55 protein-coding genes and 1 pseudogene (1 of these 56 running past the window's edge) are annotated in these 57,671 nt (G+C 49.1%); 53 read left to right on the top strand and 3 right to left on the bottom strand.

Translation table 11 applies throughout. The features are described from left to right. The 23 genes and pseudogenes from smc to SHK35_RS04175 form a co-directional block, all read left to right on the top strand. Nucleotides 1-1,622, top strand: partial view of a chromosome segregation protein SMC gene (gene smc / locus SHK35_RS04280; RefSeq protein ID WP_318704126.1) — the 3' portion only. 1,939 nt of this gene lie to the left of the window's left edge; only the last 1,622 of its 3,561 coding nucleotides appear in the window; the start codon falls outside the window, past its left edge; the stop codon is at nt 1,620-1,622. 44 nt (nt 1,623-1,666) lie between these two features. After that, nucleotides 1,667-2,608, top strand: a complete 942-nt coding sequence (ftsY, locus tag SHK35_RS04275) for a signal recognition particle-docking protein FtsY (protein WP_318704128.1) — start codon at nt 1,667-1,669, stop codon at nt 2,606-2,608. Nucleotides 2,609-2,633: 25 nt separating this feature from the next. Continuing rightward, entirely contained in the window at nt 2,634-3,845 is a 1,212-nt protein-coding gene (ilvA, locus tag SHK35_RS04270) for a threonine ammonia-lyase (RefSeq protein ID WP_318708788.1), read from the top strand. A gap of 93 nt (nt 3,846-3,938) precedes the next feature. Then, nucleotides 3,939-4,814, top strand: a complete 876-nt coding sequence (locus tag SHK35_RS04265; protein ID WP_318704130.1) for a YitT family protein — start codon at nt 3,939-3,941, stop codon at nt 4,812-4,814. A gap of 58 nt (nt 4,815-4,872) precedes the next feature. Next, nucleotides 4,873-5,247: a YlxM family DNA-binding protein gene (gene ylxM / locus SHK35_RS04260; protein WP_318704132.1), complete on the top strand. Its 375-nt coding sequence runs from the start codon at nt 4,873-4,875 to the stop codon at nt 5,245-5,247. 26 nt (nt 5,248-5,273) lie between these two features. Continuing rightward, on the top strand, nt 5,274-6,641 hold the full coding sequence (gene ffh / locus SHK35_RS04255) for a signal recognition particle protein (protein WP_318704134.1): 1,368 nt from the start codon (nt 5,274-5,276) through the stop codon (nt 6,639-6,641). Between the two features lie 124 nt (nt 6,642-6,765). Continuing rightward, nucleotides 6,766-7,011 carry a 30S ribosomal protein S16 gene (rpsP, locus tag SHK35_RS04250; RefSeq protein ID WP_318704136.1) on the top strand — a complete coding sequence of 82 codons (246 nt, stop codon included), beginning with the start codon at nt 6,766-6,768 and terminating at the stop codon, nt 7,009-7,011. Between the two features lie 23 nt (nt 7,012-7,034). Further along, nucleotides 7,035-7,262, top strand: coding sequence for a KH domain-containing protein (locus SHK35_RS04245; RefSeq protein WP_318708754.1), 228 nt, complete (start codon nt 7,035-7,037; stop codon nt 7,260-7,262). A gap of 51 nt (nt 7,263-7,313) precedes the next feature. Next, nucleotides 7,314-7,823, top strand: a complete 510-nt coding sequence (gene rimM, locus SHK35_RS04240) for a ribosome maturation factor RimM (protein ID WP_318708751.1) — start codon at nt 7,314-7,316, stop codon at nt 7,821-7,823. 38 nt (nt 7,824-7,861) lie between these two features. Further along, nucleotides 7,862-8,539, top strand: a pseudogene (trmD, locus tag SHK35_RS14265) (tRNA (guanosine(37)-N1)-methyltransferase TrmD); the annotation flags it as partial. Beyond that, nucleotides 8,537-9,241 (top strand): GNAT family N-acetyltransferase, encoded by a 705-nt coding sequence (locus tag SHK35_RS14260; RefSeq protein WP_442867428.1) that lies wholly within the window; start codon nt 8,537-8,539, stop codon nt 9,239-9,241. The pseudogene trmD and the gene SHK35_RS14260, both read left to right, overlap by 3 nt. Before the next feature lie 116 nt (nt 9,242-9,357). Next, on the top strand, nt 9,358-9,702 hold the full coding sequence (gene rplS / locus SHK35_RS04230) for a 50S ribosomal protein L19 (RefSeq protein WP_318704142.1): 345 nt from the start codon (nt 9,358-9,360) through the stop codon (nt 9,700-9,702). Nucleotides 9,703-10,054: 352 nt separating this feature from the next. Next, on the top strand, nt 10,055-13,516 hold the full coding sequence (locus SHK35_RS04225; protein WP_318708746.1) for a glycosyl hydrolase 53 family protein: 3,462 nt from the start codon (nt 10,055-10,057) through the stop codon (nt 13,514-13,516). A gap of 167 nt (nt 13,517-13,683) precedes the next feature. Then, nucleotides 13,684-14,265 carry a signal peptidase I gene (gene lepB / locus SHK35_RS04220; protein ID WP_318704146.1) on the top strand — a complete coding sequence of 194 codons (582 nt, stop codon included), beginning with the start codon at nt 13,684-13,686 and terminating at the stop codon, nt 14,263-14,265. 20 nt (nt 14,266-14,285) lie between these two features. Continuing rightward, the gene (gene ylqF / locus SHK35_RS04215) at nt 14,286-15,143 is read left to right on the top strand and encodes a ribosome biogenesis GTPase YlqF (RefSeq protein WP_318704148.1); all 858 of its coding nucleotides are present in this window, start codon (nt 14,286-14,288) and stop codon (nt 15,141-15,143) included. Nucleotides 15,144-15,149: 6 nt separating this feature from the next. Then, nucleotides 15,150-15,695, top strand: a complete 546-nt coding sequence (gene lepB / locus SHK35_RS04210; RefSeq protein WP_318704150.1) for a signal peptidase I — start codon at nt 15,150-15,152, stop codon at nt 15,693-15,695. 19 nt (nt 15,696-15,714) lie between these two features. Further along, nucleotides 15,715-16,476 (top strand): ribonuclease HII, encoded by a 762-nt coding sequence (locus tag SHK35_RS04205; protein WP_318708743.1) that lies wholly within the window; start codon nt 15,715-15,717, stop codon nt 16,474-16,476. A gap of 15 nt (nt 16,477-16,491) precedes the next feature. Then, nucleotides 16,492-18,246: a flagellar hook-length control protein FliK gene (locus SHK35_RS04200; RefSeq protein ID WP_318708740.1), complete on the top strand. Its 1,755-nt coding sequence runs from the start codon at nt 16,492-16,494 to the stop codon at nt 18,244-18,246. A gap of 15 nt (nt 18,247-18,261) precedes the next feature. Continuing rightward, nucleotides 18,262-18,558, top strand: a complete 297-nt coding sequence (locus SHK35_RS04195) for an EscU/YscU/HrcU family type III secretion system export apparatus switch protein (RefSeq protein ID WP_318704155.1) — start codon at nt 18,262-18,264, stop codon at nt 18,556-18,558. Nucleotides 18,559-18,588: 30 nt separating this feature from the next. Then, nucleotides 18,589-18,954, top strand: a complete 366-nt coding sequence (locus SHK35_RS04190; protein ID WP_318704156.1) for a YraN family protein — start codon at nt 18,589-18,591, stop codon at nt 18,952-18,954. Between the two features lie 3 nt (nt 18,955-18,957). After that, a complete protein-coding gene (pgeF, locus tag SHK35_RS04185; RefSeq protein ID WP_330638169.1) occupies nt 18,958-19,884 on the top strand; it encodes a peptidoglycan editing factor PgeF in 927 nt (308 codons plus the stop codon). 6 nt (nt 19,885-19,890) lie between these two features. Next, entirely contained in the window at nt 19,891-20,583 is a 693-nt protein-coding gene (locus tag SHK35_RS04180) for a response regulator transcription factor (protein WP_318704157.1), read from the top strand. A 12-nt stretch (nt 20,584-20,595) separates the two neighbouring features. Continuing rightward, nucleotides 20,596-23,265: a sensor histidine kinase gene (locus SHK35_RS04175; RefSeq protein ID WP_318708738.1), complete on the top strand. Its 2,670-nt coding sequence runs from the start codon at nt 20,596-20,598 to the stop codon at nt 23,263-23,265. A gap of 48 nt (nt 23,266-23,313) precedes the next feature. On the opposite strand, the gene SHK35_RS04170 is transcribed toward SHK35_RS04175, so the two are convergent. Continuing rightward, nucleotides 23,314-24,516 (bottom strand): ribose-phosphate pyrophosphokinase, encoded by a 1,203-nt coding sequence (locus tag SHK35_RS04170; protein WP_318704159.1) that lies wholly within the window; start codon nt 24,514-24,516, stop codon nt 23,314-23,316. A 261-nt stretch (nt 24,517-24,777) separates the two neighbouring features. On the opposite strand from SHK35_RS04170, the gene SHK35_RS04165 reads away from it, so the two are divergent. From SHK35_RS04165 to SHK35_RS04130, 8 genes are all read left to right on the top strand, one after another. Then, on the top strand, nt 24,778-25,830 hold the full coding sequence (locus tag SHK35_RS04165) for an inorganic phosphate transporter (protein WP_318708736.1): 1,053 nt from the start codon (nt 24,778-24,780) through the stop codon (nt 25,828-25,830). Between the two features lie 49 nt (nt 25,831-25,879). Next, nucleotides 25,880-26,503, top strand: a complete 624-nt coding sequence (locus SHK35_RS04160; protein WP_318704163.1) for a DUF47 domain-containing protein — start codon at nt 25,880-25,882, stop codon at nt 26,501-26,503. Nucleotides 26,504-26,609: 106 nt separating this feature from the next. After that, nucleotides 26,610-27,968 (top strand): SLC13 family permease, encoded by a 1,359-nt coding sequence (locus SHK35_RS04155; RefSeq protein ID WP_318708733.1) that lies wholly within the window; start codon nt 26,610-26,612, stop codon nt 27,966-27,968. A 54-nt stretch (nt 27,969-28,022) separates the two neighbouring features. Beyond that, complete coding sequence (locus tag SHK35_RS04150; RefSeq protein WP_318704167.1) at nt 28,023-28,631, top strand: cytidylate kinase-like family protein; 609 nt, start codon at nt 28,023-28,025, stop codon at nt 28,629-28,631. A 73-nt stretch (nt 28,632-28,704) separates the two neighbouring features. After that, on the top strand, nt 28,705-30,048 hold the full coding sequence (locus SHK35_RS04145; protein WP_318708731.1) for a DUF512 domain-containing protein: 1,344 nt from the start codon (nt 28,705-28,707) through the stop codon (nt 30,046-30,048). A 15-nt stretch (nt 30,049-30,063) separates the two neighbouring features. Beyond that, nucleotides 30,064-31,401 carry a ribosome biogenesis GTPase Der gene (gene der, locus SHK35_RS04140; protein WP_318704170.1) on the top strand — a complete coding sequence of 446 codons (1,338 nt, stop codon included), beginning with the start codon at nt 30,064-30,066 and terminating at the stop codon, nt 31,399-31,401. A 2-nt stretch (nt 31,402-31,403) separates the two neighbouring features. Next, the gene (plsY, locus tag SHK35_RS04135; protein ID WP_318708729.1) at nt 31,404-32,072 is read left to right on the top strand and encodes a glycerol-3-phosphate 1-O-acyltransferase PlsY; all 669 of its coding nucleotides are present in this window, start codon (nt 31,404-31,406) and stop codon (nt 32,070-32,072) included. Nucleotides 32,073-32,105: 33 nt separating this feature from the next. Continuing rightward, nucleotides 32,106-33,119: an NAD(P)H-dependent glycerol-3-phosphate dehydrogenase gene (locus SHK35_RS04130; RefSeq protein WP_318708727.1), complete on the top strand. Its 1,014-nt coding sequence runs from the start codon at nt 32,106-32,108 to the stop codon at nt 33,117-33,119. An 80-nt stretch (nt 33,120-33,199) separates the two neighbouring features. Here the strand turns inward: SHK35_RS04130 and metF are convergent, their stop codons facing one another. Beyond that, the gene (gene metF / locus SHK35_RS04125) at nt 33,200-34,054 is read right to left on the bottom strand and encodes a methylenetetrahydrofolate reductase [NAD(P)H] (protein ID WP_318708724.1); all 855 of its coding nucleotides are present in this window, start codon (nt 34,052-34,054) and stop codon (nt 33,200-33,202) included. Nucleotides 34,055-34,186: 132 nt separating this feature from the next. Between metF and SHK35_RS04120 the strand changes: the two genes are divergently transcribed. From SHK35_RS04120 to spoIVA, 4 genes are all read left to right on the top strand, one after another. Next, nucleotides 34,187-35,002 (top strand): AAA family ATPase, encoded by an 816-nt coding sequence (locus SHK35_RS04120; RefSeq protein ID WP_318704178.1) that lies wholly within the window; start codon nt 34,187-34,189, stop codon nt 35,000-35,002. A gap of 24 nt (nt 35,003-35,026) precedes the next feature. Continuing rightward, nucleotides 35,027-36,235 carry a VWA containing CoxE family protein gene (locus SHK35_RS04115; protein WP_318704180.1) on the top strand — a complete coding sequence of 403 codons (1,209 nt, stop codon included), beginning with the start codon at nt 35,027-35,029 and terminating at the stop codon, nt 36,233-36,235. Nucleotides 36,236-36,249: 14 nt separating this feature from the next. Then, complete coding sequence (gene tyrS, locus SHK35_RS04110; protein WP_318708721.1) at nt 36,250-37,473, top strand: tyrosine--tRNA ligase; 1,224 nt, start codon at nt 36,250-36,252, stop codon at nt 37,471-37,473. 89 nt (nt 37,474-37,562) lie between these two features. Next, nucleotides 37,563-39,044, top strand: coding sequence for a stage IV sporulation protein A (gene spoIVA, locus SHK35_RS04105; protein ID WP_318708718.1), 1,482 nt, complete (start codon nt 37,563-37,565; stop codon nt 39,042-39,044). 23 nt (nt 39,045-39,067) lie between these two features. Here spoIVA and SHK35_RS04100 read toward each other — a convergent pair whose 3' ends face one another. Beyond that, complete coding sequence (locus tag SHK35_RS04100; protein WP_318708716.1) at nt 39,068-40,498, bottom strand: ArnT family glycosyltransferase; 1,431 nt, start codon at nt 40,496-40,498, stop codon at nt 39,068-39,070. Nucleotides 40,499-40,674: 176 nt separating this feature from the next. Between SHK35_RS04100 and SHK35_RS04095 the strand changes: the two genes are divergently transcribed. The 18 genes from SHK35_RS04095 to SHK35_RS04010 all read left to right on the top strand — a co-directional run. Further along, nucleotides 40,675-42,300 carry a glucosyltransferase domain-containing protein gene (locus SHK35_RS04095; RefSeq protein WP_318708715.1) on the top strand — a complete coding sequence of 542 codons (1,626 nt, stop codon included), beginning with the start codon at nt 40,675-40,677 and terminating at the stop codon, nt 42,298-42,300. A gap of 57 nt (nt 42,301-42,357) precedes the next feature. Continuing rightward, nucleotides 42,358-43,179: a purine-nucleoside phosphorylase gene (locus SHK35_RS04090; RefSeq protein ID WP_318708713.1), complete on the top strand. Its 822-nt coding sequence runs from the start codon at nt 42,358-42,360 to the stop codon at nt 43,177-43,179. A gap of 40 nt (nt 43,180-43,219) precedes the next feature. Continuing rightward, nucleotides 43,220-43,660, top strand: a complete 441-nt coding sequence (gene cdd / locus SHK35_RS04085; protein ID WP_318704192.1) for a cytidine deaminase — start codon at nt 43,220-43,222, stop codon at nt 43,658-43,660. Continuing rightward, nucleotides 43,657-44,958: an amidohydrolase gene (locus SHK35_RS04080; RefSeq protein ID WP_318704194.1), complete on the top strand. Its 1,302-nt coding sequence runs from the start codon at nt 43,657-43,659 to the stop codon at nt 44,956-44,958. The genes cdd and SHK35_RS04080 overlap by 4 nt, the downstream gene beginning before the upstream one ends. A 45-nt stretch (nt 44,959-45,003) precedes the next feature. Next, on the top strand, nt 45,004-46,689 hold the full coding sequence (locus tag SHK35_RS04075; protein ID WP_318708711.1) for a MutS-related protein: 1,686 nt from the start codon (nt 45,004-45,006) through the stop codon (nt 46,687-46,689). 44 nt (nt 46,690-46,733) lie between these two features. Further along, nucleotides 46,734-46,862, top strand: coding sequence for a hypothetical protein (locus SHK35_RS04070; RefSeq protein ID WP_318704198.1), 129 nt, complete (start codon nt 46,734-46,736; stop codon nt 46,860-46,862). 1 nt (nt 46,863) lies between these two features. Continuing rightward, nucleotides 46,864-47,583 (top strand): YjjG family noncanonical pyrimidine nucleotidase, encoded by a 720-nt coding sequence (locus SHK35_RS04065; RefSeq protein ID WP_318708708.1) that lies wholly within the window; start codon nt 46,864-46,866, stop codon nt 47,581-47,583. Between the two features lies 1 nt (nt 47,584). Then, complete coding sequence (locus tag SHK35_RS04060) at nt 47,585-48,586, top strand: helix-turn-helix transcriptional regulator (RefSeq protein WP_318708706.1); 1,002 nt, start codon at nt 47,585-47,587, stop codon at nt 48,584-48,586. 21 nt (nt 48,587-48,607) lie between these two features. Continuing rightward, entirely contained in the window at nt 48,608-49,789 is a 1,182-nt protein-coding gene (locus SHK35_RS04055) for a pyridoxal phosphate-dependent aminotransferase (protein ID WP_318704203.1), read from the top strand. Between the two features lie 215 nt (nt 49,790-50,004). Next, a complete protein-coding gene (nrdD, locus tag SHK35_RS04050) occupies nt 50,005-52,194 on the top strand; it encodes an anaerobic ribonucleoside-triphosphate reductase (RefSeq protein ID WP_318708705.1) in 2,190 nt (729 codons plus the stop codon). Between the two features lie 197 nt (nt 52,195-52,391). Further along, on the top strand, nt 52,392-52,904 hold the full coding sequence (gene nrdG / locus SHK35_RS04045) for an anaerobic ribonucleoside-triphosphate reductase activating protein (RefSeq protein ID WP_318708704.1): 513 nt from the start codon (nt 52,392-52,394) through the stop codon (nt 52,902-52,904). A 46-nt stretch (nt 52,905-52,950) separates the two neighbouring features. Beyond that, a complete protein-coding gene (locus SHK35_RS04040) occupies nt 52,951-53,463 on the top strand; it encodes a deoxyuridine 5'-triphosphate nucleotidohydrolase (RefSeq protein WP_318708703.1) in 513 nt (170 codons plus the stop codon). A gap of 98 nt (nt 53,464-53,561) precedes the next feature. Then, entirely contained in the window at nt 53,562-55,025 is a 1,464-nt protein-coding gene (locus SHK35_RS04035) for a spore germination protein (RefSeq protein ID WP_318708701.1), read from the top strand. Between the two features lie 102 nt (nt 55,026-55,127). Then, the gene (locus SHK35_RS04030) at nt 55,128-55,991 is read left to right on the top strand and encodes a DegV family protein (protein ID WP_330628801.1); all 864 of its coding nucleotides are present in this window, start codon (nt 55,128-55,130) and stop codon (nt 55,989-55,991) included. A 118-nt stretch (nt 55,992-56,109) separates the two neighbouring features. Beyond that, complete coding sequence (locus SHK35_RS04025; RefSeq protein WP_318705661.1) at nt 56,110-56,559, top strand: GNAT family N-acetyltransferase; 450 nt, start codon at nt 56,110-56,112, stop codon at nt 56,557-56,559. A gap of 63 nt (nt 56,560-56,622) precedes the next feature. Further along, the gene (locus tag SHK35_RS04020; RefSeq protein ID WP_318705662.1) at nt 56,623-56,793 is read left to right on the top strand and encodes a spore coat associated protein CotJA; all 171 of its coding nucleotides are present in this window, start codon (nt 56,623-56,625) and stop codon (nt 56,791-56,793) included. Continuing rightward, nucleotides 56,790-57,044 (top strand): spore coat protein CotJB, encoded by a 255-nt coding sequence (locus SHK35_RS04015; RefSeq protein ID WP_318705664.1) that lies wholly within the window; start codon nt 56,790-56,792, stop codon nt 57,042-57,044. Before SHK35_RS04020 ends, SHK35_RS04015 begins: the two co-directional genes overlap by 4 nt. Beyond that, nucleotides 57,045-57,671: manganese catalase family protein (locus SHK35_RS04010; protein ID WP_318708699.1), on the top strand; the 627-nt coding region annotated here is incomplete at its 3' end.

The raw sequence follows: 57,671 nt of genomic DNA, 5'->3' as shown, positions 1-57,671 counted from the left end.
TGGTAACCCTGGAGGGAGAGCTTTTGGTGCCGGGGGGAGCTATCAGCGGCGGAGCCTTCAAAAATAACAGTAATCTTCTGGGAAGAAGAAGGGAGATTGAGGAGCTTCAGAAAAAGACGAGGAAGCTGCTTTCTGCGGTGGAGGAGATAAACGGAGAAATTAAAAGCACCAAGGAAAGGCGCAATGAACTGCGCCTTGCACTGGAAAACATAAAGAGTGAGATCGGGAAAAAATCGATAGAACAAAATACAGTCCGGCTGAGCATTTCCCAGGCCAGAGAGCGTATGGAGGAGGAGATGGAGGGGGCAAAATCCCTTGAGCTGGAGGAAAAGGAGATTGAGGGAAAAATCCGGGAAATCAAAGACGGCAAGGAAGCCATAGCCCAGGAGCTTTCCGCAAGCGAAGAGCTGGAAGCGCACACAAAGGAGCAGATTCTTTCTTTTCAGAAGGAGCTGGAGGAAAGGAGAGAAGAGGAGACCCTGGAGTCCGGTAGGGTGGCACAGTGGGATTTGAAGGTGGAAAAAATGCGCCAGACGCAGACCTTCAAGCAGTCCAATGTGGACCGCATCAACGGCGAGCTTGAAAAATCCCAGGCGGAGCTTTCCCAGATTCTGCAGGCTCTTTCGGAAAATGAAGAAGAGGTGGAGAGGAAGAAGCAGAATATCAAGGAGCTGGAAAAAACCATAGCTGCTTCCCACGAAGCCCAGAATGCGTCTGAGATAAGGCTTAAGGAGGAGGCTGCCAGAAAGGAGGAGCTTTCTGCAAAGCAGAAAAACTTCTTCCAAAGCCGAGAAAAGCTGGCGGAACAGATGAGCTCCTTAGACAAGGAGGTTTATCGTCTAAACGCCCAGAAGGAAAGGCTGGAGGACTCTATCGAGGCCCAGATCAATTACATGTGGGATGAGTATGAGATCACCTTAAGTGACGCGGCTTCTCTTCGGGATGAGGATATGCTGGACCTGCCTGCCATGAAGCGGGGAATAACCGACTTGAAGGATCAGATCAAGAAGCTGGGAGACGTCAATGTCAATGCCATCGAGGACTACAAAAACCTGATGGAGCGTTACACCTTCATGAAAACCCAGCACGACGATCTGGTGGAGGCGGAAAAAACGCTGGAGGGCATTATCGAAGAGCTGGACGGGGCCATGAGAAAGCAGTTTACCGAGAAATTTGCGCAGATCAGCCGGGAATTTGACAAGGTGTTTAAGGAGCTGTTCGGCGGAGGAAAGGGCACCCTTGAGCTCATGGAGGATGAAGATATCCTGGAGGCGGGAATCCGCATTATCGCACAGCCGCCGGGAAAGAAGCTGCAGAACATGATGCAGCTGTCCGGTGGGGAAAAGGCGCTTTCTGCCATTTCACTTTTGTTTGCCATTCAGAATCTGAAGCCCTCGCCCTTCTGCCTTTTGGACGAAATTGAGGCGGCGCTGGATGATTCCAATGTGGGAAGATTTGCAAAGTATCTACATAAGCTGACCAAAAACACGCAGTTTATTGTAATTACACACAGACGTGGCACCATGGAGCAGGTGGACAGGCTTTATGGCATCACCATGCAGGAAAAAGGAGTTTCCACTCTTGTCAGCGTGAATCTCATTGACAAGGAGCTGGAGGATTAGTGCGGTATCTGCAGGGCGCAGAAGCACTGGAAACGGAGAGGCGTATGAGCGAAGAAAAAAAGGGCTTATTTGCCAGACTGAAGGCTGGCCTTACTAAAACGAGAGAAAATATCGTAAGGGGCATTGACGCAGTGCTTGGCGGTTTTTCCGCCATCGATGATGATTTCTATGAGGAGCTGGAAGAAATTCTGATCATGGGTGATATTGGCGTAAACGCCACGGCAGCCATTGTGGAACGGCTGAGAAAAGAGGTGAAGGAGCGTCATATCAAGGAGCCCGCAGAATGCAAGGAGCTTTTGATTGAAAGCATCAAGGAGCAGATGAGGGTGGACGAGACGGCCTATGACTTTGAGAGGGAGCAGTCCGTGGTCATGGTAATCGGCGTAAACGGTGTGGGAAAGACCACCTCTGTGGGAAAGCTTGCCGGGAAGCTGAAGGACAGCGGAAGAAAGGTATTGATTGCAGCGGCGGACACCTTTCGCGCAGCGGCAGGGGATCAGCTGGCAGAGTGGGCAAAAAGGGCGGACGTGCCAATGGTGGGCGGTAATGAGGGCGCTGACCCTGCAAGTGTGGTGTTTGACGCGGTAAACGCGGCAAAAGCAAGAGGCGTGGATGTGCTTTTGATTGATACGGCGGGAAGGCTTCACAATAAGAAAAACCTCATGGAGGAGCTGCGCAAGATGAACCGGATTATAGACAGGGAGTTTCCCGACGCCCACAGGGAGAATTTGATTGTGCTGGATGGCACCACCGGACAAAACGCTCTGGTGCAGGCCAGGGAATTCGGGGAGGTGGCAAAGCTTACCGGAATCATTTTGACAAAGATGGACGGAACGGCAAAGGGAGGCATTGCTGTGGCTATTCAGTCGGAGCTTAAGGTTCCCGTAAAATATATCGGTGTGGGAGAGACCATAGAAGATCTCCAGAAATTTGATCCGGATGAATTTGTAAACGCGTTGTTTGACAGAGAGCGAACAGAGGCTTAGAAATGGAGGAAATATGGAAGAACAAATGTTGACACTGGAGAAGTTTGAAGAGGCGTCCGAGACGGTAAAAAAGGTGACTCTGGAGACAAAGCTGGTTTACAGTGACTACTTTAGCGCACAGACCGGAAACAAGGTGTATTTGAAGCCGGAAAATATGCAGTTTACCGGTGCGTACAAGGTGAGAGGCGCCTACTATAAGATGAGCACTCTCACAGATGAGGAGCGGGCCAAAGGACTGATTACAGCCTCCGCCGGAAATCACGCCCAGGGTGTGGCCTATGCGGCCAAATGCTTCGGCGCCAAGGCGTCCATTGTGATGCCTACCACTACGCCCCTTATGAAGGTGAACCGCACCAAAAGCTATGGCGCGGAGGTGGTGCTTTGGGGCGATGTTTATGATGAAGCCTGTGCCAAGGCCTATGAGCTTGCAAAGGAGCACGGCTATACCTTTATTCATCCCTTTGACGATCTGACGGTGGCCACAGGACAGGGAACCATCGCCATGGAGATTGTGAAGGAGCTTCCGCTGGTGGATTATATTCTGGTTCCTGTGGGAGGGGGCGGCCTGGCCACAGGTGTGTCAACCCTGGCCAAGCTGTTAAATCCAAAGATACAGGTGATCGGTGTGGAGCCTGCGGGGGCAAACTGTCTGCAGGTGTCCATAAGGGAGGGCAAGGTGACCACCCTTCCCGGGGTGAATACCATTGCGGACGGCACTGCGGTAAAAACGCCGGGAAGCAAGCTGTTCCCCTATCTGCAGAAAAATCTGGACGATATTATCGCCGTGGAGGACGAGGAGCTGGTGGTAGCGTTCCTTGATATGGTGGAAAACCATAAGATGATCGTGGAAAATTCAGGACTTCTCTCGGTGGCCGCTTTGAAACATCTGAAGGTAAAGGATAAAAAGGTGGTTTCTATTTTAAGCGGTGGAAACATGGATGTGATTACCATGTCCTCTGTGGTACAGCAGGGGCTCATCATGAGGGACAGGATATTTACCGTCTCCGTTCTGCTTCCGGACAAGCCGGGAGAGCTGTACCGGGTATCAGGGATTATCGCGGGCGTAAACGGCAACGTGATCAAGCTGGAGCACAATCAGTTTGTATCCATCAACAGAAGTGCTGCCGTGGAGCTGCGCATCACCCTGGAGGCCTTTGGAACGCAGCACAAGCATCAGATCATTGACGCCCTGGAAAAGGAAGGGTATAAACCAAGACAGGTGCGCACTAATATCTGACCTTTTTCTTTGAACAAAAACGTTACATTGCCAAAAACCGCATATACTATATATGCGGTTTTTTGGGTATTCTGCAGCAAAAAGGAGGAGAAAATGGAGTTTCAGGAGAAAAAGACCATAAAGGGAAGAATACTTGACTATCTTATTATTACGGTGGCTTCTTTTATTTACGCACTGGCTGTGAGCCTGTTTTTGGACCCTAATTCTCTGGCCCCCGGAGGGGTCACAGGCATCGCAATTATTTTAAACAGGCTTACGGGACTGGAAACGGGCACCTGGATTATGATGATCAATATTCCCATACTGTTTCTGGGAATCTGGAAGTTTGGACTGCGTCTGATCCTGTCAACCATGTACTGCACCATTCTCTCCTCCTTTTTTACCAACCTGCTTGTCTTTGCGGGACCGGCCACTTCAGACCCGCTTTTGGCGGCTTTGGCGGGGAGCGCGCTGATGGCCCTTGGCATGGGGCTTGTGTTTAAGGCCGGGGCCACCACAGGGGGAACGGACATTGTCATCAAGGTTCTGCGCAGAAAATTCCCTTATTTAAAAACGGGATTTTTGTTTCTTATGACCGATATTATGATCGTGACCGTATCGGCCTTTGTATTTCGGGATATTGACAAGGCGCTGTATGCGGGGCTTGTAGTTTTTACCACATCCCTTATTCTGGACGTGGTTTTGTATGGAAGAGACGGTGCGAAGCTCATTTATATTATCAGCGACAGGTCGGAGCCCATCACCAGGCGGCTTTTGGAGGAGCTGGATATCGGCGTTACCCATGTAAAGGGCAGCGGCGCTTACAGCGGACGGGAAAAAAGCGTCATTTTATGCGCCATCAAAAAGCAGATGGCATATAAGGCGGAAGCCATCGTGAAGGAGGAGGACCCGCTGGCCTTTATGATTGTGACCAGCGCAACGGAAATCTATGGGGAGGGCTATAAGAGCTATTTCAGTGAAAAACTGTAAAGAAAAAATACTTGACACCCGGGGAGAAGTATAGTATCCTATGCAAGGTGGTTGACACATGGAGAAAATTTTTGAGCAGGTGCTTTTGTACGATTTCTACGGGGAGCTTTTGACGCCCCATCAGCGGAATATCTATGAGGACGCAGTGTGCAACGATATGTCGCTGGGAGAGATAGCCAAGGAGCACGGCATCAGCAGACAGGGAGTCCACGATTTGATAAAGCGCTGCGATAAGATACTGCAGGATTATGAGAGTAAGCTGCATCTGGTTGCACGTTTTGGGACGGTAAGGGAAAAAATCGGCGAAATCGAACAACTGACCCGGCTGAATCAGACAGGCCAAATGGAGACCATATCCGGTGAAGAACCTAAGCTGCAGGAGAGAATGGAGCGCATCAGGAGTCTTTCACGGGAGATTTTGAAGGAATTATAAGAGCTGTCAATGATAAGGAGCGATCTATGGCGTTTGAAAGCTTGACGGATAAGCTGCAGAATATATTCAAAAATTTGAGAAGCAAGGGCCGTTTGACACAAGAGGATGTCAAAACCGCATTGAAGGAAGTCAAGATGGCGCTGCTGGAAGCGGATGTAAATTTCAGAGTGGTGAAGCAGTTTATCAAGGCTGTTGAGGAGCGGGCCATCGGGCAGGACGTAATGAACGGCTTAAACCCCGGGCAGATGGTGATCAAGATTGTAAACGAGGAAATGATCGCCCTGATGGGAAGCGATACCACGGAAATTGCCATGCAGCCGGGAAAAGCAGTCACTGTGATTATGATGGCGGGACTTCAGGGTGCAGGTAAGACCACGGCTACGGCTAAAATTGCAGGAAAGCTGAAGCTGAAGGGCAAAAAGTGCCTGCTGGCAGCCTGCGATATTTACCGCCCGGCGGCTATCGAGCAGCTGCAGATCAATGGGAAAAAGCAGGAAGTGGACGTGTTCTCCATGGGGACGGATCATGCGCCTTCTCAGATCGCCAGGGAGGCGGTGGCTTACGCGGAGAAAAACGGCCACAATGTAGTGATCCTGGATACTGCAGGCCGTCTGCATGTGGATGAGGATATGATGCGTGAGCTGCAGGAAATCAAGGACAGCGTTACGGTGCACCAGACACTTTTGGTGGTGGACGCCATGACCGGTCAGGATGCAGTGAACGTGGCGAAGGAATTTGACGAAAAAGTGGGCATCGACGGGGTGGTTCTCACCAAGATGGACGGAGATACCAGAGGCGGAGCGGCCCTTTCCATAAAGGCGGTGACGGGCAAGCCCATCCTGTATGTAGGAATGGGGGAAAAGCTCTCCGATATGGAGCAGTTTTATCCGGACCGCATGGCCAGCCGGATTCTGGGCATGGGAGATGTGCTCTCTCTGATCGATAAGGCCCAGGCCAGCATTGATCTGGATGAGGAAAAGGGCCGGGAGATGGCCGGACGCATGAAGAAGGGGAAATTCGATTTCGAGGATTACCTGGAAAGCATGAAGCAGATGAGAAATATGGGAGGTCTTTCCAGTATTTTAAGCATGCTTCCCGGAATGGGGGCAAAAGCAGGCGAGCTGGAAGCCATGATAGATGAAAAGCAGCTAAAGCATATGGAGGCCATTGTGCTTTCCATGACCAGGGAGGAAAGACGCAATCCCAAGCTGTTAAATCCCAGGAGAAAGCACCGCATAGCAAAGGGCGCCGGTGTGGATATTGCAGTGGTAAACCGCTTTATCAAACAGTTTGAGCAGAGCCAGAAAATGATGAAGCAGTTTGGCGGCGGGAAGGGAAGACGCGGCATGTTTGGCGGTTTTCCCGGAATGGGCAAGGGAGGCTTTCCTTTTTAAATACAGAAGATACGGATTTTCTGCTCAGGCAGAGTCCTTATCATAGATGGCATCCGCAAAAACGGGTGTCGGGGTCTTATGACCCGCAAACCTTATAATACAGTTTTAGATGGAGGAAAGAAAAATGGCAGTAAAAATCAGATTGAGAAGAATGGGACAGAAGAAGGCTCCTTTTTATAGAATCGTTGTAGCTGATTCCCGTTCTCCCAGAGACGGCAGATTCATCGAGGAAATCGGAACCTATGATCCTAACACCGATCCCAGCACCTTCAAGATCAATGAAGAGCTGGCTAAGAAATGGCTGGCAAACGGAGCGCAGCCTACGGAGACCGTTGGAAAGCTTTTCAAACTGGCAGGCATCGAGAAATAAGATTCGTTCTTTGGAGGTGGCTTATGAAGGAATTAGTGGAAGTAGTTGCAAAGGCGCTTGTTGATTATCCGGATGAAGTAGTTGTAACTGAAAAGACGCAGGGGAAAGATACCGTCATCGAACTTCATGTAGCTGCATCCGATATGGGAAAGGTGATCGGAAAACAAGGAAGAATTGCAAAGGCAATCCGCTCTGTTGTAAAGGCAGCGGCATCCAAGGACAACAGAAAAGTAGACGTGGAAATCGTCTGAGGCATAAGGCGGCGCGCACTGCGGGCCGCCTTCCCTATTCATGGAGGAAAAATGGAAGAAATTTTACAGGTAGGGGTTATTACCTCCACACATGGCCTTAGGGGAGAGGTGAAGGTATTTCCCACAACAGACGACGCGGCAAGATTCCGAAGGCTGAAGGAAGTGATTCTGGATACCGGAGAGGAAAAAATGCTTCTGGAAATCCAGGGGGTAAAATTTTTCAAGAAGTTTGTAATCCTGAAATTGAAAGGGATTGACAGTATCGACGAAGCAGAAAAATACCGCAGGAAAAGCCTGTTTGTCACCAGAAAGAATGCGGTCCCCTTAAGGCGGGACGAATATTTTGTGGCTGACCTTGTGGGGCTTAGGGTGATAGATGATATGGATCAGGAGCTGGGCGTTCTCACGGAGGTGCTGCAGACCGGCGCAAACGACGTGTATGTGGTGAAAATGAAGGACGGACGGGAGGCGTTGATTCCGGCCATCAAGCAGTGCATTCTCAATGTGGATGTGGAAGGCGGCCTGATCAGAGTGCATATTCTGGAGGGTCTGCTTGACTGAACAGGTGTTTATTTCAGCGGACGAAAAGGGGTATCAGAATGAAATTTCATGTTTTGACGCTGTTTCCTGAGATGGTGTTAAGCGGCCTGCGTTCCAGCATCATCGGGAGAGCGGCAGAGAAAAAGCTTATTGCCATAGATACCGTAAATATCAGAGATTATACGAAGGAACGGCACGGCAAGGTGGATGATTATCCCTACGGCGGCGGCGCCGGCATGCTGATGCAGGCCCAGCCTGTATATGACGCCTGGCAGGCTGTCACAGGGGGAAGAAAACTGCGGACGGTTTATTTAACTCCCCAGGGGGAGCCTTTTACGCAGAAAACGGCTGCCCGTCTGGCCGGGGAGGAAGAGCTTGTGCTGATCTGCGGCCACTATGAAGGGATTGATGAGCGTGTACTGGAGGAAACGGTCACAGATTTTATTTCCATTGGGGATTATGTGCTGACAGGCGGAGAGCTTGCGGCCATGGTGGTGATTGACGCTGTCTCCAGGCTGGTTCCCGGCGTATTGAGCAATGACGCTTCTGCGGAGACGGAGAGCTTTTATAACGATCTTTTGGAATATCCCCAGTATTCCAGACCGGAGGTCTGGAGGGAGAAAAAGGTGCCCGATGTGCTTCTTTCGGGAGATCACAGGAAAATTGCGGCGTGGCGGCTGGAGCAGTCAAAGGAGCGCACCAGGCGTATCCGCCCTGATCTCTATGAAAAGTACATGGACAAGGAGAGGCTGATCTGCCGACTGTCAAAAGCAAAGCGGGAAAATATTCATATGATAGAGAGCCTGCGCCGGGGAAAGGGAGAAATCCTGTATGCAGATGAGGAAAATGTGCTGTTGTACGATCCGGGCTGCAGGCTTTGTATGATAAGCGCAAAAAACAGGGAAATGGGGCAGAAGCTTCTTTTGCTTATTCCGAAGGATACGGTTCTTTTTGTGACCTCCCAGAGCTTTTTGAATGAGCTGATCTGCAGTGGATTTTCCTGTGAGGTGTACCATGAATGTGTTCAGGTGTGCTATCCCCAGAGACAGAGCCTTCCTGTAAGGCACAAGGATATCCGTCTGCTTGGACCGGAGGATGCAGAGTATGTAATTACCCATTACCATATGGGAGAGCCGGAATATATCCGGGAACGCATTCAGAGCAGGGCAATGTATGGAGCCTTTGTGGAGGGTGAGCTTAAGGGCTTTGTTGGGAGTCATGACGAGGGCAGCATGGGGATGCTGTTTGTGGAGGATTCCTGTAGGGAAAGGGGGATTGGCGCATCTTTGGAGGCATATAACATCAACCGGATCTGCGAGAGGGGCTTTACACCTTATGCGCATATCATTGTGGGAAACGATGTTTCTCTCAGCCTGCAGCGGAAGCTGGGATTGTATGCTTCTTCCGGGACTATTTGGTGGCTTGGAAAAAAGGAATAGAAAAAAATCTTGCATTTACAGTCTTGATATGGTAAGATTTGAATGTTGCGAAAACGAGATGGTCCTCTGTTACAGATAAGTATTAAGAACATCCATTTTTTAAAAGGAGGCTCATAATGAGTGATATTATCAGAGAAATTGAGAAAGAACAGTTAAAGGAAAAGGTAGACGATTTTTCCGTTGGCGATACCGTAAGGGTATACGGCAAGATCAGAGAGGGAAACCGTGAAAGAATCCAGATATTTGAAGGCATTGTTTTAAAGAGACAGGGCGGAAGCAGCAGGGAAACCTTTACCGTAAGAAAAATTTCCAACGGCATCGGCGTGGAAAAGACCTGGCCTGTGCATTCTCCTAATGTGGAGAAGATCGAGGTGGTCAGAAGAGGTAAGGTAAGACGTGCGAAGCTGAACTACTTAAGAGGCCGCGTGGGCAAGAGCGCGAAGGTGAAAGAGCTGAAATAGCTTGAAATGTCCGGCAGACGTATCATGGAATTTGTAATATGGAAATAAAGACGGTCCCCACGGGAATCTGAGCAAAAAGGTTCCTGCGGGGACTTTTTATGGCTTCAAAGGGTGGAAAGCTTTCAGTTTATATTTTTATAATAAAATGCGCAACAAAACTGCGCAACGATTTGAACTATTTGCGCAATATCTGCGCAATACAACAAAATAAATTGTAATAAATATACAAAAAATAAATTTATTATTTAGAACAACTGTCAATAGTAAAAAAAATAGTACCTATGATATACTTGTTTCAAGACAAGCGATTGCGCAATTGCTTATTGTGCAGTCGCCTGTCAGGGAGGAAAGTGTGAAAAAAGAAAAAGAAAGGTATGGGGCAGGTATGACAAGACGGTTGGTAAAAAAAGGGGTTCTTTGTTTTGTGCTGTCAATGGCGCTGATTCTGGGGGGCGTCTGGCCGATGCAGCAGGCCAGGGCGGATGCACAGACGGTATCGGGAGGAGATGGGCAGACGGTGTCAGGCGGAGATGTGTCGGCCTTAAGTGAAAACGGCTCAGATGCAGGAACTGTTTCCTGGACGGCCACACAGCTGATTACAAACGGAGATTTTGAGATTCCTGACAATTCCCAGGGGTGGGATGATTATGCTTCGGAATGGGAAATCAGTATTTCGGGAGATAATGCAAGCGGTTATGGGTACGAGACAAAAATAGATACATATGCTTCTAATAACACCAGCAGGATATTCAATTACTATAACAACAGTACTACCCAGACGGCAGCTTTTTCTATGGAGAGAACCATTGAGAATGTGCCTGCTGGCACTTATAAGCTGCGCTTTGACCAGGAAGGAGAGGCTGCAACATCAGGGCTTTCCCTTTCTGTGACTTACGGGCAGGTCAATCTGCAGATGGATCTTCCGGCAACAGCAGGCTGGGATGTATGGGCCCAGTTGGAGACGGAAGCCTTTACACTGACAGAAGCTGGCAGCGTGACCATTTCCCTGTCCGGAGATATTGCGTGCGGATACTGGGGAGATTTTGACAATTTTGTTTTGATGCAGGGCACGCAGCCGGAAGAGGATGTGGAGCCGGTGGATGCGGGGATTTACGTGGAGCGGGTGGCAAATCTGCCCGACGATTTTATAAGCGGCATGGACGTGTCCTCCTATGTATCCTTAGGGCAGAGCGGTGTCACTTTTTATAATTTTGAAGGAGAGGTGCTGGACGACCAGGGATTTTTTGACTTATTGGCCGACTGCGGCGTAAACTACATCCGCGTCCGGGTCTGGAACGATCCCTATAACGCAGATAGAAACGGCTATGGCGGGGGAAACAACGATCTGGATAAAGCTGTAACAATCGGCAAGTGGGCCACCGAGGCAGGAATGAAGGTGCTGGTGGACTTCCATTATTCTGACTTTTGGGCGGACCCGGCCAAGCAGAAGGAGCCTAAGGAATGGGCGGAGCTGTCCATTGATGAAAAGGTACAGAAGGTAGAAGAATATACCTACGAAAGCTTGATCACACTGCTGGATGCAGGCGTGGATGTGGGGATGGTTCAGGTTGGAAATGAAACCAATGGACAAATCTGCGGGGAATCTGAGTGGGAAAATATGGCCCGGATTTTTAACGCGGGAAGCGCGGCCGTAAGAAGCGCGGCTACGAATATGGGAAAAGATATCTCCGTGGTTCTGCACTTTGCAAATCCGGAAACCAGTGGGCGTTATGCCGAATATGCCCGGAATTTGGATGCTTACAATGTAGATTATGATATTTTTGCTTCCTCCTATTATCCCTATTGGCATGGAACCATTTCCAATTTAAAAAGTGTACTGGGAAATATTGCACAGACCTATGGGAAAGAGGTGATGGTGGCCGAGACCTCCTGGTGCTATACCTATGAGGACGGAGATGGACATGAAAACACCATTTTTGAAGGGAAAACAGGAATCGACCTGCCCTATGAGGTTTGTCTGCAGGGGCAGGCAAATGAAATGCGGGATGTGATCAATGCCGTTTCAGAGATTCAGGGTGTCGGCGTATTTTACTGGGAGCCGGCATGGCTTCCGGTGCAGGTGTATGATGAGGATGCACAGGACGCGGAGGAAATCCTTAACAGGAATAAAGAGCTCTGGGAAAGCTATGGTTCCGGCTGGGCTTCCTCTTATTCCGCGGAGTATGACCCTGATGATGCGGGGGTTTGGTATGGCGGAAGCGCCGTAGACAATCAGGCCTTGTTTGATTTTACGGGACATCCTCTGGAAACTCTGAAAATGTTCCAGTATGTGAAAACGGGAACCAACGCTCCCAATGTGATCACCACCATAAATAATATTTCCCTTACGGCGCAGATGGGTCAGGAGGTGTCGCTTCCGGAGACAGTGGAGGCCAATTATTCCCACGGAGACCAGATTCCTGTTTCTGTTACGTGGGATCAGGAAAAGCTGGAAGAGGCGCTGCTTGCGGGGGTGGGTACCTATGAAATTACGGGGACTGTTTCTGCGGATGGAGGAACCTATCAGGTGAAATGCACCTTGACCATAGAGCCTGCAAATCTTTTGTCCAATCCGGGCTTTGAGGATGCGGATATGAGTATGTGGAGTATCGTGGACCAGGGAGGAAGCGTAGGAAGAAAAGCGGATTCCAGCAATGTGAGAACGGGAAGCTACTGCCTGCATTTCTGGGATGATGAGGAAATTTCCTATACGGTGGAGCAGGAAGTGGTGCTGGATGCGGGCGTCTATGCCTTTGGCGGCTACCTGCAGGGCGGCGATGCCGGGGAGGAAGCGGCCTTTGCATTGTATGCAGAATGTGAGGGCGAGACCTGCACGGCGCAGACCCAGGTAAACGGCTGGCAGAATTGGCTGAACCCGGTTGTGGAGAATATAGTGGTTTCAGAGGATGGAACGACCATTACGGTAGGGATTTCTGCAAAAGCGCAGGCGCAGGCCTGGGGGTCATGGGATGACCTTTATCTGTACCAGACAAAAGCCGGGGACTCTTCTGAAGATACAGGGGATCAGGAGGATACAGATACCCCTGAGGATACAGGAGACCAGGAGGAGGCAGACACCCCTGAGGACACAGGAGACCAGGAGGAGACAGACACCCCCGAGGACACAGGAGATCAAGAGGAGACAGGCACTTCTGGAGAAACTGAAAATCAGGGCGGTACAGGTGCATCCCAGCCGTCGGCCCAGGAAGGCGGAGCGGGTAATCAAAGAAGCACTGCTCTGGACTGGGAAGCTGTGGGAAACAGTGTACAGGAACGTCTCGCTGCCCTGGAAGAAAATACTGCTGTAGCTGATGTGAATATGAATTTTGTTTCAGAGGAGGAAGTACAGGTTCCGGCAGAGGTGCTGTCATCCATTCAGGGAAGGGAAATCACTCTGGCCTTCCACAATGGCCGGGGGGCGGCTGTAAGCGTAAGAGGCATGGAGCTGACAAATTCTGTGCTGGCAGGCCTTGGGGCCCAGGGTACCGTGAACCTGACGGTAGTATGTGATGAGGAAAATGTGCCGGAGAGACTTTTGCGCACGGGAACACGAAACACCTTGTCTTACAGGCAGTTTTCTGTGAAAAATGCAGGTGAAATAAATATCCCTGTGAACATTCACATTGCGGTGGGACAGGAGTATGCCGGGAAATATGCAAATTGGTACAGACTGGATGAACGACGCCGGGTGCTGGTTTATGAGGGATCATACCAGGTGACCAGAGGCGGGCAGGCCATGTTTGCCATAGACCGGGGCGGAGCGTATCTGCTGACGGTCACCGATGAAAAACCGGATGCGAATGGCGAAGGCTGAACTGTTATTTTATATGGGAGACATCATGATTCTTTGCAGTCATGATGTCTCTTTTCATAGTGCCTTGTTTCCTGCATCCCCCGGTTTTTATCACCGCCCTCTTTTCCCATCGGAAAAAATGTGTTATACTATGTTGGATAATCACAGGAACAAAACAGGAAGGAATCATGGCAAGGCACAACAGAGGACTCAGCTTTTATAAGAGAAGGAAGAAGATAAGCCAGGCGGCAGTGCGGGAAATATTCAGCTGGATTTTCGGCATACTTGCCTCTGTTTTTATTGCGGCAGCGGCCAGCTTTTTCTTTGGCATGACCATAGAGGTGGTAGGTATTTCCATGGAGCCTTCCCTGTATAATGGTCAAACAATACTTGTGGACCGGTTTCTGTATATTTTATCCTCCCCCAGGCGGGGAGATGTGGTGGTGTTCCTTCCAAATGGCAATGAAAAATCCCATTATTATATAAAACGGGTAGTGGGCGTTCCGGGGGACACTTTAAGCATTCAGGATGGAGTCCTTTATGTGAATGGACTTGAGAGCGAATGGGTCACGGAGAAGATTCTTGACCCGGGAATTGCCGGGAACAGCTATGTTTTGGAGAGCGGAGAATATTTCTGCATAGGGGACAATCCAAACAACAGCGAAGACAGCCGATCGGCCAATATCGGTCCCGTGCGGGAGGAAAATATGATTGGGAAAGCATGGTTTCACATGGCGTGTGAGGAATCAGGCATGGGCTTCGTAAAATAACAGACAGAGGTATTTACAATATGAATTATCAATGGTATCCGGGTCATATGACGAAGGCAAAGCGTATGATGCAGGAAAATATAAAGCTGATCGACCTGATTATTGAGCTGGTGGATGCACGTATTCCCTTAAGCAGCAGAAATCCGGATATTGATGAGCTGGGAAAGAATAAGACTCGGATTCTTCTTTTAAACAAAGCGGATATGGCTGATCCTGTCTACAACAGCCAGTGGATCCGGTATTTTGAGAATAGAGGAATGTATGTGCTGGAGGTAAATTCCAGGGCCGGCACAGGAGTGAAAAACATACAGGGGCTTGTCAGGGAAGCCTGCAGGGAAAAAATAGAAAGGGACAAAAAAAGAGGTATTGTAAACAGGCCGGTGAGGGCTATGGTGGCGGGGATACCCAATGTTGGGAAGTCAACCTTTATCAATACCTTTGCCGGGAAGGCCTGCACAAAGACGGGGAATAAGCCTGGAGTCACCAAGGGAAAGCAGTGGATACGGCTGAATAAAAATCTGGAGCTTTTGGATACGCCGGGGATTCTGTGGCCGAAATTTGAGGATCAGGAGGTAGGCAGGAGGCTGGCTTTTATAGGCTCCATGAATGATGAAATACTGCTCAAGGGGGAACTGGCCTGTGACTTGATCAAAGTGCTCAGGCAGCTTTATCCGGATGCCTTAAGCAGCCGCTACGACATAGAGCTTCGGGGAGAAGAGCCGGAGATTCTTAAGGAAATTGCCAGGAGCAGAAAATGCTATTCCAAGGGGGAAAGCCTGGATATGGAGAAGGCTTCCGCTATTTTGCTGGAGGATTTCAGGAGCGGCAGACTGGGAAGAATTACACTGGAGCAGCCAGATGAAGGATGCGAGGATTAAACAGATATGAATAAAGTAATGAAAGAAATGCTTACCACGGGCTTGTATCTTTTATGTGTGCTGTGCATTACTTACCTGATTATTACCTTTGTGGGACAGCGCACTGAGGTGGAGGGGGAATCTATGGAGACGACCCTTTCCGACGGAGACAATCTAATTGTGGATAAGATTACTTACCGTTTCAGTGACCCTCAGAGATTTGATATCATTGTGTTTCCCTTTCAATATCAGGAGAATACCTATTATATCAAGCGCATTATCGGACTTCCGGGGGAGACCGTGCAGATTGATCAGAACGGAACGATCTATATTAACGGGGAAATTCTTGTGGAAAATTACGGCAAAGAGGTAATTCGTGCGGACAACAGGGGAATTGCGGCAAATCCGGTTGTTTTAGGAGAGGATGAGTATTTTGTCATGGGAGATAACCGCAATAACAGCAGTGACAGCCGCACGGAAATTGTGGGGAATATCCATAGGGATGACATTATCGGCAGAGCCTGGCTGAGAATATGGCCCCTTTCTGAATTCGGCATTCTAAAGCACCAATGACGCAGAGGTGAAGGGATACATGAAAAAGATTGAGGAGATCAGGGAACTGTTTCAGGCAGCTTGTTTCGATGAGCTGCCTGAATTAATAGAAAGCTATGAAAGGGATGCAAGGCAGGGCGTGCAAAAGCTGGTAAGCTCTGCACAAAAAAAGCTGACCCTTTTGGAGAAAGAGAAAGAGAGACTGGAAGGACTTAAGGTCTATGAAAAAAAGTATGACAGCTATGGAGCCATCTGCGGTGTAGACGAGGCGGGAAGAGGTCCCCTTGCCGGGCCGGTGGTGGCGGGGGCTGTGATTCTGCCAGGAGATTGTGATATTTTATATATAAACGATTCTAAGAAGCTGTCCGAAAAAAAGAGAGAAGAGCTGTACGATGTGATTGCCGGGAGGGCCAGAGCCTGGGCAGTGGGGATTGTGCTGCCTGAGAGAATTGATGAAATCAATATTCTGCAGGCTACCTACGAGGCAATGCGCCAGGCCATAGGAAAGCTTACACTTATGCCAAAGCTTCTTTTGAACGATGCGGTGACCATTCCCGGAGTGGATATCCCACAGGTGCCCATTATCAAGGGAGACGCCAAGAGTATTTCCATAGGAGCTGCCAGTATTATGGCCAAGGTCACAAGGGACAGGATCATGCGGGAATATGACAGCATTTTTCCGCAGTACGGTTTTGCGGAAAACAAGGGCTACGGCAGCCTGGCGCATTTGGAGGCGCTGCGCAAATATGGTCCCACTCCCATCCATCGGAAAAGCTTTATCAAAAACTTTGTGACGGATTAAGATTTGAGGAAGCCTATGAAACTGACACAGCTATTTACGGGAGAAAAGCAGATAGAGGATGCAGCCAGGGCAAAGAAAGAGGCTGGGAGCGCCGGAACGGGAAGCAAAGCTTCCTTGGGACGGCAGATACGTGCGCTTGTACCAGGGCAGACCCTTCGGGGAGAGGTTATCTCCAGAAACGGCAGTGAGGTCTCTGTGCGCCTTGCAGAGGATATGGTGATAAACGCCAGAGTGGAGCGCAGTCTGAATCTGGAAACCGGAAAAAATATGACCTTTGAGGTAAAAAACAACGGAAGCACATTGGTTTTGAGCCCTCTGTTTGAAAATATGGCAGCCGACGCAAACGTGCTGAAGGCCATTGAAATGGCAGGACTGCCTGTGAATGACACCACAGTATCCATGACAGAGCTCCTCATGAGGGCAGGACTTTCCATTGATAAAAATACCCTTCAGCAGGTATACAGAGAGGCGGGAAGCTTTCCTGACGCAAGCGTAGAGGACATTGTAGACCTGCACAAGCTGGGGCTTCCTGTGAATGAAAATAATCTGGCGCAGATTGCTTCCTATAAAAATTTTACCTATCAGCTGGAGACGGGGCTTTACAGCCTGATGCAGGAGCTTCCCGGAATGCTTGCAGAGATGGCGGCAAAAGGTGATGTGCAGGGGGCGGTCAGGCTTCTGCGGGAGATTTTTTCTTTGCTGCAGGAAACAGCGATGCCTGCCGGGGAGGCTTCTTTGACAGCAGAACAGCTTCCTTCGGGATTAAATGGAACAGTCCAAATATTGGCACAGGAAAGTCCGTCTGGGCAGGCTGTGCTTGAAGCGGTGTTTGGACAGCAAGGCAAGGGACAGCCGACGGTACAGCCTGGCATGGAACAAGTGCAGGCCAGCCAGGGCCAGACAGAACAGGGACAAATATTGATACAGCAGAGGCCGGAAGAGCAGGCAGCGGCCCAGCATGGGCCGGGAGGACAGTCAGAGATAGAACAGGGAGCAGCACAGACGGAACAGGCGCCGGTGCAGCAGAGCCTGACAGAGCAGCCGGCAGGGAACCGTCCCTCCATGGGAACTGCCCTGGAACCGTCCCTGGAGAGCCTTCTGAAACAACTGTGGGCTGAAAAGGGTTTGGGGAAGGAAAGCGTCATAAGAGAAATCCGGGCGGCTCTTTCGCAAAACCTGCAGGAGAGCTTTACGCTGACCCTGGAGGAGGCCTCGGATTTAGGGCAGGTGGAAAGGTTTTATCAGCGGCTGGGCCGACAGCTGAAGGCCCTGACACAGGTATTGGAGGAAGGGGGGCAGACGGCCTCCGGAGCTTTTAAGGCTGTTTCAAATCTTTCCGGAAATCTGGATTTCCTACAGCAGGTAAATCAGCTTTTTACATATATACAGCTTCCGCTCAGGCTGCAGCAGGGCGGCGCCCACGGAGATTTGTATGTTTTTACCAACAAAAAAAATCTTGCGGCATCCAAGGGGTCCCTCAGCGCACTGCTTCATCTGGATATGGAGCATCTTGGGCCGGTGGATGTGTATGTGACAATGCAGAGTGAAAGGGTAAGCACACGGTTTTATGTAAAGGACGAGGAAATGCTGGACTTTTTGGAGCAGCATATGGAGCTTTTGACAAAGCGGCTGCAGAAAAAGGGCTATGACTGCAGCTTTTCCATGCAGGTGAGGGAAGAAAAGGAAAAGAAGACAGGGGGCATGGAACCTTTCCTGGGACAGGAAAGCCATGTGCCCATGGCACATTATGCTTTTGATATGAGAGCATAAGAGAAGGCGGAAGGGATGAGAGGAGACGTGGCAGAAAAGGAAAACAGGACAAAACAGGCGATTGCTCTGGAGTATGATCCCAGTGAGGAAGCGCCAAAGGTAATCGCCAGCGGCAAGGGGATTTTGGCGGAAAGGATCATTGAAAGAGCAAAGGAGCATGACGTACCCATCCACAGAGACGACAAGCTGGCTGATACACTGTCCCGGCTGCAGATCGGCGATATGATACCGCCGGAGCTTTACGAGGTGGTGGCGGAAATTCTGGTTTTTGTGGATTCTATGGATAAGCTGAGAAGCAAAATGAAAAAATGACAGAGCAAATGAGCTGTAGAAGGGGTGAATTTGAATCAACGGGAAACAGGGACAAAAAAGGAACAGCTTGCAGCGGCATATCTTAAGCAGCGGGGAGTGAGAATCCTGAAACAAAATTTTCGGGGCAGACAGGGAGAGATCGATATTGTGGGGATTCACCAGGGGTATCTGGTGTTTGTGGAGGTAAAGTATCGCAGAACCCACAGCATGGGAGGCGCGCTGGAGGCTGTAACGTTAAAAAAGCAGCAGAAAATCTGCAGAACGGCAGATTTTTACCGCTGCAGCCAGGGAATTGGAGATTTTGCGCCAGTGCGCTATGATGTGGTCGCCATACAGGGAGAGGAAATCCGCTGGATAAAAAATGCTTTTCCACACAGGTATGCAGGAGGAAAATAATTTGTGTTTCAGATAGTGAGAGAAGAGAGAGCATCAGGAAAGGTTTTGAAGCAAAACTGCATGGGAGGGGTGGAGTATCTTACATTTCCGGCCCTTGAGGCTTCTGGACTTGTGGAGCATTTGTTCAGTACTCGTCTGGGAGGGTGCAGCAAGGGGATTTTTTCCTCCATGAATCTGAGCTTTGAAAGAGGTGATGACCAAGGGGACGTGCTTTCTAATTATGAACGCATTGCAAAGATTCTTCACTGCAGTGCAGAGGACATGGTTTCGTCGAAGCAGACCCATACGGTAAATATCCGGCTGGTGACGCAGGCAGACCGGGGAAAGGGGATTGTACGGCCTCTTGACTATACGGATGTGGATGGTCTGATCACGAAGGAGAGGGGAATTGCCCTGGTGACCACCTATGCGGATTGTGTGCCCCTTTATTTTCTGGACCCGGTTCATGAGGTGATCGGGCTTGCCCACTCCGGCTGGCGGGGAACTGTGATGGAGATGGGAAGGCATATGGCAGAGGCCATGTCTGAAAATTTCAATACCAGACCTGAGGAGCTGATTGCTGCCATAGGTCCCGCCATCTGTAGTGACTGTTACCAGGTGGGAGACGATGTGGCCAGGCAGTTTAAAGAGATGGAAGCGGGCTTTTCGGACTTTCTGGAGGAAATCTGGGAAAAGGGAACCTTGACCGGAAGGGGAGGAAGCCTGCCCCGGGTTTTGCGGCCCGGAGGCGTTTGCGGAAAATATCAGCTGAATCTGTGGCTCGCCAATTTGCTGATTCTTAGAAAGGCGGGAATCCCCCTTGAGAGGATATCTGTGGCAGATGTCTGTACCTGCCATAACCCTTCCTATTTGTTTTCCCACAGGTCATCTGGTGGCAGAAGAGGAAATCTTGGTGCGTTTTTGATGTTGAAAAAGAAACCGGAGGAATAGGTTAAAATGGCAAATATTTTAGTTTGTGACGATGACAGGGAAATTGTGGAGGCCATCGAAATTTATTTAAGTCAGGACGGTTACCGTATTTTCAAGGCATATGACGGCGAGCAGGCTATGGAGATTTTAAGGAAAGAGGAAATTCAGCTGTTGATCATGGACGTAATGATGCCGAAGCTGGATGGAATCCGCGCTACCTTGAAAATCCGGGAAAACAGCAGTATCCCTATTATTATCCTGTCGGCAAAGTCGGAGGATGCGGACAAGATACTGGGGCTGAACATTGGGGCGGACGATTATATTACAAAGCCCTTCAATCCACTGGAGCTTGTGGCAAGGGTAAAGTCCAATCTGCGGCGTTATACCTCTCTGGGCAGTCTAAGCGGTGAGAGCAAATCCGTTTATCAGGTAGGAGGATTGGTGATAAACGATGATAACAAGCAGGTGACTGTGGACGGCGAGCCCGTGAAGCTGACTCCCATTGAATATAATATTCTGCTGCTCTTGGTGAAGAATCAGGGCAGAGTGTTTTCCATTAATCAGATATACGAGAGCATTTGGAATGAGGATGCCATCGGGGCGGATAACACGGTTGCCGTGCATATCCGGCATATCAGGGAAAAAATAGAAATCAACCCCAAGGAGCCACGATACATTAAGGTAGTGTGGGGCGTGGGATATAAGGTAGACAAGCAGTAGAAGCGAGGAGTCATGAAAAAGCCGACGTTTAAACGATTAGGACTGGAACTCATACAGCATCTGATGGCTATGGGAATTATGATTGCCATAGCTGGAATTTTATTTCATTCTTTTTTGACGGTGGAGTCTTTGCATGGAGTGAAAACCTATCAGATCGATCCTTTTTACACAGAGCCTGTCTTTGAGGATTCAGAGGTTTATCAGGATATCTTCAGGACGGCGGTGTCCGATGTCATGCGCCTGGCAGCCATAAAGTCCCAGCTTGAAACAGATGGAGAATTTGATCCCGGCAAGGAAGTGGATGTGACTGCGTTTGCAGAAAAAAGAGGGCTGGGAAACGACTGCGCCATAACTGCGGTATATGAGCTGGAGGATTTGATCAAATGGGGAAGAAACGGAGTGGAATACAATAACAGAGTGATGAGCATGTCCGATTTTTTGAATTATTTCGGACAGGTGGTTTCTGCGGAAAACTTTGCTCTGGATGAAAACGGACAGCTTTATTTCCGGGGATTTTATACGGGAAGGGCTGAAGTGGTGGACTGGGATGCGGAGATGCCGGAGATGAGGGCAGAGGAGGAAGTGGCCGCCATAGAGGAAGCTCTGGGGGAATATACCACTGAACAGCTGGAGGATATGGCGTTTTCCTATATTATGGCGGAATATCCCGATGAGATCAGCGTATCCCGGGAGGATGACGGCAGCTTGAATGTATATTTCCCGCTGCTGGTGTGCAGGTATGAGACTGTGGACGGTGAGAGACAGCTGATTTCCTATGCGGATAACTGGGTGGATTATATGAAGCTGCAGGCAAACCTTACGGAGGCCATTGAAACCCTTACGGCAGAATATCAGCAGTATCAGGCCTGTAATGCGCTTTATCAGGAGGGGAATACCAATCTGATGTATATGGTGCGCATGACGGTTGACGAAGTCACGAGAACCTATACCAATGTGTCACAGCTTATGGAGGAGCCGGACAGTGAGGTGACGGAATACTTTTCCGAATACAGAAGATATCTCATTTATTATCCGGACAGCCTGGAGTTTACCGGCAATACGGTTTTGAGTGAGGATGAAATCCATCAGTATATTCAGGAGTATGCCTATGCGTATCCGGAGACCACGCACATCTGGATAGGTGTGGATAACACCTATGCCGTTTCCGGGGATGCCTTTTACAATGCACACAGCGCCTTTGACAGGATCGTGCCCAATATAGGGGTGATTACGGCGGCAATTATTGTTCAGGCCCTTGTATGGCTGAGTCTCTGGGTGTATTTGACCGCTACTGCAGGTGTGGGCATGGATGAAACCGGGAACCGGGTGAAGTACTTAAACGGCATAGATCATGTCTGGACGGAGCTGTGGGTGATTCTTGGCATTCTTGTCTGGTATGCAGCACTCTGGGGACGGGATCAGCTTCTTGAAATCGCAGATTCCGTATTCGCAGATTATGCAAGATTGTCCGGAGGGTTCATGCTGTATGAATACGGCTGCTTTGGAGCCTACGGCATCTGCGTGAGCGTGTTTTTCAGTCTGATTTGGTACAGTCTGGCACGGCGCCTGCGATGCGGAAATTTCTGGAGGGACAGCCTTCTATGCAGGCTTTTAACCTGCTGCAGGAATTTTGTGAAATTTATTTTCCGCCACAAAAATTCGGCGGTGAGTACCCTGATTCCTTATAATTTGTTTTTGTTTGCAAATTTTGCTGCGGTTATCCTTGTGTATATGCTGCAGGAGCATAAAATGCTGGCGGCTGGTGTGATTTTCCTGGCGGTGATTTTGGATGTGGCCATAGGAATGCTTTTGTTCCGCGACAACGGGGAACAGATTGAAATTGTGGAGGGCATCAACAGAATCCGGGACGGGGAAGTGGATTTTAAGCTGGACGTATCAAGCCTCCACGGAGCCAACAAGGAGATGGCGGATGCGGTGAACAATATTGGCGAGGGAATCCGCAAGGCGGTGAAAACCAGTATGAAGGATGAACAGATGAAAACGGATCTGATCACAAATGTGTCCCACGATATTAAGACGCCGCTCACCTCCATTATCAATTATGTGGATCTTTTAAAGCGGCTGAAAATAGAGGAGGAGCCAGCCAAAAGCTATATCAATATATTAGAGAGTAAATCTCAGCGCTTAAAACAGCTTACGGATGATCTGGTGGAGGCATCCAAAATATCCTCCGGCAGCATCGTGCTGAACAAGGAAAGACTGGATTTGACGGAGCTTTTACACCAGAGTATTGGGGAGTTTTCTGAAAAGCTGGAGGATAAGCAGCTTGAGATCGTATTTTCCGGTGGGGAACAGTCGGCCAATATTTATGCAGACAGCCGCAGAATGTGGAGAGTGATAGAAAATTTATTTCATAATATCTGTAAATATGCAATGAAAGGGACCAGGGTTTATCTGGATTTGACTGTGGAAAACGGCAGGGTCTGCACGGCCATTAAAAACATTTCCGAGAGCAGAATGAACATCAGTCCGGAAGAGCTGACGGAGCGATTCATCAGAGGAGATGAATCCAGAAGTGAAGAGGGCAGCGGATTGGGACTGTCCATTGCAAAAAGTCTGGTACAGCTTCAGGGAGGAGAATTTACAATTTACCTGGACGGGGATCTCTTCAAGGTGGTCATAGAATTTCCGGAGTATGCTGGCAACCTGCAAGAAACTTGATATAAAGGGAAACGGCGCAGCCTTAGATGGCTGTGCCGTTTCCTCAATTTAGTCGCGGGTCAGAAACTCTATATTGGTGCGGTTATTGTATGCCTCCAGAATACCATGTATCTTCTCGGTTGTGGCAAGCGCATTGGAGAGAGAGACATCGTGATTCATAAAATCGATGAGGGAGGCGATAAATTTACTCATATCCGCCTCGATAAAATAGGGCCTGGAATAAAGCTCCGGAGGAAGATAGGTAAGATCCGTGGTCACCACCTTGTCAAAATAGCCCTGTTCATAGGCTTTATCAAAAGCATCCAGGCCGTCGGTGAATAAACCGAAGGTGCAGCAGATAAATACCCGGCGGGCATTCATGCGCTTTAACTGCTTAGCGGTGTCCAGCATACTGCCGCCTGAGGAAATCATATCGTCAATAATAATGATATCCTTTCCGTCGATGTTGTCTCCCAGAAATTCATGGGCCACAATAGGGTTTTTTCCGTTGACGATGGTGGAATAGTCGCGTCTTTTATAAAACATGCCGGTGTCTACGCCCAGCACACTGGAAAAATAGATGGCCCGGTCCAAGGCTCCTTCGTCGGGACTGATGACGATCAGGTGCTCCTTATCCACCAGCAGATCATCCTCTGAATTTAAAAGTGCCTTGATGAACTGATAAGGCGGCGTAAAATTGTCAAAGCCGTTTAAGGGTGTGGCGTTCTGCACTCTGGGATCGTGGGCGTCGAAGGTGATAAAATTGCTCACTCCCATATCCCGAAGCTCCTCCAAAGCGTAAGCACAATCCAGGGATTCCCGTCCGCTTCTCTTGTGCTGCCTGCCCTCGTAGAGGAAGGGCATAATCACATTGATACGCTTGGCCTTGCCGTTGCAGGCGGCGATTACGCGCTTCAAATCCTGGTAATGGTCATCAGGAGACATGTGATTGGTGTAGCCGTTGATCGTGTAGGTGATACTGTGATTGCACACATCCACCAAAAGAAATAAATCTTTTCCCCGGATGCTTTCCCCGAAAACGGCCTTTGCCTCTCCGCTGCCGAAACGGGGAACCTGCAGATTTACAAGGTAATTTGATTCACTGTAACCGTGAAAGGCAGGATCACTTTTTACTTTTTCATTATGTATGCTTTTTCTGAATTCCACCAGATAATCATTAATCCGGCGCCCCATCCGCTCTGCGGAAGAGAGCGCTGCAATTTTTAGCGGAGCCACGGGCATGGCATTCTCAAGCTCGCGTAAATTAGGCATATGCTTCCTCCTGTAGGTAATCGCTATATAGATAAGAACAACAAACTTCGCTGACAATTCATTTATATCATTATGCCCGGGGCGCGTCAAGGAATAATTTGAGAGACGGCTTTTGGGGGAGGGGTTACGGTTCTTTACGTTTCCTTTACAATTCTTTTACATATTCTGTTGTTTCTTTTTACACCAGATGATATAATGATGATAACGGCCAGCCGGGAACAAACGGATTCCCGTTTCTTTTGAGGCCGCAGGAGGATAAAGGTGGATTTATCATTTGAACATTTCTGGGCGCAGCTGATGGGAAATCCGCTGCTGCTTCTTGCAGTGGTTTTAACGCTGGGAGTGATTCTGGTCAACGGCTGGACGGACGCACCCAATGCCATTGCAACCTGTGTTGTCACCAGATGTATGCCTGTGCGGGCAGCAATCATCATGGCGGCAGTCTTTAATTTTCTTGGTGTTTTTATTATGAGTATGGTGAATGCAACGGTGGCGGAGACCATAACCAAAATGGTGGATTTTGGCTCGGACTCTCATCAGGCCATTGTAGCATTAAGCGCGGCGCTGTTTGCCATTGTAGTCTGGGCTACCCTTGCCTGGTTTTTTGGCATTCCCACCAGCGAAAGCCATGCGCTGATCGCAGGTCTTACAGGGGGCGCCATTGCGCTTCACGGAAGCCTTGAGGGCGTAAACGGATCTGAGTGGATCAAGGTAGTGTACGGACTGGTCATTTCCGTGGTTCTTGGGTTTGGACTGGGGTGGCTTGTGTGCAAGTTTATTGTTTTTTTGTTTCGCCGGGCAAACCGGGCAAAGACAGAGAAGATTTTTCAAGCGGCTCAGATATTCGGAGCAGCATCCATGAGCTTCATGCACGGAGCTCAGGACGGACAGAAATTTATGGGGGTGATTCTGCTGAGCCTGCTTTTGGCCAACGGGCAAAGCACCTCTGAGGCGGTGGAAATGCCTGTGTGGCTTATGCTTTTGTGTTCTGTGGTCATGGGGCTTGGCACTTCCATCGGCGGCAAAAAAATCATAAAATCCGTGGGAATGGATATGGTAAAGCTGGAAAAGTATCAGGGGTTCTCGGCGGACATCGCTGCCTCCCTAAGCCTGTTGTTCAGCTCCGTTTTCGGCATACCGGTGTCCACTACGCATGCAAAGACCACAGCTATCATGGGAGTAGGGGCGGTAAAACGCATTTCTGCCATCAATTTTTCTGTGGTAAAGGAAATGGTGCTCACCTGGGTGCTCACTTTTCCGGGATGCGGCCTGATTGGATTTATTATGGCCAAAATTTTTATGGCGGTGTTCTGAGAAAATCAGAATCGGCGGATACATACTGAAAAAGAAAGGAAACACAGATATGGCAAGCAAAGCAGATCGCTTTTACTATGAAAATTTTAAGGAGGCAGCGGACTACTGCTGTAAGGCGGCGGATTACCTTGTGGAATGCCTTACCACCTACCGGCCGGACCGGATAAAAGATATGCTGGGGAAGATGCACGAGATTGAACACGCTGCGGATCAGAAAAAGCACGAAATGAGCGCCGCGCTGGCAAAGGCGTTTGTGACCCCCATTGACCGGGAGGATCTGGCGGAGCTGAGCCAGAATATCGACGAGGTCTGCGATGTAATAGAAGAGATTTTGCAGAGATTTTACGTGAACCAGATACAGTCCGCTACCCGGGACGGGATTCTGTTTGCAAAGAAGATAGCGGGATGCTGCCGTTTGATGAAGGATATGCTTTCCGAGCTGGAAAACTTTAAAAAGCCGGAAAAGCTTCATTCCATGATTGTGGAGCTGAATCATGCGGAAGAGGAGTGCGACGCCATATATCTGGAGTCGGCATTGCGGGTCCGGGACTTGAACACGGATGTGCTTGAGATCGTTGCATGGCGGGAAATCTACCATTGTATGGAGAGCTGTGCAGATGCATGCGAGCATGTTGCGGATTCGGTGGAAACCATCGTTATGAAAAATACCTAAAAAAGAGATTGACTATTGCCCTCTTCGGATTTACAATCATCAGGGTGTATACAAAATATATTGCACTGTAAATCAAGCTTTATTTACGCAGGAGGAGGCATAGAAAATGGCTGCACAGGTTTTGGCGATTCTTATTTTTCTTGCCATGTTCATTCTTATCATTACAGAGATTTGGGAAAGACATGTTATCACACTGGGCTGTGCTTTGCTGACGCTGGTTCTGGTGTTCGGATTTGGGATGCACAGCATGTCTGCCATTGTGGAAACCCTGAATGTGGGGAGCATCTTCACGCCCCAGTTCTGGTATACGGCCGGACAGTCGGGGGAAGCGTCAAGCGGCATCAACTGGGAAACCATTGTCTTTGTGGCGGGAATGATGATCATGGTGGAGGGAATGGCCCAGGTGGGATTTTTCCGCTGGCTTTGCATGCGGATTGCAAAGGCAGTAAAATACCAGGTGATTCCCATATTTCTCACTTTTATGATCCTGTCAGGATTTCTGGCTATGTTTATCGACAGTATCACCGTGATTCTTTTTTTGGCGGCAGTGACCGTAGAGCTGTCCCAGATGCTGAACTTCAACCCGGTTCCCATGATCCTGTCGGAAATTTTCTGCGCGAATCTGGGCGGTTCGGCAACTATGTGCGGAGACCCGCCCAATATTATCATAGGAACCTCTCTGGGATATTCCTTTTCAGACTTTATCACCAATACCGGATTGATTGCGGGTGTGTCCCTGATTGCGGTGATTCTTTATTTTTACCTGGTATTTCACAGGCAGCTGCGGGCCCAGGCCGCAGCCGGCAGGGAGGCTGGGATTTCCGTGATGAAGCCGGAGGAGGCGATCACCAGCAAAAAGGGCTTTGTTATAAGCTGCATTATTTTTCTGTGTGCGGTTGTGCTGCTGGTCACCCATGCCCAGACAGGCCTTACGGTTTCTTTTATCGGCGTCCTGATCGGAGTGGTGACGCTGATTGCTTCTGGAAAGCAGGCCCCTACACTGCTTAAGCGGATTGATTATAAGACGCTTTTGTTCTTCATTGGATTATTTGTAGTGGTAGGGGGATTGGAGCAGACTGGCATTCTGCAGCTTATGGCTGCCTTTATTGGAAATATCAGCAATGGAAACGTTATGCTAATTTTGGCTATCATCCTATGGCTTTCTGCCATAGCCAGCGCTTTTATTGACAATATTCCCTTTGCTGCCACCATGATTCCCATTATCAACAGTCTTGCGGCAGCCCAGGGAGTGGATTTGTCCGTCCTGGCCTGGGCCCTTGCCATGGGAACCGATGTGGGTGGAAGCGCCACGCCTATTGGAGCCTCCGCCAATGTAGTGGGAATTGCCACGGCGGCTAAAAACGGACATATCATTAAATGGGGCAGGTATTGCAAGGTGATGGCGCCGGCCACCATTATGGTAGTAGCCATTTCCATGCTGATGATTTACTGGAGATATTTATAAATTTACGGTACTTGCAATTTGGAATGCGGGCAGAATCAAAAAGGAGGGAACAGGATGAAGGGACAGCTGATTATTTCCATCGGACGCGAATTCGGAAGCGGCGGGCATGAAATTGCCCAGAAACTGGCTGATCAGTACAAGCTGCCGCTGTATGATCATAATCTGCTGGATGAGCTTGCAGGACGTAATAACCTTGACGGGGATGTCTTAAAGGAGTTTGACGAAGCAGGACGAAAAAAGCTTTTGTCCCGGACTGTGAGGGGAATGAATAATTCTCCGGAGCAGAATGTGGCGCAGCTGCAGTTTGATTATCTGCGGAAAAAAGCAGATTCAGGGGAATCCTTTGTGATAGTGGGGCGCTGCTCTGAGACGATCCTTAAGGGAAATACGGGCTTGATATCCATTTTTGTGCTGGGCGACATGGAGACCAAGATTGAACGGATTATGAGGCTGTATCAAAAGTCGAGAAAGGATGCGGAGGAGCTGATTCTGGAGAAGGACAGAAAGCGCAAGAAGTATCACAACAGTCACTGCAGGATAAAGTGGGGAGATTCCAGAAATTATGATCTTTCCATCAACAGCAGCAGGCTGGGAATCGAAGAGAGCGTGAGGATACTGTCGCAGTATATTGATGCGAGAAGAAAAATGCAGGAAGCACAGTGAGGGGACGGTTCCGAAAGAACCGTCTTTTTCTCTGAAAGGGTTTTAAAGAAAAGGTTTCTTGGAAAGGAGCGGCATGCAGAAAAAGGGACATTTGGTAAAATCGGTGGCGCCGGGAAGCATAGCCCAGGAGATGGAGATAGAGCCTGGGGATAGAATTCTTGCCATTGACGATACGGAAATAGAGGACATTTTTGATTATCAATTTATGACCCAGAACGACTATCTTGAAGTTTTGCTGGAAAAGCGGGACGGAGAGCAGCTGATTTTAGAGATATATAAGGATTTTGAGGAGGATCTGGGAATCCTATTTGAAAATGGGCTTATGGATGAATACCGCCACTGCCGCAACAAATGTATTTTCTGCTTTATTGACCAGATGCCCAAAGGGATGCGGGAAACGCTGTATTTCAAGGACGATGATTCCCGTCTTTCTTTTCTGCAGGGGAATTATGTGACGCTCACAAATATGTCCGATCATGATATTGACAGAATCTGCAGATATCATCTGTCTCCCATCAATATATCCTTCCACACCATGAATCCCAAGCTTCGGTGCAGTATGCTGAATAACCGGTTTGCGGGGGAGGCCCTGAAGAAGGTGGATGTTTTAAATCAGGCCGGAATCCGCATGAACGGGCAGATTGTGCTGTGCAAAGGAATCAATGACGGGCAGGAGCTGGACTACAGTATAAGAAGGCTTATGGAGTATATTCCTAATTTGGAGAGTGTCTCCGTTGTGCCGGTGGGATTATCAAAATACCGGGAGGGGCTTTATCCATTGGAGCCCTTTGAAAAAGAGGACGCCTGTAAGGTCCTTGAAATGATCCATCATTATCAGAAGCTCTGCTATGAGAAGTTTGGAATCCATTTTATCCATGCAAGCGACGAGTGGTATATACTGGCGGGGGAAGAGCTGCCGGAGGAAGAACGATATGACGGTTATCTGCAACTGGAAAATGGCGTAGGCATGGTGCGCCTTCTTTTGAATGAATTCAGAGAGGCTCTCGATCAGCGCAGGAAGAGCGGGGAATGGTCTAAAAAGCGTTTAGACGGGACTGTCTTAGAATTATCCATGGCCACAGGGACGCTGGCCTATCCTTATATTGACCGGATGGTGAAGGAAGTAATGGAGGCTTTTCCCAATTATAAAATTTATCTTTATCCCATCACAAATCATTTTTTCGGAGAACGGATCACCGTGTCCGGGCTGCTCACGGGACAGGATATCAGGGACCAGCTTGCGGGGCGTAAGCTGGGGGAGCGGCTTTTGCTTCCCCAGAATGTGCTGCGCAGCGGAGAGGATGTATTTCTGGATGATCTGCATGTCTCAGATTTGGAAAAGGCTTTACAAGTTCCCGTTAATATTGTAAAATCAAGCGGATATGACTTTTTGGATGCAATCATGATTGACGGTTAAAAGAGGAGAAAAGAAATGGCGAAGAAAAGGAGCAAGCCCATAGTTGCAGTGGTAGGAAGGCCCAATGTGGGAAAGTCTACGCTGTTTAACGCTCTGGCAGGCAGCAATATATCGATTGTGAAGGATACGCCCGGCATCACCAGAGACCGGATTTATGCGGATATTTCCTGGCTGGATAAGACGTTTACGCTGATTGACACAGGCGGAATCGAGCCGGAGAGCAAGGATGTGATTCTCTCCCAGATGCGCGAGCAGGCTCAGATTGCCATCGACACGGCAGATGTGATCATCTTTCTGGTGGATGTAAAGCAAGGGCTTGTGGATGCGGACGCCAAGGTGGCGGATATGCTGCGCCGTTCCCATAAGCCTGTGGTGCTTGTGGTAAACAAGGTGGATAAATTTGATAAGTATATGGCCGACGTATACGAATTCTATAATCTTGGAATTGGAGATCCTCATCCTATTTCTGCCATAAACCGCATGGGGCTTGGGGATATGCTGGAAGAAGTGACGGCTCTGTTCGGGGAAGCCGGAGAAGAAGAGGAAGAGGACGACAGCGTCCGGGTTGCTATCGTGGGGAAACCAAATGTAGGTAAATCCTCTATTATCAACAAAATTCTTGGGGAGGACCGGCTGATCGTATCGGATATAGCGGGCACTACCAGGGACGCGGTGGACACGCCCCTTACCCGGAACGGAAAAAACTACATTTTTATTGATACGGCGGGACTGCGCCGGAAAAATAAAGTGAAGGAGGAGCTGGAGCGCTTTATGATCGTCCGCACGGTGGCTGCCGTAGAACGGGCGGAGGTTGTAGTGCTTGTAATTGATGCCGGAGAGGGCGTTACGGAACAGGACGCCAAGATTGCGGGCATTGCCCATGACAGAGGAAAGGCGGTAATCATTGCGGTAAACAAATGGGATTCCATTGAAAAGGACGATAAAACCATTTACCGTTTTACGGAAAGAATAAGGAACGTGCTGTCCTTTATGTCCTATGCTGAAATTGTCTTTATTTCCGCAAAGACAGGGCAAAGACTGCCGAAGCTCTTTGAGACCATAGATATGGTCAGCGAAAACCATGCCATGCGTGTGGCTACCGGTGTGCTCAACGAGATCATGTCGGAGGCTGTGGCAATGCAGCAGCCCCCGTCGGACAAGGGGAAGAGACTGCGGCTTTATTATATTACCCAGGCTTCCGTAAAGCCGCCAACCTTTGTGATTTTTGTGAACGACAAGGAGCTGATGCACTTTTCCTACACCAGATATATTGAAAACCAGATCCGGGAGACCTTCGGCTTCCGGGGGACGCCCATGCGGTTCATTATAAGAGAACGAAAGGAAAACAAGTGATCATGGAACGAGCAATCTGTTTGCTGATTGGTTATGTGTTTGGGTTGTTTCAGACGGCATTTTTTTACGGAAAGGCTCATGGGATCGACATCCGTCAGTACGGAAGCGGCAATTCCGGTACTACAAATGCCCTGCGGGTGCTTGGCACCAAGGCCGGGCTCATCGTTTTTGCCGGGGACTGCCTTAAATGTGTGGCGGCGGTGGTGATCGTGCGTCTGCTGTATGGCACGGCACATTCAGACATCATTTATCTTCTCTGTCTCTATGCGGGAGCGGGAGCCATTCTGGGGCACAATTTTCCCTTTTACATGGGATTTAAGGGAGGGAAAGGAATCGCCGCCACGGCGGGGATGATTCTGGCCTTTCATCCCTACTTTATCGTGGTGGCTGCCCTGTTGTTTTTCGGCACCTTTTTTTCCACCCACTATGTGTCTTTGGGGTCACTGCTGGTTTACGCAGGCTTTATGATAGAAATGATCGTCTGCGGACAGCTTGGAGTTTTTGGCTCCATGAGCCAGGGGCAGCTTCTGGAAATGTATGCAGTGGCGGCGTTTCTGACAGTTATGGCATACTGGAAGCATAGGCAGAACATTGTGCGGCTGCTTCACGGAGAAGAGAGAAAGACTTATCTTTTTAAGAAGAATAAGGTAGATGTGGAAAAAAAGAATTGAGAGCGGACTAAAAAACCGCAGAAAAGAGGGCGTATGGCAAAAATCAGTATAATCGGCGGCGGAAGCTGGGGCATTGCATTGTCTGTCCTGCTGCACAACAACGGACACCAGGTTACGGTTTGGTCCGCAGTGGAAAGCGAGATCGCCATGCTTCAAAAGGAGCATGAGCACAAAATGCTTCCGGGAGTGAAGCTTCCGGAGGATATGAGGCTTACTACGGATGATAAAGAGGCTGTGGAAGGAAAGGATCTTTTGGTGATGGCCGTAGCCAGCTCCTATACCAGAGCCACGGCCCATCGGTTAAGCGCCCTTGTGGAGAACAGGCAAAAGATCGTAAACGTGGCAAAGGGCATTGAGGAGCACACGTTGATGACCCTTTCGGAAATCATAGAGGAGGAAATTCCGCAGGCGGACGTGGCGGTAATGTCCGGTCCCTCCCATGCCGAGGAGGTAGGGCGCGGCATTCCCACCACTATCGTTGTGGGGGCAAAAAGCAAAAAAACGGCAGAGTACATACAGAATCTATTTATGAATCAGGTCTTTCGTGTGTACATCAGCCCCGATATGCTGGGAATGGAGCTGGGAGGAGCGCTGAAAAATGTGGTGGCTTTGGCTGCCGGAATTGCGGACGGACTGGGATATGGAGACAATACAAAGGCTGCGCTGATTACCAGAGGGATTACGGAGATTGCCAGACTGGGCACTGCTATGGGAGGAAAATTTGAAACCTTCTGCGGACTTACGGGAATCGGCGATCTGATTGTGACCTGCGCCAGCATGCACTCCCGAAACCGCCGGGCAGGAATCCTCATCGGACAGGGCCATACCATGGAAGAGGCCATGGCAGAGGTGAAAATGGTGGTGGAGGGTGTGTACTCCGCCAAGGCAGCCATGGAGCTTGCGGCAAAGTACCAGGTACAGCTTCCGATTATCGAACAGGTAAACGCCGTTTTGTTTGAGGGGAAAAAGGCAGATCAGGCGGTGAAGGATTTGATGCTGCGGGACAGAAAGCTTGAGGTGTCCGACCTTCCCTGGGAAGAGGAGTGATCGGAAGAACGGCGGCTTAAAAGAGTAGAGAAAGAAATCTGAAAAGGGACGTTTCCACTGGGGGAGCGTCCCTTCTTTTTTTATTGGAGAGCCTTTACGATCTCGGCGGCAGTTTCCGGTTTGTTCATGGTGTAGATATGTATGCCGTCTGCCTGATTTTGCTGCAGATCCCTTATCTGCCGGATAGCGTAGTCAATGCCTGCCTTGCGCATATCCTCCGGGCTGTCCCCGTAAGCGGCCACGATATCGGAAAGAGCCTTGGGGATGCTGGAGCCGGAGAGGGAAATGGTGGTGCCGATCTGCTTTGGCGTGGTGATGGGCATGATGCCTGCGCAGATGGGAAGGGTAATTCCCTTAGCGGCGGCTTTTTCCCGGAAGGCATAAAAAGCGTCGTTGTCAAAGAAAAGCTGTGTGATCAGAAATTCCGCGCCAGCCTCCTGTTTGCGCTTTAAATTCTGCAAATCAGATTCCATACTGAAGCACTCGAAATGCTTTTCCGGATAGCAGGCGCCAGCCAGATGCAGATTGGAGTGCTCCTTTAAGAACACCATCATATCGTTTGCATGGGCGAAATCTCTGCTTTCAAATTGTTCGTCTGTCATATCCCTGGGACGATCCCCGCGAAGGGCAAGCACATGGCTTATGTTGTTTCGGGCAAGCTCTTCGCATACGCTGAGAAGGTCCTCTTTTCGGCTGCCCACACAGGTCATATGAGCCAAAGCGTCAATATGCAGTGTGTTCTGGATGTAAGAGGCAATCTCCACTGTTTTTTTGGAGCGGCTTCCTCCGGCGCCGTAGGTAACGCTGATGAAATCAGGCTGCAGGCTTCCGAGAGCGTCCAGGACCTCAAAGGCCGCTTCAAATTCTCCGTCCTTTTTTGGGGGGAATACCTCAAAGGAGAGGGTCTTTTTTTGTTTGAATAAGTCGGTTATCATAAAATATGCTGTCCTTTCCGTAAATATTTATGTGCCGCTGCCGGCATGATATTTTTGATATATTTCTTGATTTTGAGACAGGAATATCGTAACATGATGGTAAATGAATTTCAAGAAAGAAATGAGGACAATATGGAAAATCAGGGATTTCAGGGAACCAAGGATTATGTGGCCAGCGATGAGCTTATGGCAAGCGTAAATATAGCCATTGCGTTAAAAAAGCCCCTTCTGATCAAGGGAGAGCCGGGCACGGGAAAGACCATGCTGGCGGAGGCTGTGGCAAAGGCGCTGGGCAAGCGGCTGATCATCTGGAATATCAAGTCCACCACAAAAGCGCAGGAAGGCCTGTATGTGTACGACACCATACAGAGGCTCTACGACGGACAGTTCGGCGAGGAGGGCGTTGACGATATTGCAAGGTATATCAAGCTGGGCAAGCTGGGAGAGGCCTTCGACAGCGAGGAGCAGGTGGTGCTTCTGATCGATGAAATCGACAAGGCGGATCTGGAATTTCCCAACGACCTTCTCTGGGAGCTTGACCAGATGGAGTTTTATATTCACGAAACCAAAAGAACCGTAAAGGCGAAGCACCGTCCCATTGTAATCATCACCTCCAATGCGGAAAAGGAGCTGCCGGACGCTTTTCTTCGCCGCTGTATTTTTCACTACATCGATTTCCCCTCCAAGGAGCTGATGGAGGAGATCGTAAGGGTGCATTTCCCGGATGTGGAGGAGCATCTGCTTAAAAATGCCATGGAGGTGTTCTATGATATCAGGTCTATCCGGGATATCCGCAAAAAACCAAGCACCTCGGAATTGATTGACTGGGTCAATGCGCTTCAGATCGGCGGAATTTCTGCGGACACCATAAGGAGTGCGCTGCCCTTTGTGGGTGTGGTGGTAAAAAAGGACGAGGATCTGGAGATTGTGCGGCATTCCGGTGTTTAACCAGGTGAAGGAAAGAGGAAGCGGATGTTTATAAACTTTTTTGAGAACCTGCGCTCCAAGGGGCTTAAGGTGACTTTAGGAGAATGGCTGACCCTGCAGGAGGCTCTGGACAAGGGGCTGTGCGGCAGCTCCCTTACGGGATTTTATTATGTGGCGCGCATGATTCTGGTAAAGAGCGAGACCGATTTCGACAAATTTGATATGGCCTTTGAGGAGTGCTTTAAAGCTGCGGGACACGAGACGGAGGTGGGGGCGGAAATGCTCAGATGGCTGGACAAGTCCGATATGATGGAGCTTGCCCACGAGGAGGCCAGAAACCACTTAAACCAGATGGAGGATATCCAGGTGGACAAGGAGGACGTGGAGGAGAAATTCAGGCAGCGTCTGAAGGATCAGGACAGCGAGCATAACGGCGGCAGCTTCTGGATCGGCACTATGGGAAAAACCTCCTTTGGAAATATGGGCGGCAATGTAGGCGGCGTCCGCGTAGGCGGAAAGACCGGCTATCAGTCTGCCTTTTCCGTAGTGGGCGCCAGAAAGTACAGGGATTTCAGGGACGACAGAGTGTTAGACAACAGGCAGTTTCAGATGGCCTTTAGAAAGCTCAGGCAGTTTTCCAGCCGCCTTGACATTCCGGAGACGGAGCTTGATATTGAGGGTACTGTGGACAAGACCTGCAATAACGGCGGCTGCCTGCAGATCGTTATGAAAAAGCCCAGGAAAAATGCGGTGAAGCTTCTGCTGCTCATGGATTCCGGGGGCACCATGATCCCCTTCAGCAGTCTTTTGAATGATCTGTTCCAGGCGGTGCATAAATCCAATCATTACAAGGATGTAAAAACCTATTATTTTCATAACTGTATTTACAGCAAGCTCTATAAGACCCCGGAGTGTGAGAATGGGGACTGGGTGGATACAGAGTGGGTGTTCCGCAATGTGGACAGCGACTATAAGGTGATTATCGTGGGCGACGCGGCCATGGCGCCGGAGGAGCTTTATTCCGACACGGGCAATTACAGAGGGCCAAACGGAGGCCTGTCCGGCTATGAATGGCTGAAGCTGTTAAAGCGCAAATATAAAAAGGTAGTCTGGCTCAATCCCAAGATGGCGCCCGGGAAGGCTCCCTGGAGGGAGGCTGAGACCGCTATCAAGGAAATGTTTCCCATGTATAAGCTGACAGTGGACGGCCTGAACCAGGCCATGATAAAATTGATGGTAAATAAAGGAAGATAAAGGAGCAGAAAAAAATGACGGTATTTGAGGAATTGAAGGCGAGAGGGCTGCTGGCGCAGCTGACGGACGAGGAGGAAATCAAGGAGTTAATCAATAATGGAAAGGCTACCTTTTATATTGGCTTTGATCCTACGGCGGACAGCCTTCATGTGGGGCATTTTATGGCGCTGTGCCTGATGAAAAGGCTGCAGATGGCCGGGAATAAGCCCATTGCGCTTTTAGGAGGCGGTACGGGCATGATCGGAGACCCCTCCGGGCGCAGCGATATGCGGACCATGATGACAAAAGAGACCATTGACCACAATGTGGAATGCTTTAAAAAGCAGATGAGCCGTTTTATTGATTTTTCTGAGGGAAAGGCGCTTATGGTCAATAATGCGGACTGGCTGCTTGACTTGAATTATGTGGAGCTTCTGCGGGAAGTGGGAGCGTGCTTCAGCGTAAACCGGATGCTGACGGCGGAATGCTACAAGCAGCGCATGGAGAAGGGCTTGAGCTTCCTGGAATTTAACTATATGATCATGCAAAGCTACGACTTTTTGATGCTGTATCAGAAATATGGCTGCAATATGCAGTTTGGCGGAGACGACCAGTGGAGCAACATGCTGGGAGGAACGGAGCTGATCCGCCGCAAGCTTGGCAAGGACGCTTATGCCATGACCATCACGCTGCTCTTGAATTCCGAGGGAAAGAAGATGGGAAAGACCCAGAAGGGAGCTGTATGGCTGGACCCCAACAAGACCTCGCCTTTTGAATTTTATCAGTACTGGAGAAATGTGGCGGATGCGGACGTGTTGAAATGTCTGCGGATGCTTACCTTCCTTCCCATAGAGCAGATCGACGAGATGGATGCGTGGGAGGGCAGCCAGTTAAATGAGGCAAAGGAAATTCTTGCCTTTGAGCTTACCAAGCTTGTGCACGGGGAACAGGAGGCCCAAAAGGCAAAGGAGAGCTCCAGGGCGTTGTTTGCCGGAGGAAACGCCGCAGAAATGCCTACCTGCAGGCTGACAGAGGAAGATTTCAAGGAGGGAACCATTGACATTCTGGGTGTGCTTGCAGTATCGGGCCTGACCGCCTCCAGATCAGAGGCAAGACGGGCCGTGGAGCAGGGCGGCGTGGCCGTGGATGGAGAGAAGATCACCGATATCAAGACGATTTACAGGCCCGAGGATTTTGACGGAGACGGCATTGTGGTAAAGCGGGGCAAGAAGAATTTCAAACGTGTTGTAATGGGCTGACAGGGATTTTTCACAGGACAGGCTTCAGGCAGGCATGAGACTGGGAGGCACCGCATATACATATAGCAGTAACATTAGGAGGCTGTTATATGGAATATGCGGTAAATACATACGAGCTTTATCACGATATACAAAAACGCACCGGCGGTGAGATATACATAGGGGTGCTGGGACCAGTAAGGACGGGGAAATCTACCTTTATCAAGCGGTTTATGGATGAGATGGTACTGCCCGGCATGGAGGATGAGCATGCGAAGTCCAGAGCCCAGGACGAATTGCCCCAGAGCGCCGGCGGAAAAACCATAACCACCACGGAGCCCAAATTCATCCCCAACGAGGCGGCGAAGGTGACCTTAAACGGGGATATTCAGGTTTCCATCCGCCTGATAGACTGCGTGGGCTACATGGTGGAGGGCGCTGCGGGGCATCTTGAGGAAAATCAGGAGCGGATGGTGAAAACCCCTTGGTTTGACTATGAGATTCCCTTTACCCAGGCGGCACAGATCGGCACGGATAAGGTTATGAACGACCATTCCACCATAGGCTTGGTGATCACAACAGACGGAAGCTTTGGGGAGATTCCCAGGGCCAATTATCTGGAGGCCGAGGAAAAAACCATTCTGGCGCTGAAAAGCTTAAGAAAGCCCTTTTTGGTGCTGGTAAACAGCCAAAGACCCTATTCCGAGGAGGCCAAAAAGACAGCATCGGAAATTTCCGAAAAATACGGCGTGTCCGCCATGCCGGTGAATTGCGAGCAGCTCAAAAAAGAGGATATTAATTCCATTCTGGAAAACATCCTGTATGAGTTTCCCATATCAGCGATTGAGTTTTATATGCCCAAATGGGTGGAAATGCTGCCCGGGGACAACCGCATGAAGCGCGATCTGGTGGAAAAAGTAAGGGGGCTTATGAAGGACTATGATACCATAAAGGACGTGCTGGCAAACCCTGTCCAGCTGGACAGCGAGTACATCAAGCGGTGTAAGATGGACGGCATCAGCCTTTCCGATGGAATGGTAAAGGTTCTTTTGGATGTGGACGACGCATTTTACTATGAAATGCTTACGGAAATGGTGGGAGAGACCATTGCGGATGAATATCAGCTGATCAGCAGACTGAAGGAATTTGCGGCCATGAAAAAGGAGTATACCAAGGTGCTGGATGCAGTGAATATGGTCCGCATGAAGGGATACGGCGTGGTGACGCCCGACAAGGAGGAAATTGTGCTGGATAAGCCGGAGCTGATCAAGCACGGCAACAAGTTCGGCGTAAAGATAAAGGCGTTCAGCCCCTCCATACATATGATCCGGGCCAATATTGAAACGGAGATCGCTCCCATTGTGGGAACGAAAGAGCAGGCGGACGATCTGATCCGGTATATCAATCAAGCGGAGATGGATCAGGGCATCTGGGACACCAATATTTTTGGAAAAACAGTGGAGCAGCTGGTGAATGACGGCATCAGCTCCAAGGTGGCCGCCATCGGGGATGAGAGCCAGGCAAAGCTTCAGGATACCATGCAGAAGATCGTCAACGACAGCAACGGCGGCATGATTTGTATTATCATCTGATTGCATTATCACCTGAGCTGTTTTTATGGAGCCGTGGGATGAAGTTCATAATAGGGAAAAGCGTATCCGTAGACAGTAATAAAAACAGAAAGCAGGATCAGTACCCCGACGACAAGGCATACGCCTGTGGAGAGACGGTTAAAAAACAGTTTCTCTGCGGGCGTATCTGTCTGTCTGCAAAAAACCTTACTGCAAAAATGCGCTCCCGCTGAAACAGCCTTGTAAAGCCCCCGGATGCAATAATAAGAAAAGGGAATCAGCATAGGCAGAATATACCTGCCCTGGGGCTGATAATCGATGGCGTAGGAATAGTACAGGCTTAAAAGAAAGGGCATCGCCATGCAGAAAATCATATTTGCATGGAAAAATCTTCTGAAAAAAGGACGGTCTGGGTATAATGCCCCGGCGCCTTGGCCGGGAAGCAGAATGCAGAGCGCCACACAGACCGCAAAGAGGAGCTTGTAAAAACGGTAAACCCAGAGACTTGTGACAATGGTCATGGGGCCGTAAATGCCAATAAAGCTTAAAAGCGTCAGATTTAGGAAATCGGAGGTTACAAGCATCTCCCACAGGGAATAGCCCTGGCTCTGCCAGGTGATGCGGGTGTCCGGATGAAATTCCGGGAGGGCATACAGAGAGGCGCACAGGTCTCTGGATTTAAGCCCCAGAAAGTCCCCGTCGTAGAGGATAAAGCTCCTTACAAACCACCAGCCGATGCCCAAAAGAACCAAAAGGCTGATGAAGATTCCCTTTTTGAGAAAGGGGCGCCAGGAAAAGGAAATTCCTGTGTGGGAACCGGAAAAAAAGTAAGCTGTAAACAGAAGGATGCAGCTCAAAATGTATCCGTAGGCGTTATAATAGGACAGCGCACAAAAGATGATGCCGATAGCCAGCAAAATACAAGAGGAAACACGAAAGTGATCCTGAATTCCCCTGGTGAGCCCATAGAGCATGATGGCGATAGACATCATGCAGCAGGAATCCGTGTTCACATAAGTATGCACAAAGATGCTCTGGGGAAGAAACATTACCAGAAAGGAAAAAAGCCAGGAAAAGCGCCTGTCGGCAAACCATTCTCTTCCCAGAAGCAGCACAAATACAGCCATCACAAGGCCGAATATAAAATCTACCAGACGGGCAGAATACAAAAGCACAGCTTCCGAGGAGGAAAACAGTCCTGCAAGCCGCATCATAAGCCCCTGGAAAATATAAGGAAGGATGGGCTGGAAGCCATAGGAAAATCCATAGCCCCCGATGCGGATGGATTCCTCGTAGCCGTTGGGGAGACTGCCGTTTGCCGCGATATACTGGGGAATCAAATACCGGTTGTACTCATCAGGAGGATTGCCGAAGGACTGCTTTAGAAGCATGGATAATCCAATGATGAAATAGAGGGCAAAATACAGGAAAAATATGATATGATCCGCATGCAGGCGGTGTGTTTTTGATTTCATGGCCAAAGTTCCTTATCCTGTTTTGATTGACGGGGCAGACTTTTGTCTGCCCGCACATATGCTAATAGTAACATATAATTGAATATAACACAAATGAATTGCTTTTTATCCCCAGGTTTTGTATAATAAATCTATTCAAAGAAAGAGCATCATTTTGACAAAAAGGAATTGAAATTGTGAGAGAATATAGGAAAAACCAGGCTTTTGAAAAGGCAGGCGCTTTCTTCAGGGAGTACCGGGGCCGTATTGTGTGCCTGGGGCTGTTTGTTTTTTTATTTCATGGTGCAAAGCTGAATTCCCCTGTAATCGGTATTGATACGGAGGACATTATTAAGCTCCAGGGAGATTTTTACGGCGGATGGCTGACAACGGGCAGACAGGGACTGGTGCTTTTAAAGGGACTTTTGGGGATGCTTGATTTCAATCCCTATTTTGCAGGACTTTTGACGCTGGTCTTTTTGTCAGCAGCCGCTTTCGCCTTTTTTTGGCTGTGGGATAAAACGGCGGGAGGACCGGGGAGCTTTGCAGGCTGGTTTCTGGGAGGGCTTCTTTGGATTTCTCATCCCATTATGACAGAGCAGTTTTATTTTTCCCTGCAGAGCGCAGAGATATGTGCAGGATTTCTGCTGACGGCTTTTGCGCTTTTCCTGACGGCTCAGGGGGTGAAAAGGAGACATTTTCTTTTCTTTTTGGGGAGCGGGCTTCTTCTGCTTCTTGTTTTTTCCCTTTATCAGGTTTTTGTGGTGGTATACATTTTCGGAACCCTGTCTCTTTTGCTGCTGCAGGGCACATCCGGGGAAAATGGTGGAGAAGGGGAAACGGCAGGCTTAATCCGGCAGCTTTTGGCCCATGCGGGGGTTTTTCTTGCTGCTTTTTTTATCAACCAGCTGATTACCAGATTGTTTTTTGGCGCTTCGGACTATTTGCAGGGACAGATTTTGTGGGGCAAAAGAGACTTTGTGGATAATCTGAAGGGGGTTTTGGGCCATGTGGTTAAAGCATGTACCGGATATGACTCCATCTATTACACCATAGGCTATGGGCTGCTATGTCTTTTGACCTTGCTTTTATTTGGAGCTGTCAGCTTAAATGGAGGGGCAGATTCTGCAAAGGGCAGGAGTACGAAAGGAAAGAAGCTTCTCCTATGGTTCTTCTTAGCTGCGCTGTTTCTTACGCCGTTTTTGATGACGATTGTCTGCGGGGGAGCCCCGGCTGTGCGCTCACAGCTGGTTCTGCCTGTTATGACGGGATTTCTGGGGTATTTTGATGTGCATCTGTGGAGGACAAGGCTGGAAAGCAAAAATCCCCAGAGAGAGAAAATGCCAGGAGCCTGTCTGGTGTTGGCTCTCTGCATGGGGGCAGTCTGCATTGTGACTGGCTGGATGCAGCTTCAGGTGACAAGCAGGCTGTATTACACGGACAGAATGCGTTACGAACAGGATGCGGCGATGGGAAGAGAGCTGATTACACGGCTGGAGCAGGTCAGAGGACAGGACAGCCTGCCGGTGATTGTAATTGGAAAAAAGGAATTTGAGGGAAACAATGCCTGTCTTTTGGGCGAAGTGATCGGCCGCAGCTTTTTTGACTATGACACGGATGTGGAACCGGCTTTTTACTGGAGTACCAGACGGATATTGGGCTTTCTTCATATCTTGGGGAAGGACTATGCCATGGTGAGTGAGGACCGGGTGGAGCAGGCCATGGAATACAGTACCTATATGCCTGAATGGCCTGCGGAAAACAGCGTTCAGGTCTGGGACGGGATGATTGTTGTGAAGTTAAGTCATTTTGTAGCAGAATAAATTACAATATCAAAATTGCATTACAAAAATATAGGATCAGGGAGGCAGAAGCAAGGTATGAATGTAGTATATGAAAAGCTGATGAAATGCTGCGAATGTGTGCGGAAGGAGACGGATTTTGTGCCAAAGGCAGCCATTGTGCTTGGCTCCGGCCTTGGGGATTATGCGGAAGAAATACGGGTGGAAAAGGAAATTCCCTATGAAGGAATTGAGGGATTCCCAGTGTCCACGGTTCCGGGACATGCCGGGAAATTTATCTTCGGCTATATCGGAGAGGTTCCCGTGGTGTGCATGAAGGGAAGAGTCCATTTTTACGAGGGCTATGACGTGAGGGATGTGGTGCTTCCCACCCGGCTTATGAAGCTTTTGGGAGCGGAAATTCTGATTCTTACAAATGCGGCGGGAGGTGTGAACGCCTCCTTCTATCCGGGGGATTTGATGTTGATAAAGGATCACATTTCCCTGTTTGCTCCCAATCCTTTGATTGGGCCAAATATAGATGAGCTGGGAACGCGGTTTCCGGATATGAGCAGTGTCTATGACGAGAGTCTATGCGAGCTGCTCCGGGAGACTGCTATGGAAAACGATATTCCTCTCCAGGAGGGAGTGTATGCCCAGCTGACGGGGCCATCCTTTGAATCACCGGCGGAAATCCGCATGCTGCGTCAGCTTGGCTGCGACGCAGTGGGTATGAGCACGGTGGTGGAGGCCATTGCCGCCAATCACATGGGAATGCGCATCTGCGGAATTTCCTGTATCAGCAATCTGGCGGCAGGCATGACGGACCAGCCCCTTACCCATGAGGAGGTGCAGGAGGCCGCAGATATGGCGGCGCCCCGTTTTAAACAGCTGCTGACAAAATTTGTGGAAAGGCTGTAAACCCTGTGGGGGATGAAAGCTGTGTTAAGGCAGGACACATATGGGACAGGATGGAAACAAGATGGAAAAGGCTTTGGAAAAAAAGCTGGTAAAGGAAGCCCTTGAGGCGAGGAAGCGCTCTTACGCCCCTTATTCTCACTATCAGGTGGGAGCGGCCCTTTTGACCTGGGAGGGAAGGATATACCAGGGTGGAAATGTGGAAAACGCCTCCTACGGCGCCTGCTGCTGTGCGGAGCGAAACGCCATCTTTCGGGCGGTGAATGAAGGGGAGCGCAGGTTTTTGGCCATTGCGGTGGCCGGCGGCATGGAGGGAGAAGCTCCCAGGGAATATGCCTTTCCCTGCGGCATCTGCAGACAGGTCATGAAAGAGTTTGCAGATGAGGACTTTCTGATTTTTGTGGCGAGAAGTGAGGATGATTACAAAAGCTATTCCCTGGGGGAATTGCTGCCTTATGGCTTTGGAGGGAACTCAATCATATGAATATACGTTTATACAATGCAAAGATTCTTACGATGGAAAAGGACAGACCAGTTTTTGACGGAGAGGTCTGGGTAAAGAACGAGAGAATTGTCTATGTGGCGGAGGAAGCGGAGTTAGAAAGCGAATGGGACCGGGATATTCCCAGGATCGTCTGGGATATTGAGATCGACTGCAAGGGAAATCTTTTGATGCCGGGCTTTAAAAATGCGCACACCCATTCCGGAATGACCTTTCTGCGATCCTTTGCGGATGATGTGCCCTTGCAGAAATGGCTGAATGAGAAAGTTTTTCCCATGGAGGCCAAGCTGAGCGGCGAGGATATCTACCATCTCACCAAGCTGGCGGTGTTAGAGTATGTGACCTCCGGCATTACTTCTATTTTTGATATGTATTTGACGCCGGACACGGCTGCGGAGGCATGTCTGGACACCGGCATGCGGTGTGTGCTGGTAAGCGGCCTGAATAATTTCAGCTCTTCCTTAGAACAGGTGGAGGCAGAATATCTGAAATGGAACCGGAAAAATTCCCTGATCAGCTATCAGCTGGGATTTCATGCGGAATACACCTGCTCCAAGGAGCTTTTATGGGATATCTGCCAGCTGGCGCACAAGTATCATGCGCCTATCTACACCCATCTGGCGGAAACACAGACCGAGGTGGAGCAGTGCAGGGAGAGATATGGTATTACACCGGCTGTATTTTTGGATTCCCTTGGAATGTTTGAGTATGGCGGAGGGTGCTATCACTGTGTGCATATGACACAGGAGGATATGGACGTATTCCGCAGACGCAGATTATATGTCATCACAAACCCGGCATCCAATTTAAAGCTTGCCAGCGGCATTGCCCCCATAGCACAGTTTCAGAAGAGAAAAATTCCGGTGGCCATCGGTACGGACGGGCCTGCAAGCAATAACTGCCTGGATATGTTCCGGGAAATGTTTCTGGTGTCAGGACTGAGCAAGGTTCTGGAAAATGATGCCTCCAGTCTGGACGCTATGGATGTGCTGCGTATGGCCACAGTAAACGGAGCCAAGGCCATGCGGCTAAACCGCTCTGATGTGCTGGCTAAGGGGAAATATGCGGATTTGATTATGATTGATTTAAACCAGCCCAATATGCAGCCGCTGCATAACATTCCCAAAAATCTGGTGTACAGCGGAAGCAAGTCCAATGTGTGCATGACGATGATCAACGGGAAAATTTTATATTATAAGGGTGAATTCAACGTGGGAGAAAGTCCCGAGAGAATTTATCAAAACTGCAATGAGATTGTAAAGCGCCTGCTTTCCCAGTAGGGATGGGGCGCTGGGAAAAAGAGAAGGAAGAAGTTTAAATTTAAAATGGAATTATTTTTGTTTTTTTTGGCAGTCGGTTTATTTTTGCTGGCTGTCTTTATCCGGGAAGGGATTTTGGCCAAAAAGCAGAAGCAGAGATTTATTCAATCTCTATACGAGGATTTTGGAACGCTGCCCCAAAAGGAATATGCGCTGGAACGCTATGCGCGCATGGGAAGCTTTTTTCACAAGCACGAAAAAGAAGGGCAGATAGATGATATCACCTGGAATGACCTGAATATGGATGATATTTTCAAACGGCTGAATTATACCTTTTCCGCTTCCGGGGAAGAATACCTGTATTACACACTGCGCACGCCGAGGCAGTCTGTGGAGGAGCTTTCTCATCTGGAGGAGGTGACGGAGTATTTTCTGGGACATCCCGACGAAAGAGCAGGGGTGCAGCTTCTGATGCGGAAGCTGGGGTATACGGGGAAATTTTCCCTCTACGACTATCTGGATAATCTGAATTATCTGGGAAAGAGAAGCAACGCAAGACATTACCTGATGGATGGTTTGTTTGTGCCCTTTCTTTGCATACTTCCTTTTTGGTATACCGTTGGAATCTGTGGGATTGTAGTGTTGATTCTCTTTAACATTATCTCTTATTTTAAGGAGAAAAACGAGATCGATCCCTATATTACCAGCTTTGCCTATGTGATGCGTCTGCTGACTGTCTGCGACGGTCTGCTGAAAATAGAAATTCCACCCTTAAAGAGGGAATGGGAGGAAATGGAACGCTGTAAAAACGGTCTGAGCGGTATGAAAAGGGGTTCCTTTTGGGTCTTTTCCAGCAACCGCAACGCTTCCACCGGAAACCCTCTTGATATTGTGATGGACTATATCCGCATGACATTTCATGTGGATTTGATCAAATTCAACAGGATGCTTTCACAGCTGACGAAGCATCTTGCGGATGTGGACGGTCTGATTACATGTGTGGGATATGTGGAGACAGCCATTGCCATCGGAGCCTTCAGGGTTTCCCTGGGGGAGGAATATTGTGTGCCAAAGCTTGGAAAAGGGGAGGAGCTTGTGCTTGAAGGGGCCTGGCATCCCATGCTTTCTGATCCGGTGAAAAACAGCATTGCCGCTGAAAGGGGTGTTTTGCTGACCGGCTCCAATGCCTCGGGCAAATCTACGTTTCTAAAAACGGTGGCGGTAAATGCCATTCTTGCCCAGACCATTCACACCTGTCTGGCAGCAAGCTACAGCGCTCCCTTTTTTCACATTTATTCCTCTATGTCTCTGCGGGATGATATGAAGGGCGGCGAAAGCTATTATATTGTGGAGATCAAGGCACTGAAACGGATTTTGGATGCGGCAGAGCGGACAGAGGGAAAGGTATTGTGCTTTGTGGACGAGGTGCTTCGGGGCACCAATACCGTGGAGCGGATTGCGGCCTCCACCCAGATTTTAAAGAGCCTGACGGGAAGCAATATTTTGTGCTTTGCCGCCACTCATGATATTGAGATGACCGATCTTTTGCGGGATTTCTTCGACAATTATCATTTTGAGGAGGATATCAGGGACGGGGATGTATTTTTCAACTATCGGCTGATGAAGGGAAAGGCAGCTACCAGAAACGCCATCAAGCTTTTGGAAATCATGGGCTATGAGAAGGAAATCATAGAAAAGGCATCCAGACAGGCGGAGCGCTTCCTTTCCACCGGAGTGTGGGAGCTTGCCTGAAGAGGGAACCGGAAAGCGTGCGGCAGAGGAAAGAGAGGTTAGAAATGATTCAATTTGTAAACACTTTTTTGTCTTATTTTGTATTACTTGCAGTGATTGCGGCGGTGGGAGCTGTGGGGATTACCCTGGGCATCTTTCTGCGAAAGAAAAAAGACGCGAAGGAGAACCACTGAAATGAGGTTTACCACTGTGCTTTGGGATGTGGATGGAACGCTGCTTGATTTTTCCTATTCCCAGAGATATGCCATTACAAAATGCTTTCATTCCATCGGCAGAGAGATTACAGAGGAAATGATAGAGCGGTACGCGCAGATCAACGACAGCTTCTGGAAGCGGCTTGAGCTGGGAGAGATCACAAAGAAGGAGCTGCTTCCCGGCCGGTTTCTCGCCCTGTTTGAAGAGTACCATATTACCGGTGTGGATGTGGAGGCCTTCCGCAAGGAGTATCAGGAGGCTCTTGGCAGCGTCTATTGCTATATTGATGATTCCCTTGACGTCTGCAGATTTCTTCAAGGAAAGGTCAAACAGTATGTGGTTACAAACGGCGTGGCCTCCACTCAGGAAAACAAGCTTAAGCTGTCAGGCTTAAGGGATGTGATGGATGGGCTCTTTATCTCTGAAAACATAGGAGCGCCAAAGCCTCACAAGGCATTCTTTGATTACTGCCTTTCTCATGTGCAGGAAAAGGATAAGAAGAAAATTCTGATTGTGGGAGATTCTCTTTCCAGCGATATCAAGGGCGGCTTTCTGGCGGGGATATCCACCTGCTGGTACCGCCCGGAGGGAACCTTAAATACCTCTGAGCTTTTACCGGACTATGAAATAAGCGATCTGCATCAGATTTATGATATTCTATTGCGCGATTCCTACGCTGCGCCTGGGAATGGGGAGTAAAATGGCAAAATCATCGGGACAAAAGCTGAAGCTTTTGTACATAATGAAGTTTCTTGCGGAAAATACGGACGAGGACCATCCCATGAGCACCTCGGAGCTGATAGAGAGGCTGGAGGCTCAGGGAATCCATTCGGAGCGCAAGAGTATTTACGACGATATCTCCAAGCTGTGTGATTTTGGATATGATATCATTCAGGTTCACAGCCGACAGGGCGGAGGCTATTACCTGGCGGAGCGTGAATTTGAGCTGGCGGAATTAAAGCTTTTGGTTGACGCAGTGCAGTCTTCACGGTTTATTACCACAAAAAAGTCCAGGGAGCTGATCGGCAAGCTGGAGCGCATGGCCGGAAAATATGACGCGGGCAAGCTGCAGAGGCAGGTTTATGTGGCCGGGCGGGTGAAAACGGAGAATGAAAGCATTTATTATAATGTGGACAATATCCACCGCGCCATTCAGGAGAATAAAAAGATTTCCTTTACTTATCTGGACTGGAATCTGCAAAAGGAGCTTGTGCCGAGGAAAAACGGGGACAAGCAGGTAAGTCCCTTGGCCTTGATCTGGCGTGAGGAAAATTATTACCTTGCCGCATTTGACGGTGAGGATAAAATCATGAAGCATTACAGAGTGGATAAAATGGGGAATGTGAAGGTGCTGGATGCGAAACGGGAGGGCGTCCGCCAATTTGCGGATATGGACCTTGCATCTTACGTGAACCAGACCTTCGGCATGTTTGCCGGACAGGAGGAGAGCGTGACCCTTGCGTTTCCCAACCGGCTGGCCGGTGTGGTGCTGGATCGCTTCGGCAGGGAATCGTCCATCCGCCCTTTGGAGGATGGACAGTTTCACATCCGTGTCCGGGTGGCAGTCAGCGGGCAGTTTTTCGGCTGGCTTGCGGGGATCGGCCAGGAGGCCAGAATCGTGGGACCAGAAGCAGTAAAGGAAAAATACAGAGCCTGGCTTTTGGCTATTTTGAATGGAGAACCCCATCAGGGGAAAGAATAAGAGGGAAAGAAGGAATTTGTCATGGAGATTCATCCTGCCCAGAGAATGGAGGCATTTGAAGCGGGAATTTTTCAGGTGCTGGACGAAAAGAAGAAGGTATATGCGGCCTCGGGGAGAAAGGTTTACAATTTCAGCGTGGGCACGCCGGACTTTCAGCCTCCGGAGCACGTTATGGATGCGGTGGCAAAAGCGGCGGCCATTCCGGAAAATTATAAGTATGCGCTTTCGGACCTGCCACAGCTTACCCAGGCGGTGATTGACCGGTATCAAAGCAGATACGGCGTGACGCTTTCACCGGAGGAAATCATGAGTGTGTATGGCTCCCAGGAGGGCATCGCCCATATCGGGCTTACCCTTGCGGACCCGGGAGATATTGTGCTTGTGCCGGACCCGGGTTATCCTATTTTTGCCATAGGCCCGGCGCTTGCAGGTGCAAAAATTGAAAAATACCGGCTCACAAGGGAGAATGATTACCTGCCGGATTTGGAGGATTTGGGAAAGAGGTATGGCCACAGAGCTAAATTTATGATCGTGTCCTATCCTTTAAATCCGGTGGGCAAGGCTGCGCCGGATTCCTTTTATGAGAAACTGATACCCTGGGCGGCGGAAAATGAGATTTTTTTGCTCCACGACAATGCGTATTCGGATATTATATTTGACGGCAGGACGGGAAAGTCTATTTTGTGGTTCCCCGGGGCAAAGGAAGTGGCGGCAGAGTTTTATTCTCTCTCTAAGTCCTTCAACTACACAGGGGCCAGAATGGCTTTCCTTGTGGGAAACCGGACAGTGGTGCAGAATTTCAAAAAGCTCCGGTCCCAGATTGACTATGGAACCTTTCTGCCGGTGCAGTACGGAGCCATTGCGGCCCTGACGGGACCGGATCATATGGTAAAGGAGCAGTGCAGGGAATATGAACGGCGCAGAAACGCTCTCTGCGACGGCTTTACAAAATTGGGATGGCCCTTTGAGAGAAGCCAGGGAACTATGTTTGCCTGGGCAAAGATACCTGAGGGCTTTTCGGATGATGTAAAATTTGTCATGGAGCTTTTGGAAAAAACGGGAGTGCTCTGTACGCCGGGAAGCAGCTTCGGAGAGCTGGGCAAAGGGCATGTAAGGTTTGCGCTGGTGCTTCCTGTGACGGAAATAGAGGAGGCTTTGGAATGTGTAAAAAAGAGCGGAATTTTGAGTGCCGGAGGGATGTAAAAAGCTTGTAAAAGTAATGTCAAGCATTTTTCACAAAAAAGGCACCTAAATTTCAGGTGTCTTTTTGTATATTTTTCATGTCCCTTCCACGTTGACATCCGGAGGATTCTTTTTTATACTATATTATACACGCACACAATATATTGCCTGTTAAAAATAAGGAACACAACATATAGTGTTGAAGCGGGCCGAAACAGATGAAGGGAATGGAGTATATGATCAGTAGTTTGGAACAGACAGGTACGGAAAATGAAAATTACGGTGCAGAATACAGACCGTTAAAGGATGTCTATGTAATTAAAAAGGATGGAAGCCGGGAAGCTTTTAACGTTCAGAAGGTGATTAACGCTGTGGGAAAAAGCGCATACCGGGCCTTGACAAAATTTACGGACGAAGAGAAAAGACATATCTGCCAGTATGTTGTGGATAAGGTAGACGAGCTTGAGGCAGATGAAATTCCGATTCCCATTATGCACAATATTGTAGAAAGCGCCTTGGAGCAGGTAAAGCCCGTGGTTGCCAAAAGCTACCGGGATTACCGCAATTACAAGCAGGATTTTGTGCGCATGCTGGACGATGTGTATAAGAAGAGCCAGTCCATCATGTATATCGGCGACAAGGAGAATGCCAACACAGATTCCGCGCTGGTATCCACCAAAAGGAGCCTGATTTTTAACCAGCTCAACAAGGAGCTGTATCAGAAATTTTTTATGACCACAGAGGAGATACAGGCCTGCAGGGACGGCTACATTTATGTGCACGATATGTCGGCAAGAAGGGATACCATGAACTGCTGTCTCTTTGACGTGCAGAGCGTTTTGACGGGCGGCTTTGAGATGGGAAATATCTGGTATAACGAGCCCAAGACTCTGGATGTGGCCTTCGATGTGATTGGGGATATTGTGCTCAGCGCCGCAAGCCAGCAGTACGGCGGCTTTACGGTGCCCAGCGTGGACTTGATTTTAGAGCCCTATGCGGAGAAATCCTACAGACGGGGCATTGAAAAGTACACGGGCCTTGGAATCAGTCAGGAGAGGGCGGAGGAAGAGGCTTACAAGGATGTGGTCAGAGAATTTGAACAGGGCTTCCAGGGCTGGGAGTATAAATTCAACACAGTGGCAAGCAGCCGGGGAGATTATCCCTTTATCACGGTGACGGCCGGAACGGGAACGGGCAGGTTTGCAAAGCTTGCCACCATTACAATGCTGAATGTGCGCAGGGGCGGCCAGGGCAAAAAGGAGTGCAAGAAGCCTGTGCTGTTTCCTAAAATCGTATTTTTGTATGATGAGAATCTTCACGGGCCTGGAAAGCCCCTGGAGGATGTGTTTGAGGCTGGGGTAAAATGCTCCTCAAAGACCATGTATCCGGACTGGCTCAGCCTTACCGGAAAGGGATATGTGGCCAGCATGTACAAGCAGTACGGAAAAATTGTGTCTCCCATGGGATGCCGTGCCTTTTTGTCCCCCTGGTATGAGAGAGGCGGAATGCACCCCGCAGACGATGAGGACACTCCTGTTTTTGTGGGAAGATTCAATGTGGGCGCGGTGTCGCTGCACCTGCCCATGATTCTGGCAAAGGCCAGAAAGGAGAGCCGGGATTTCTATGAGGTGCTGGACTATTATCTGAACCTGATCCGTCAGCTTCATATCCGCACCTATGCGTATCTGGGAGAAATGCGGGCATCCACCAATCCTCTTGCGTACTGCGAGGGAGGCTTCTTGGGCGGACACCTAAAGCTGTCTGATAAGATCAAACCTTTGCTGAAATCTGCAACTGCAAGCTTTGGCATTACTGCCCTCAATGAGCTGCAGGAGCTTTACAATGGGAAATCTTTGGTGGAGGATGGCGCCTTTGCCATCGAGGTATTGGAGCATATCAATAAAAGGGTCAATGAATTTAAGGAACAGGACGGGCATCTCTATGCCATCTACGGCACGCCGGCAGAAAACCTCTGCGGCCTGCAGGTAAAGCAATTCCGCAAAAAATACGGCATTGTGGAGGGCGTTTCCGACAGAGAGTATGTGAGCAACAGCTTCCACTGCCATGTGACGGAGGATATCACGCCCATTCAGAAGCAGGATTTGGAGAACCGTTTCTGGAACCTGAGCAACGGAGGGAAAATCCAGTATGTGAAATATCCCATCGACTATAATCTGGAGGCCATCAAGACACTGATCCGCCGGGCTATGGATATGGGCTTTTACGAGGGCGTTAATCTTTCCCTTGCTTACTGTGACGACTGCGGACACCAGGAACTCGAAATGGACGTCTGCCCCAAGTGCGGCAGCCGCAATCTGACAAAAATAGACCGGATGAACGGTTATCTGTCCTATTCCCGTGTACACGGCGACACCAGACTCAACGACGCCAAAATGGCAGAAATCGCCGAACGGAAAAGTATGTGACATAAGCGAGTCAAGCCCACGGATTTTCATGCTCGCATGAAAATCCGTGGATTTGACGAGCGTGCTTCATGAGCAAGGGCGAAGCCCTGCGAATGAAGCCTTGCGAAGCAGAGTCACATGCGCAGAGAGAAATGGGGGCTGCTTCGTAGGGGCAGTGCGCAGACTGTTAAAAATCCGAAAATGAGGACAGAAACGAAATGAGATATCACAATATTACCAAAGACGACATGCTGAACGGGGACGGTCTTCGTGTGGTGCTCTGGGTGGCCGGCTGCAGCCACTGCTGCAAGGAGTGCCACAATCCCATTACCTGGGACCCTGACGGAGGAATTCCATTTGACGAGGCGGCAAAGCAAGAGATTTTTGAGCAGCTGGACAAGGATTATATATCAGGAATCACATTCTCGGGGGGAGACCCTCTGTATCCGGGAAACCGCATGGATGTGCGCAGCTTTATGGCGGAAATTAAGGAAAAATATCCAAACAAGACAATCTGGCTGTATACAGGCGACAGCTGGGAAACCATTTATAACGATCCTATGATGGAGCTTGTAGACGTGGTGGTGGACGGAGAGTTTCATGTGGAAGAAAAGGACCCGAAGCTTTTGTGGAAAGGAAGCAAAAATCAGAGGGTGATAGATGTACAGAAAACACTCAGGCAGGCAAAGCCCTGGGAGCCGGTGCTTCACTGCGCAGACTATGAGGCATAGATAAGTGACAGAGCCCCTTTTGTGGGCGGGAAGGTACGATAGACAGATGCAGAGAATTGCAAAATTTCACAAGGTCAGCGCCGGACAGTTTGCAGAGTCAATGGCGGCAGATTTTCCACAATTTACACAGGCGGATATTCAGGATATGTATGAAAACCTTAAGCTGCCTGTGCGCTCCACCAAGGGGAGCGCAGGGTATGATTTTTTCGCGCCCTTTTCCTTTTCTCTTGCGCCCAATGCCACAATCAAGATTCCAACGGGAATCCGTGTGGAAATGGAGGAAGGCTGGGTTTTGAAGCTTTATCCCAGAAGCGGCCTGGGCTTTAAATACCGTCTGCAGATGAATAACACGGTGGGTATTATTGACAGCGATTATTTTTATTCCGACAATGAGGGACATATATTTATCAAAATGACAAACGCCTCAAACGAGGGCAGGACAGTGGAGGTTCCTGCGGGAACCGGTTTTGCCCAGGGAATCTTTCTGGAATTTGGCATTACCGTTGATGACGACGCCGACGGGGTGCGAAACGGCGGCTTCGGCAGCACGACCAGGTAAACTTTTAAGGCTTTCATTTATAAGAGTATAGAAAGCTCCCTTTCCGGGGACACTGAGAAAAAGCATTTCAGTCAGCCGGGAAAGGGAGTTTGTTATTTATGAAGGAAAACCTAAGCTTTCCGAAGGAAATCTCAGGTTCGCTGAGGAAGGATATGCAGTTTTTAAATCAAATACTGGATGTGGAAAACAATTTTGACGTGGTTCACAGAGTGGTGCATATCGGGGGAAAGGAAGCGTGTATGTATCTGATAGACGGCTTCTGCAAGGATGAGCTGATGCAGAAGCTTTTGCAGTTTTTTATGGAAATCACACCGGAACAAATGCCGGCGGACGCCCATGAAATGTCCAAGCAGGATATTCCCTATGTGGAGGTGGATGTAAACAGCCAGTGGGAGACTATCATAAATGCGCTGCTTTCCGGTGTGTTTCTGCTTCTGGTGGATGGGTTTGAAAAGGCGCTTTTGATTGACTCCCGCACGTATCCTGCCAGAAGTGTACAGGAGCCGGACAAGGATAAGGTGCTGCGTGGCTCCAAGGATGGCTTTGTGGAAACCATTGTTTTCAACACAGCGTTGATCAGACGCAGGATACGAAGCACTGACCTGCGCATGAAAATCATGAATGCCGGTAAAAGCTCCAAAACAGACATTGTACTCTGCTATATGGATGAGAGGGTGGATCACGCTTTCTTACAGGAAATTGAAGAGAAAATCAACAATATTCAGGTGGATTCTCTTACCCTGAACCAGGAAAGCCTGGCGGAATGCCTTTACCAGAGAAAGTGGTATAATCCCTTTCCTAAATTTAAATATACGGAGAGACCGGATACGGCGGCCGCACAGATATTGGAGGGGAATATTGTGATTTTGGTGGACAATTCCCCCTCCGCCATGATTATGCCCGTGACCATTTTTGATGTGCTGGAGGAGGCGGACGACTATTATTTCCCGCCCATAACGGGAACCTATCTGCGCATCACCCGGTTTTTGATTGCCATTCTCACATACCTGGTGACACCCACCTTTTTACTGTTGTCCGCAGAAACGGATCTGATTCCGGAGAGCTTTGCCTTTATCCGGCTGAAGGAGACTCCGAACATCCCCCTGATCTGGCAGTTTCTCATACTGGAGCTGGCCATAGACGGTCTGCGTCTGGCCGCCGTAAACACGCCGAATATGCTGAGCACCCCTTTGAGTGTTATGGCCGCCCTGGTGCTGGGAGAATTTGCCGTAAACAGCGGGTGGTTTTCCAGCGAGGTAATGCTGTATATGGCCTTTGTGGCTATTGCAAATTATACCCAGGCAAATTATGAACTGGGATACGCCCTGAAATTTATGCGGATATTAAATCTGATTTTGACACAGCTGTTCGGATTATGGGGGTATCTGGCGGGAATTGCAGTGCTTTTGATTTCCATTGGGACCAACCGCACCGTATCCCGAAGGAGCTATCTGTACCCTCTATTGCCCCTTGACTGGGAGAAATTGAGAAATCGCCTCATTAGAAGGAGACTGCCCGGAGCTTTCGAACCAAAATCCAAACAATTCTGTGATAAAATTTGAAATCCCGGGTTCATAATGGTATAATGTAAAAAAGCGGGCGAAGCGGCCCAGGGAGCTTAAAAGCTTCCGGGCTGCTCAATCATGATACGAATGGAGGAAATTATGTTTAAAATAATAACGGACTCTACGGCTGATTTACCTGAGGAGTACATAAAGGAGCACGATCTGGGATGTATGAATTTAAGCTATATTCTCGATGGTGTAACCTATGGACACGGCAAGGAGCTTGACTGGAAAGAATTTTATCAAATGATGAGAGAGGGGAAAATGCCAACTACCTCCCAGATCAATCCAGAGGAGGCAAAGGCCTATCTGGAGAAAGTGATCCAGACCGAGAAGGAGGTTTTGTGCCTCTCCTTTTCGTCGGGCTTAAGCGGAACCTGCGGCAATGTGATGCTTGCGGCAGAGGAAATCATGGAAGAGCACAGGGACTGCAAAATCATTGTGATTGACACGCTGTGTGCTTCCCTGGGAGAGGGCCTTTTGGTCCATAAGGCGGTCTGCCTGCGGGATCAGGGCAAAACCCTGGACGAGGTTGCAGACTGGGTAAGGGAAAATCTGCTGCATCTGGTTCACGTTTTTACCGTGGATGATTTGTACCACCTGCATAGAGGCGGAAGAGTGAGCAAGACCGCTGCTGTTTTAGGAACCCTTGCAGGCATTAAGCCGAAGCTCCATGTGGATAATGAGGGGCATTTGATTCTCATAGGCAAGGTGCGGGGAAGAAAAAAATCATTGACGGCACTTGTGGATTATATGGAAGAAAAAATAGGCTCCTATCGCAGTGAAAATGATATTGTGTTTATCAGCCATGGGGACGCCCTGGAGGATGCAGAGGCAGTGAGAGATATGGTAAAGGAAAGGCTGGGAATACAGAATTTCCTCATCAACCGTATCGGCCCTACCATCGGAGCGCATTCAGGACCGGGTACAATCGCTTTGTTTTTTATGGGAGAGTCAAGATAAGGCTCAGAAGAATGTTTTCCGCCGCATTGGGGATGTAATCTCAGATGCGGCGGTTTTTCGCGCCAGATTGTCTGCAGTGGACTATGTGACGGCGCAGATTGCTGAAAGGATTGGGGAAATGAGGCAGGTTGAAATTCAGAAAGCCATGGATAAAAATATGCTGGAAAATTGTCTGGAGATACGCAGGCAGGTTTTTATCATAGAAAAAGGTGTGCCAAAGGAAATAGAAGTGGACAAATATGACTGCCTGGAGGAGGCCTGCAGCCACTTTTTAGTCAGATATCAAAATAAGGATGTGGGAACCATCAGATGCTTAGAGACCTCCAGCGACAGGGTAAGGATTCAGAGATTCTGTTTTTTGAAGGAATACAGGGGACTTGGCCTGGGAAAAATTGTGATTGCATACATTGAAAATTACTATAAAAGGCAAGGATACAGTACAGTTGAAATGGACGCAAAATATGAGGTTTTCGGATTTTATGAAAAATGCGGATACCAAAGAGTGTCCGATGTTTTTATAGAGGCGGGTATTCCGCACGTAAAAATGCAAAAAGAAATCAGAAAATGAACTTCCGGAAGGGGATATCATATTATAGTATTAAACAAAATCTAAGTTTATGAAAGGAATCATATGCAGGACTATTCATTTGACGAACGATTTGACAGATATCCCATTGCCATGGCATATGTGCCCTGGCAGCATTTTGAAAAAATGTATGACGATCTGGACAAAGCCTTCAAAATCGGCACGATCTTTCCTGAATTGAATAAGCCTTTCACAGGAAGGAGATGTGTATCTTGAGCAATAAAGAGCAGATGCTGAAGGATATCAGTATCGTGGATTTTATTCTGGTGGAGTTTGCGCTGTATCTGGATACACATCCGACCGACCGCAATGCCATGGAATATTTTAACCATTACAGCAGGATGAAAAATCAGATGGTGAAGGAATTTTCGCAGAAATATTTCCCGCTCACAAAGGATCTTGCTGAAAGCAATAAGGAATGGAGATGGGGCGCTGCGCCTCTGCCCTGGGAAGGAGCGTGCGGTTAAATGTGGAATTATGAAAAAAGATTGCAGTTTCCTGTAAATATCAAGGAGCCAAACGCAAAGCTGGCCCAGGTGATCATCTCACAGTTTGGGGGACCGGACGGAGAGCTTGCGGCCAGCATGCGTTATCTGTCTCAGAGATACTCCATGCCCTATAAGGAGGTTGCCGGGCTGTTGACGGACATCGGCACAGAGGAGCTCGCACATTTGGAGATGATTGGAGCCATTGTGCACCAGCTGACCAGGAATCTGTCCATGGAGGAGATTGAAAAGAGCGGCTTTGACAAATATTATGTGGATCATACCCTGGGCGTATGGCCCCAGGCCGCAGGGGGAATTCCCTTCAATGCCTGTGAATTCCAGGTAAAGGGTGACATTATCACTGATCTGACTGAGGATATGGCGGCAGAGCAGAAGGCCCGTTCCACCTATGACAATATCCTGCGGCTTGTGAAAGACCCGGATGTGTGCGACCCCATTAGATTTCTGCGGGAGAGGGAGATCGTTCATTTCCAGAGATTTGGCGAAGCAAAACGGGAAGATTGTAGTAAAATCCAAAGGCGCGGAAAGCCCACAAATTCAGCACTTTTGGAAAGTCACTATCAATCAGAACATTTGCAGGACATAGGC

The sequence above is a fragment of the Candidatus Acetatifactor stercoripullorum genome (assembly GCF_944382095.1).
Lineage (GTDB): Bacteria > Bacillota > Clostridia > Lachnospirales > Lachnospiraceae > Acetatifactor > Acetatifactor stercoripullorum.
This window is presented reverse-complemented; position numbering and strand designations above follow the sequence as displayed.

Excerpts from the sequence above, each read along its gene's own strand:
- ftsY (WP_318704128.1), top strand. The coding sequence starts at position 1,667 with ATGAGCGAAGAAAAAAAGGGCTTATTTGCCAGACTGAAGGCTGGCCTT.
- ilvA (WP_318708788.1), top strand. The coding sequence starts at position 2,634 with ATGTTGACACTGGAGAAGTTTGAAGAGGCGTCCGAGACGGTAAAAAAG.
- SHK35_RS04265 (WP_318704130.1), top strand. The coding sequence starts at position 3,939 with ATGGAGTTTCAGGAGAAAAAGACCATAAAGGGAAGAATACTTGACTAT.
- ylxM (WP_318704132.1), top strand. The coding sequence starts at position 4,873 with ATGGAGAAAATTTTTGAGCAGGTGCTTTTGTACGATTTCTACGGGGAG.
- ffh (WP_318704134.1), top strand. The coding sequence starts at position 5,274 with ATGGCGTTTGAAAGCTTGACGGATAAGCTGCAGAATATATTCAAAAAT.
- rpsP (WP_318704136.1), top strand. The coding sequence starts at position 6,766 with ATGGCAGTAAAAATCAGATTGAGAAGAATGGGACAGAAGAAGGCTCCT.
- SHK35_RS04245 (WP_318708754.1), top strand. The coding sequence starts at position 7,035 with ATGAAGGAATTAGTGGAAGTAGTTGCAAAGGCGCTTGTTGATTATCCG.
- rimM (WP_318708751.1), top strand. The coding sequence starts at position 7,314 with ATGGAAGAAATTTTACAGGTAGGGGTTATTACCTCCACACATGGCCTT.
- SHK35_RS14260 (WP_442867428.1), top strand. The coding sequence starts at position 8,537 with ATGGACAAGGAGAGGCTGATCTGCCGACTGTCAAAAGCAAAGCGGGAA.
- rplS (WP_318704142.1), top strand. The coding sequence starts at position 9,358 with ATGAGTGATATTATCAGAGAAATTGAGAAAGAACAGTTAAAGGAAAAG.
- lepB (WP_318704146.1), top strand. The coding sequence starts at position 13,684 with ATGGCAAGGCACAACAGAGGACTCAGCTTTTATAAGAGAAGGAAGAAG.
- ylqF (WP_318704148.1), top strand. The coding sequence starts at position 14,286 with ATGAATTATCAATGGTATCCGGGTCATATGACGAAGGCAAAGCGTATG.
- lepB (WP_318704150.1), top strand. The coding sequence starts at position 15,150 with ATGAATAAAGTAATGAAAGAAATGCTTACCACGGGCTTGTATCTTTTA.
- SHK35_RS04205 (WP_318708743.1), top strand. The coding sequence starts at position 15,715 with ATGAAAAAGATTGAGGAGATCAGGGAACTGTTTCAGGCAGCTTGTTTC.
- SHK35_RS04200 (WP_318708740.1), top strand. The coding sequence starts at position 16,492 with ATGAAACTGACACAGCTATTTACGGGAGAAAAGCAGATAGAGGATGCA.
- SHK35_RS04195 (WP_318704155.1), top strand. The coding sequence starts at position 18,262 with ATGAGAGGAGACGTGGCAGAAAAGGAAAACAGGACAAAACAGGCGATT.
- SHK35_RS04180 (WP_318704157.1), top strand. The coding sequence starts at position 19,891 with ATGGCAAATATTTTAGTTTGTGACGATGACAGGGAAATTGTGGAGGCC.
- SHK35_RS04175 (WP_318708738.1), top strand. The coding sequence starts at position 20,596 with ATGAAAAAGCCGACGTTTAAACGATTAGGACTGGAACTCATACAGCAT.
- SHK35_RS04170 (WP_318704159.1), bottom strand. The coding sequence starts at position 24,516 with ATGCCTAATTTACGCGAGCTTGAGAATGCCATGCCCGTGGCTCCGCTA.
- SHK35_RS04160 (WP_318704163.1), top strand. The coding sequence starts at position 25,880 with ATGGCAAGCAAAGCAGATCGCTTTTACTATGAAAATTTTAAGGAGGCA.
- SHK35_RS04155 (WP_318708733.1), top strand. The coding sequence starts at position 26,610 with ATGGCTGCACAGGTTTTGGCGATTCTTATTTTTCTTGCCATGTTCATT.
- SHK35_RS04150 (WP_318704167.1), top strand. The coding sequence starts at position 28,023 with ATGAAGGGACAGCTGATTATTTCCATCGGACGCGAATTCGGAAGCGGC.
- SHK35_RS04145 (WP_318708731.1), top strand. The coding sequence starts at position 28,705 with ATGCAGAAAAAGGGACATTTGGTAAAATCGGTGGCGCCGGGAAGCATA.
- der (WP_318704170.1), top strand. The coding sequence starts at position 30,064 with ATGGCGAAGAAAAGGAGCAAGCCCATAGTTGCAGTGGTAGGAAGGCCC.
- plsY (WP_318708729.1), top strand. The coding sequence starts at position 31,404 with ATGGAACGAGCAATCTGTTTGCTGATTGGTTATGTGTTTGGGTTGTTT.
- SHK35_RS04130 (WP_318708727.1), top strand. The coding sequence starts at position 32,106 with ATGGCAAAAATCAGTATAATCGGCGGCGGAAGCTGGGGCATTGCATTG.
- metF (WP_318708724.1), bottom strand. The coding sequence starts at position 34,054 with ATGATAACCGACTTATTCAAACAAAAAAAGACCCTCTCCTTTGAGGTA.
- SHK35_RS04120 (WP_318704178.1), top strand. The coding sequence starts at position 34,187 with ATGGAAAATCAGGGATTTCAGGGAACCAAGGATTATGTGGCCAGCGAT.
- SHK35_RS04115 (WP_318704180.1), top strand. The coding sequence starts at position 35,027 with ATGTTTATAAACTTTTTTGAGAACCTGCGCTCCAAGGGGCTTAAGGTG.
- tyrS (WP_318708721.1), top strand. The coding sequence starts at position 36,250 with ATGACGGTATTTGAGGAATTGAAGGCGAGAGGGCTGCTGGCGCAGCTG.
- spoIVA (WP_318708718.1), top strand. The coding sequence starts at position 37,563 with ATGGAATATGCGGTAAATACATACGAGCTTTATCACGATATACAAAAA.
- SHK35_RS04100 (WP_318708716.1), bottom strand. The coding sequence starts at position 40,498 with ATGAAATCAAAAACACACCGCCTGCATGCGGATCATATCATATTTTTC.
- SHK35_RS04090 (WP_318708713.1), top strand. The coding sequence starts at position 42,358 with ATGAATGTAGTATATGAAAAGCTGATGAAATGCTGCGAATGTGTGCGG.
- cdd (WP_318704192.1), top strand. The coding sequence starts at position 43,220 with ATGGGACAGGATGGAAACAAGATGGAAAAGGCTTTGGAAAAAAAGCTG.
- SHK35_RS04080 (WP_318704194.1), top strand. The coding sequence starts at position 43,657 with ATGAATATACGTTTATACAATGCAAAGATTCTTACGATGGAAAAGGAC.
- SHK35_RS04075 (WP_318708711.1), top strand. The coding sequence starts at position 45,004 with ATGGAATTATTTTTGTTTTTTTTGGCAGTCGGTTTATTTTTGCTGGCT.
- SHK35_RS04070 (WP_318704198.1), top strand. The coding sequence starts at position 46,734 with ATGATTCAATTTGTAAACACTTTTTTGTCTTATTTTGTATTACTTGCA.
- SHK35_RS04065 (WP_318708708.1), top strand. The coding sequence starts at position 46,864 with ATGAGGTTTACCACTGTGCTTTGGGATGTGGATGGAACGCTGCTTGAT.
- SHK35_RS04060 (WP_318708706.1), top strand. The coding sequence starts at position 47,585 with ATGGCAAAATCATCGGGACAAAAGCTGAAGCTTTTGTACATAATGAAG.
- SHK35_RS04055 (WP_318704203.1), top strand. The coding sequence starts at position 48,608 with ATGGAGATTCATCCTGCCCAGAGAATGGAGGCATTTGAAGCGGGAATT.
- nrdD (WP_318708705.1), top strand. The coding sequence starts at position 50,005 with ATGATCAGTAGTTTGGAACAGACAGGTACGGAAAATGAAAATTACGGT.
- nrdG (WP_318708704.1), top strand. The coding sequence starts at position 52,392 with ATGAGATATCACAATATTACCAAAGACGACATGCTGAACGGGGACGGT.
- SHK35_RS04040 (WP_318708703.1), top strand. The coding sequence starts at position 52,951 with ATGCAGAGAATTGCAAAATTTCACAAGGTCAGCGCCGGACAGTTTGCA.
- SHK35_RS04035 (WP_318708701.1), top strand. The coding sequence starts at position 53,562 with ATGAAGGAAAACCTAAGCTTTCCGAAGGAAATCTCAGGTTCGCTGAGG.
- SHK35_RS04030 (WP_330628801.1), top strand. The coding sequence starts at position 55,128 with ATGTTTAAAATAATAACGGACTCTACGGCTGATTTACCTGAGGAGTAC.
- SHK35_RS04025 (WP_318705661.1), top strand. The coding sequence starts at position 56,110 with ATGAGGCAGGTTGAAATTCAGAAAGCCATGGATAAAAATATGCTGGAA.
- SHK35_RS04020 (WP_318705662.1), top strand. The coding sequence starts at position 56,623 with ATGCAGGACTATTCATTTGACGAACGATTTGACAGATATCCCATTGCC.